Origin of the sequence: Microbacterium sp. 11MF, from assembly GCF_000383475.1 — a bacterium.
Lineage (GTDB): Bacteria > Actinomycetota > Actinomycetes > Actinomycetales > Microbacteriaceae > Microbacterium > Microbacterium aquilitoris.
Window position 1 is genome coordinate 334,614 of the sequence record NZ_KB911461.1, and the last position, 57,671, is coordinate 392,284.

Genomic DNA, 57,671 nt, shown 5'->3' on the forward strand with positions numbered 1-57,671 from the left:
CTCGAAGGCATCCACGAGCTCGTCCGCCGAGACGACGTCGACTACGTCTCGGTCAAGGTGTCGGCGATCGCCAGTCACCTCTCGATGTGGGCCTTCGACGAGATCGTCGAGCGCGTCGTCGAGCGGCTGCGTCCCCTCTACCTGTCGGCGGCCGAGGACGGCACGTTCCTCAACCTCGACATGGAGGAGTACCGCGACCTCGACCTGACGATGGCCGTGTTCATGCGCGTCCTCGACGATCCGCGCCTGCGCGACCTCGAGGCCGGCATCGTGCTGCAGGCCTACCTGCCCGACGCCCTCCCCGCCCTCCGCACGTTGACCGCGTGGGCGCGCGAGCGCGTCGCCGCGGGGGGCGCGCGTATCAAGATCCGTCTCGTCAAGGGCGCGAACCTCGCGATGGAGCACGTCGACGCCGTCATGCACGACTGGCCGGCCGCTCCGTACGACACCAAGCTCGACACGGACGCGAACTACGTCCGCTGCCTCGACGAAGCGCTCCGCCCCGAGAACACCGAGGCCGTGCGCATCGGCGTCGCCGGCCACAACCTCTTCCACATCGCGTACGCCTGGCTGCTCGCCGGTCAGCGCGGCGTGCAGCGCGACCTCGAGGTGGAGATGCTCCTCGGCATGGCGCAGGGCCAGGTGCAGGCCGTCGCGCGCGAGATCGGGCACGTCCTGCTGTACGTCCCGGTGGTGCGCCCCGACGAGTTCGACGTCGCCATCAGCTACCTCGTCCGCCGTCTCGAGGAGAACGCGTCGAGCGAGAACTTCCTCTCCGCCGCGTTCGACCTCGCCTTCGACCGCGCCATGTTCGTCCGCGAGCGCGACCGCTTCACGGCGTCGCTCGAGCGTGCCGCCGACCGCGCGCTGATCACGGGCCCGCGGCGCCGCCAGGATCGCGCCGCGAACCCCGACGCCGGTGAGAACGCGGTGACGACGGATGCCGCCCCCGCGACCGACGCCGACGACGCCGCTCTCACGCAGGTCGTCCTCGGGATCGCGGCCAGGGACTCCCGCCCGACCGACCTCGGCGAGACTCAGCCCGCCGATGCCACCGGACGTCCCGCCCTCTTCGGCGGCGACGCGTTCGTCGAGACCGCCGTGTTCTCCTCGCGCGAGACCGTGGTCTCCGCGGGTGCCCCCGGCTTCCGCAATACGGCCGACACCGATCCGGCGCTCCCCGCGAACCGTGAGTGGGCGCGATCGATCCTCGGCCGGGTCGCGACGTCGACGGCGGGGGATGCCGCGATCACTGCCGCCCGCATCGGCACCGAGTCGGAGCTCGAGGCGACCCTCGCCCGGGTGACGGCGGCGTCCGACGCGTGGGGTTCGCTGCCGGCTGCGGATCGCGCCGAGGTGCTGCTGCGTGCGGCGCGTGCGCTTGAAGGTCGCCGGGGCGAGCTCATCGAGGTCGCGGCGTCCGAGACGGGGAAGACCCTTGCCGAAGCGGACGTCGAGGTCAGCGAGGCGGTCGACTTCGCCCGCTACTACGCCGCGACCGCGCGAGAGCTCGACAGCGTCAGCGGCGCGGTCTTCGTGCCGGCCCGTGTGACCGTGGTCACCCCGCCCTGGAACTTCCCCGTCGCGATCCCGGCGGGGGGAGCGCTCGCCGCGCTCGCGGCCGGATCGGGTGTGGTCTTCAAGCCCGCGCCCCAGGCGCGCCGCTGCGCCGCTGTCGTCGCCGAGGCGATCTGGGAGGCGCTCGACGAGGCCGGTGTCGGTCGCGACGTCCTCGCCCTGGTCGACCTCGACGAGGGTGGGCTCGGAAAGCAGCTGATCACGCATCCGGTGGTCGACCGGGTGATCCTCACCGGGTCGTTCGAGACGGCGTCGCTGTTCCGCTCGTGGCGGCCCGACCTTCCGCTGCAGGCCGAGACGAGCGGCAAGAACGCCATGATCGTGATGCCGTCGGCCGACCTCGACCTCGCGGCATCCGATCTCGTCCGTTCGGCGTTCGGTCACGCGGGTCAGAAGTGCTCGGCTGCGTCGATCGCGATCCTCGTCGGCCCGGTCGCCCGGTCGCAGCGTTTCTCTCGTCAGCTGGTGGATGCCGCGACCTCTCTCCGCGTCGGTTCGCCCGAGGACCCGCTGACCGAGGTCGGACCTCTCGTCGAGAAGCCCTCCGGCAAGCTCGCGTGGGCGCTCACGACGCTCGACGAGGACGAGCAGTGGCTCGTCGAGCCGCGCGAACTGCCGAGCGAGCGGTACGACGGTCGGCTGTGGAGCCCCGGCATCCGCACCGGGGTGAAGCCGGGGTCGCGCGTGCATCTCGAGGAGTTCTTCGGTCCGGTCCTCGGTGTCATGCACGCGCGTTCGCTCGAGCACGCGATCGAGCTGCAGAACGCGGTCGACTACGGGCTGACCGCCGGGCTCTACACGCAGAACCCCGACGACCTCGCGCTCTGGCTTGACCGCGTCGAAGCCGGCAACCTCTACGTCAACCGCGGCACGACGGGCGCGATCGTCCAGCGTCAGCCGTTCGGCGGCTGGAAGCGCTCATCGGTCGGCGGGGGAGCGAAGGCAGGCGGCCCGAACCACCTCATCGGGCTCGGGTCGTGGCGGCCGACGGCGGGCGCCGGAGCGTCGTCGACTCTGCACCTGAAGGGTCTCGACTCGTCGATCACCGACGTCATCGAGGCCGCGCAGCCCACCCTCGGCTACGAAGCGTTCGAGTGGCTCCGCCGGGCCGCGCTCTCGGATGCCATCGCGTGGAACCGCACCCTCGGCAAGGTCGTCGACGTGTCGCACCTGGGTGTCGAGCGCAACCTGTTCCGGTACCGGCCCGCGAGCGTCGAGATCCGTTCGACGACGGATGCCGCGCCCCAGGCGCTCGTGCGGGCGATCATCGCGGCGGTGCGCGCCGGCTCGGCGTTCACCGTCAGCACGCCGGCGGGTCTTCCCGCCATGGTCCGCTCGGCGCTCACGGCGCTGGAGGTTCCGGTGTTCGTCGAATCGAACGAGCTCTGGATCGCGCGGATGGCCGGGCCTGCCGCGGAGGACGGCCCGTCGCGGGCCGATCGCGTGCGGCTGGTCGGGTCCCGCGCCGAGATGGACGAGGTCGCGGGAGCGCTCGCCGTGGCGATCGCCGGCGACCCCGACCTCGCCGTCTACGCCGACGAGATGACGCAGGCGGGGCGCATCGAGCTGCTCCCGTTCCTCCGGGAGCAGGCCATCTCCATCACCGCTCACCGGTTCGGGAACCCCGATCACTGGAGCGAATCGGTCATCTGACGGACTCCGGCGGTCTGATGTGCTTGGATTTATCGATCCGCAGAAGAAAACAACTTATCTTTCTGGATCGACGGCGCTCGTGTTGTTTGAATAGACGAGCGCTTCTGGGGAGCGCGCATGGAACACTTCGGGGGGAGTGTGGCCCCGGGTCCGAGATCCTCTGGTCTCGGGCTCGGGGCATCCGTTCGTTCAGGCGTAACGCGGCAGGCGGACGGAGGCCTCGGGGTCCGCGTCGTCGCGTGGAGTCATGAACGAATCGACGAGCGCCCGCACCGTGAGGCCGAGCAGCGTCCACTCGCCCGCCGGGGTGCCGTCGGCTCCCGAGAGCTGATACGTCGGGTGGCCGAGTCGCTCGAGTGACCGGATCGCGAATCCCTCCGCCAGAGCGGCCATCGCCTCGGCGAAGTCTTCGATCGTCAGGCCCTCCCGGAGGCGCATACCGTAGGCGTCGATGACGTACTGGTACACCTCGATGAAGGCTTCGATCGACTCCCGGTGGCGCGCGTAGCTGGCCTCGGTCAGCTCGGGCCACGTGTCCGCGGTCGTCCGGAGGGCGAGGGCGACGCGGAACGACTGCGCGTCCAGGAGGTCGGTGGGATCCTCGGTCGTGAGCTCAGAGGCCTGCACGTGCGCGAGCGCTGCCCCGCGGATGATCTCCTCGCCCGAGGCGCCTGCGGCGATCAGCTCATCGACGCGGGCGCGGATCGCATCGGCCGGGCCGGCCACCCGCATCCGCACCATCGCCACGGCGAGGTCGCGGTGGTAGTCGGCCTGGTCGTTCCACAATCGGTACGCCGCTCCGGTCGTCAGGCCTGCGCGGCGGAGGACGTCCTGAAGTCGGATGTGCTGCACTCCCGCGCTGACCCCGCGTTCGAGGAGCATCTGCATCCCGGCGCGCAGCAGGAGGGCTCTGGTCTGTTCACCCGTGCGTCTGGCCATGATCTGCATCCTGTCAGTTACCGGCTACCCCGCGCGGCATGCATCCACCGGCTACCGCGTCGGTGCGACCTGCCATGATGGAATCCGGCGTGCCCGATCCGTCGGCTTCTGCAAGCTCCGTCGGGCCTCTGGACAGCGTCCGCCGCCCCGGAGACGAGGAGCGAGAATGACGACGCAGTCCGACACGGTCACCCGCCTCGCCCAGCACCGTCGATACCTGATGTGCCGGCCCGAGCACTTCACGGTGTCGTACAGCATCAATCCGTGGATGGAGCCCTCGCGGCCCACCGACACCGCGAAAGCCGTACGCCAGTGGCAGGCGCTCCACGACGCGTACGTCGCGCTGGGCCACGAGGTCGAGCTCATCGACCCGGTGCCGGGTCTGCCCGACATGGTCTACACCGCGAACGGCGGTTTCATCGTGGACGGTCGGGCGTTGGGTGTCCGCTTCCGCGTCGACGAAAGGCGCGGCGAGGAGCGTCCGTTCATGGACTGGTTCGCCGCGCACGGCTTCGAGGTCGTCGAACCCGTCGAGGTCCAGGAGGGCGAGGGCGATTTCCTGCTCGTCGGCGACACGATCCTCGCCGGGACCGGGTTCCGCTCCGTCGGCGACAGCCACCGCGAGCTGGGGCGGGTCTTCGAGCGCGAGGTCGTCTCGCTGCACCTCGTCGACCCGCGGTTCTACCACCTCGACACCGCGATCACCGTGCTCGATCCCGTTGAGGGACCGGGCGGCGTCGAGCGGGCCAACATCGCCTACCTCCCCTCCGCCTTCGACGACGGGTCGCGTCGGATCCTCGCCGAGCGCTATCCCGACGCGATCCAGGTGTCGGATGCCGACGGTGCCGTCTTCGGGCTGAACGCGGCCAGCGACGGACTCCACGTCTTCGTCTCGCCCCGCGCGACCGCCTTCGCCGCGCAGCTCGAGGAGCGCGGCTACGTCCCCGTCCCCATCGACCTGTCCGAGCTGCTGCTCGGCGGCGGCGGCATCAAGTGCTGCACGCTCGAACTGCGCGGAGGTGCGCGATGACCGATCTCGATCTGCCCACGTCGGACGCCGTGATCTCGGCCGAAGAGGCCCACGTCGCCCACAACTACCACCCGCTCCCGGTCGTCGTCGCCGAGGGCGAGGGTTCGTGGGTTACCGACGTCGAGGGCAAGCGGTACCTCGACCTGCTGTCGGCCTACTCGGCGCTCAACTTCGGGCACCGGCATCCGGCCCTCGTCGCCGCGGCGACCGAGCAGCTCGGTCGGCTCACGCTCACGAGCCGCGCGTTCCACAACGACCGGCTCGGCGCCTTCGCCGCGGCGCTCGCCGAGCTGTCGGGCAAGGACATGGTCCTGCCGATGAACACCGGCGCCGAAGCGGTCGAGACCGGCATCAAAGTCGCCCGCGCGTGGGCGTACCGGGTGAAGGGCGTCCCCGAGGGGCGTGCCAAGATCCTCGTCGCGTCGGGCAACTTCCACGGTCGGACGACCACGATCGTCGGCTTCAGCGACGACCCGCAGGCGCGGGACGGCTTCGGCCCGTTCGCGCCCGGATTCGAGATCATGCCCTACGGGGATGCCGCGGCGCTCACCGCGGCAATCGACGACGACACCGCCGCGGTGCTGATCGAGCCCATCCAGGGCGAGGCCGGCGTCGTCATCCCGCCGGACGGGTACCTGCGCGCCGTCCGCGAGGCGTGCACGGCGGCGAATGTCCTCTTCGTCGCCGATGAGATCCAGTCGGGGCTCGGCCGGGTCGGCACGACGTTCGCGTGCGAGCGCGAGGGTGTGGTGCCCGACCTGTACCTGCTCGGCAAGGCGCTGGGCGGCGGCATCCTGCCGGTGTCGGCCGTCGTCGGCGACCGCGACGTCCTCGGGGTGATCCACCCCGGCGAGCACGGGTCGACCTTCGGTGGCAATCCGCTCGCCGCAGCCGTCGGGCTCGCCGTCGTCGAGATGCTCGCGACCGGAGACCTGCAGCGTCGCGCGCTCGCGCTCGGCGACCACCTGCGCGCGCGCCTCGAGCCGCTGATCGGCGCGGGTGTCACGGGGATCCGCGTCGCGGGCCTCTGGGCGGGCGTCGACATCGACCCGGCGAAGGGGGCCGGGCGCGAGGTCGCGGAGCGGCTCCTCGCACGCGGCGTGCTGGTCAAGGACACGCACGGTCAGACGATCCGCATGGCGCCGCCGCTGATCATCCGCGCCACCGAGATCGACTGGGCCGTCGAGCAGCTGCGCCTCGCGCTCGCGGACTGACCGCACGGCGAAACACTCCGGCAACACCGCCCGGATTAGGCTCGTCGCATGGGTGACCTCTTCGACGGATACGGCTCCACGCTGGCGCCTCGCAAGACCCCGTCCGGTATTCCGGCGTTCGACGAGATGTTCGCCGAGATCGCGCACCCGGGCGAGGCGGCCCGGTCCCGATCGTCGTATCGCGAGCTCTATCAGGCGCTCGCGCAGATGACCCAGGAGGAGCTGCGCGGGCGCACCGAATCGCTCGCCAGTTCGTACCTCGCGCAGGGCGTCACGTTCGACTTCGCGGGCGAGGAGCGACCCTTCCCGTTGGATGCCGTGCCCCGCGTCATCGCCTACGACGAGTGGTCGCGCATCGAGAAGGGCGTGCAGCAGCGCGTCCGCGCGCTCGAGGCCTTCCTCGACGACGCCTACGGGCACCAGCACGTCGTCCGCGACGGCGTGCTGCCGGCGAAGCTGATCGCGTCGTCGCAGTACTTCTACCGTCAGGCCGCCGGCATCCGTCCCGCCAACGGCGTCCGCATCCAGGTCTCCGGCATCGACCTCATCCGCGACGAGCACGGCGAGATGCGCGTTCTCGAGGACAACGTCCGCGTGCCGTCGGGGGTGAGCTACGTCATCTCGAACCGCCGGGTCATGGCGCAGACGTTGCCCGAGCTCTTCGTCTCGATGCGCGTGCGGCCGGTCGGCGACTACCCGAACAAGCTGCTGCAGGCGCTCCGCAACTCCGCCCCTCCCGGGGTCGACGACCCGAACGTCGTCGTCCTCACGCCGGGCGTCTACAACTCCGCGTACTTCGAGCACACGCTCCTCGCGCGGCTCATGGGCGTCGAACTCGTCGAGGGGCGCGACCTGGTCTGCCAGGGCGGCCGGGTGTTCATGCGCACGACGCGCGGACCGCGCCGCGTCGACGTCATCTACCGCCGCGTCGACGACGACTTCCTCGACCCGCTGCAGTTCCGGGCCGACTCGATGCTCGGCGCCCCCGGGCTCATGCTCGCCGCACGGCTCGGGAACGTCACGATCGCGAACGCGGTGGGCAACGGCGTCGCCGACGACAAGCTGCTCTACACGTACGTTCCCGATCTCATCCGGTACTACCTCGCCGAGGAACCGATCCTCAAGAACGTCGACACCTGGCGCCTCGAGGATCCGGGCGCCCTCGAAGAGGTGCTCGACCGGCTCGACGAGCTCGTCGTGAAGCCCGTGGACGGCTCCGGCGGCAAGGGGCTCGTCGTAGGCCCCGACGCGAGTCCCGCCGAACTCGACGCGCTCCGCACGAAGCTCCGCGCCGATCCGCGCGGCTGGATCGCACAGCCCGTCGTGATGCTCTCCACGATCCCGACCCTGGTCGACGACGGGATGCGTCCGCGCCACGCCGATCTGCGCCCCTTCGCCGTCAACACCGGCGACGAGGTGTGGGTGCTCCCCGGCGGGCTGACGCGCGTCGCCCTCCCCGAGGGGCAGCTCGTGGTCAACTCGAGCCAGGGCGGCGGCTCGAAGGACACCTGGATCGTCGGCGGCGACGCGCCGAATCGCGGCGAGTACGGGCAGTCGCAGTCCCTCGCCGGTCTCGTCGCCGAGCAGGCCACCGCGACCTCGGCCATCCCGATCATCTACGACGCACAGGACGAGCCGGATCACTCCCCGCAGGATCGGCCGCGCACGCTGTCCGAACAGCAGGAGCAGCAGCAGCAGCAGGGCAGTGACGCCGAGGGAGGGGATGAGGGATGCTGAGCCGCATCGCCGAGAGCCTGTTCTGGATCGGCCGCTACATCGAACGATCCGACGGCACCGCCCGCATCCTCGATGTGCACCTGCAGCTCCTCCTCGAGGACCCGTGGATCGACGAGGACATCGCGTGCCGGTCGCTCATGGGCGTCATGGGTGCGACGCCCCCGAAGGGCGGCGGGGAGGTCACCCGCACCCACGTGCTCACGCTCCTGGCCGTCGACCGGGTCAACCCGTCGTCGATCGCATACTGCCTGCAGGCGGCCCGCGAGAACGCCCGTCGGGCGCGGGAGATCGTGTCGACCGAGCTCTGGGAGACGCTCAACACGACGTACTCCCGGATGCCGCGCCGCCTCAATGACGAGAAGACCCACGAGTTCTTCCAGTGGGTCCGCGAACGGGCCGCGCTCGCCGTCGGCGTCACCGACAACTCGTCGAGCCACGACGAGGCGTGGCAGTTCTTCACGCTCGGTCGGGCCATCGAGCGCACCGACATGACCGCGCGGATGCTGGCGACGCGGTCGCTGACCGAGGCATCCGGTCCGTCCTGGACGACCATCCTGCGCTCGTGCGGCGCGTACGAGGCGTACCTCCGGACCTACCGCGGGATGCCGAGCTCGCAGAACGCGGCGGAGTTCCTGCTGCTCGACCGGCTCTTCCCGCGGTCGATCATCCACTCGATCCGCACGGCCGAGCAGTGCATGAGCGCGATCGACCCCGTAGCCGATCGCGTCGGGCACTCCAACTCGGTGCTGCGGGCTCTCGGGCGTATGCGGAACGAACTCGAGTACCGCCCGATCGACGAGGTGCTCGCCGAGCTCCCCGCCCACATGCAGAGCGTGCAGTCGGTGACGCGCGAGGCGTCCGAGGCCATCCGGGCGCGGTTCTTCCCGACCCAGGCCGAACCCAGCTGGATCGGAGAGACCTCATGAAGCGCCTGCGCATCGAGCACACGACCGGTTTCGACTACCCGGGCGAGGTGGGGGCGTCGTACAACGAGGCGCGGATGCTGCCGACGACGAGCGACAGTCAGTTCGTCCTGAGCTCCCAGCTCGACATCGACCCGTCGACGAACGTGAACTACTTCGTCGACTACTTCGGCACGCGGGTGGCGGCCTTCGACGTGCTCGCCAAGCATTCGGCGCTGCAGATCACGGCGCGCTCGCTCGTCGAGGTGCGCGCACGGCCGCTGACCCACCCCGACATGTCGTGGGACGCCCTGGCGCGCGACGCGCAGCGGTCGATCGGCACGGTCGAGATGCTGTCGCAGACGCGGCGCACCGAGCCGCATCCCGAAGTCGCCGACCTCGCCGCGGGCATCGCCGCCCAGCACGAGAACCCCTCGCACGCGGCCCTGGCGATCGCGACGGCGATCGGTCAGGCCGTCGAGTACGTGCCGGGTGCGACCGAGGTGCAGTCGACCGGCGCCGAGGCATGGGCCGAGCGGAAGGGCGTGTGCCAGGACATGGCGCACATCGCCCTCGGCGCGCTGCGCTCGGTCGGCATCCCGGCGCGCTACGTGTCGGGCTACCTGCACCCGAACCCCACCGCCGAGGTCGGCGTCCCCGTCATCGGGGAGTCGCACGCGTGGATCGAGTGGTACGCGGGGTCCTGGCACGGCTTCGACCCGACGAACGACGCCGAGATCGGCGATCGTCACGTGACGGTCGGTCGCGGGCGCGACTACAACGACGTGCCGCCGCTGCGCGGCGTCTACGCCGGCCCGTTCAAGAGCCGTCTCGAGGTGAAGGTCCTCATCACCCGCGAGGCCTGATCGCGCGGACGAGGCTCCCCGTCAAGCGGGGGAGTCGTTCGGGTCGAGGGCTTTGAGGGTGTCCTCCTCGACGGCGTTGTCGGCATCGAGCTGATTCTCGGTGCCCTCGTCGCCGCCGGTCGGGTCGTCCTGTTCGGGGGTCGTGGATACGTCGCTCATGGCGGTGACGCTACGCACCGCAGGCCGTGGCATCCGCCCCCTTGACAGTCGGCCGCCGAGGGGAGGGGCTCGGGGCCGGGACTTCCCCCGAAGTCGACCGGTCCCCGATCCGCCGAATCGAAGCCTGATCCGACGGTTCCCCCGTGGCATACGATACGGGCGCGGCGGCGGGCGGGAAGGCGCTCGAGCGCCGCGATCCGGCGCGGATACGGTCGTCGCCCCGGTCGGGCCTTCCGATCGGCCGCCGAGTTTCATCCGATTGAGTGAACCATTCCTCCACCGGCTCGACGTAACCGCTGAGAGGCGTCAGTCGTGGCATGCTCCTAGGCGACCCGCACCGAACCGGACCTCGCCGCATCACGGAAACACGCCCCGATGACTTCACCCCCGCTCGTCACGACCGACACCGCGAACTCGCACATCGCCCTGCAGGGATCCGCCCGCGCCTCGTGGTTCTTCGTCGTCGCGGTCTTCCTCACGACGGTCGTCCAGGCCCTCGTCTCACCGACCGTCGCGTTGCTCGAGGGAGGCCAGCCGTGGCCGCTCCCCGTGCCGGTCGGGGCCGTGTACGTCCTCCTGACCCTCGGCTGCGCCGTGCAGGCCGGCGTCCTCTTCCTGTCCCAGCGGCTGCCGCGCTCCACGATCGTCGTCGTCGTCGGCATCCACCTCGCCCTGGCGACGGGACTCTCGGTGCCGACGTGGCTCATGGGGATGTCCCTGCCGATCTCGGTGGCGATCTTCCTCGCGGCGACGCGGTTGGCCGCCGCCCGGGCCATCGCCTGGTGCGTCGTGGTGATCCTGGCCGAGTCCGTCGTCCTGCTCTGGTGGGTCATGACGACGGGTGCGAGCCTCACCGCAGCGGTCGGGTGGATGGCGGCCCAGGTCGTGTCGATGGCGGCCCCGGCGGTCGGCGGGACGGCGCTCGGCCTCTGGTGGTCGGTGAAGGCGAGACGGATGCGGGTGGCCCGGCAGCAGGCTGAACTCGCCGCGCGTGAGCACGATGACCGCGTCGCCGATGCGCAGCGCCGCGAGCGGGCCCGGATCGCGCAGGAGCTCCACGACATCGCCGGGCAGCACCTCGCAGGACTCATCACGCTCGCCGACGCCGCCCTGAAGGTCGCGCCGACGCACGCCGGCCAGGCGTTGGCGTTGATGCAGGACGTCCGCGACGAGGGTCGGTTCGCGGCGGCGGGACTCGCCGGAGCCCTCGCGGATCTGCGCGCAGGCGACGTCGGCCCGTCCGACGCCACGCAGGACCTGCGGCATCTCGAGGAGCTGGTCGGCTTCTGGCGTGCGCGTGGTGTCGCCGTCGCGCTCACGGCGACCGGCGATCTCGACTCCCTTCCCGCCGTGGTCTCGGCGACGGCGTTCCGCTGCACGCAGGAGGCGCTGACGAACGCCGCGAAGCATGCGCCCGGGGCGCCGGTCGACGTCCGGATCTCGCGGAACGCCGACAGCATCGCCGTCACGGTCTCGAACGGACCCGCCGTCCCGGTCGGCGACCTGTCCGGCATCGGGCTCGGGTGGGGCCTCGGCGGCATCCGTGAGCGGGTCGAGATCCTGGGCGGCTCGTTCTCGGCAGGAGCGGATGCCGGTGGCGGCTGGACCCTGGCCGTCGGCATCCCGGTCGCCTCGGACGAGGGGACGGCGCCGTGACCGCCCCACGTGCGCCGATCCGGGTCCTCATCGCGGACGACAACAGGTCGGTCCGGAAGGGCCTCCGCCTCCAGCTCGAAGCCGCCGGCGGCATCTGCATCGTCGGCGAGGTCGGCAACGGTCTCGATGCGGTGCGCGTCGCGCAGGCCGAGACGGTGGACGTCGTGCTCATGGACATGCAGATGCCGGGCATGAACGGCGCGGATGCCACGCGGCGGCTGCTCGCTGCCGAGGGCGACGTGCCCGCGGTCATCGTGATGACGAGCTTCGCGGTCGACGGCTACATCACCGACGCGATCGACGCGGGCGCGGTCGGATACCTCCTGAAGAGCTACGACTCCGACCAGGTGGTCGCCGCCGTCGAGGCCGCGGCACGCGGCGAGTCGATCGTGTCGCCGCGTGCCATCGCACCGGTTCTCCGGGAGTTCGTCCGACGGCGCGGCCCCGATCCGGACGTCGAGCGGCTCGCCTCGCTGAGCCCCGCGGAGCGGCGCGTGGTCGCCCTGCTCGCCTCGGGGATCACCGCGAACGAGGCGATCGCGGCATCGCTGCACGTCTCCGTCCACACGGTGCGGACGCAGTTGCAGTCGGCGCTGCGCAAGGTCGGCGTCGCGGACCGGACGCAGCTCGCGCTGTGGGGTGTCCGCAACCGGCTCGACTGACCTCGGGCTGCGCGGGAGTCGATTCAGGGACGCGGGCGGGCCGCGGCATCCTTCCGCGTCGCGATGTCCGTATCGGGGAGCCGGATCGGGGTGGTCCCCGCGACCTCGTCGCTGAACTCCTCGGGAGCGACGACGCTGATGGGCCGCGTCTCGTCGATCGTCATCGCGAACCGGCGCGACTCGTGGCGGTGCAGGCGGCCCGAGAAGAGCAGCCAGCCGCCGCCGACGGCGAAAGCGATGAGGGCCGCGGCCGCGCCGAGCAGGATGGCGGCGCGCGGGCCGAAGGCATCCGCTACCCAGCCCACGATGGGTGCGCCGAACGGCGTGCCGCCCATGAGGATCGCCATGTAGAGCGCGAGCACGCGTCCGCGGAGCGCCGGCTCGGTCGTCGTCTGCACGTACCCGTTCGCGGTCGTCAACGTCGTGACGGTCGAGAAGCCGATGAGCATGAGCGTCGCGGCGTAGGCGATGTAGACCGGCATGGCCGCCGACAGCGCCGATGCGACCGCGAAGAGTCCGAGCCCACCGATCACCAGGCGCAGTCGCGCCCGGTCGCGGCGGGCCGCCAGGAGGGCGCCGGCGAGCGATCCGATCGCGAGGATCGAGCTCAGCACGCCGTAACCGTCGGCGTTCTGCCCGAACTCGAGGGCCATGGTGGATGCCAGGATCGGGAAGTTCATGCCGAATGCGCCCAGGAGGAACACCATGATGAACGTCACGACGAGGTCGGGCCTGCCGCCCACGTAACGCAGGCCGTCAGCCATCCGTGACGCGGTCCGGAGCTTCGGGCGCGGTACGAGTTCGGCGGGACGGATGAGGATCAGCGCCACGAGCATCGCGAGGAATGTGAGGGCGTTCACCATGAACACCCATCCGGTGCCGACCGCGACGATCACGATGCCGGCGACGGCGGGCCCGATCATGCGGGCCGTGTTGAAGGATGCCGCATTCAGTGCGACGGCGTTCGATGCGTTCTCACGTGCGACGAGGTCGGAGACGAAGGCCTGTCGGGTCGGGTTGTCGAAGGCGGCCACGATCCCGAGGGCGAAAGCGAAGGCGTACATCGTCCACAGGTTCATGCTGCCCGTGAGCAAGAGGACGCCGATGATGAGGCCGAGCAGCATGAGCGAGCCCTGCGTGAAGAACAGGAGCTTGCGGCGGTCGAACCGGTCGGCGACGAGACCGGTGACGCCGACGAGCAGCAGTGGGGGAGCGAACTGCAGCGCCATCGTGACGCCCATGGCCGTCGCGTCGTTGTCGGTCAGCTGCGTCAGCACCACCCAGCTGAGGGCGGTCGACTGCATCCACGCGCCCACGTTCGAGACGAGGGCGCCGATGAACCAGACGCGGTAGTTGAACACCGAGAACGAGCGGAACATGGCGGAGCTCATCGGCCGGCCACCTCCTGCATGATCGCAGCGGCCTTCGCGAGCGTCGCGCGCTGCGCGGCGCTCAGTTCCTCGAACGCGTGCTCGAGCCACGAATCGCGCCGGCGGACGGTCTCGACGACCACCTCACGACCCGGCTCGGTGAGGTCGATGACGACCTTCCGGCGGTCGCTCTCGTCGGGGGTGCGGGTGAGGTAGCCGAGTTCCTCGAGGCAGTTCACGGTGCGGTTCATGGACGGCGCCGAGACGCGCTCACGCTCGGCGAGCTCGCCGAGCGTGTGGGGCCCGTGCACCTTGAGGCCGGCGAGGACGGCGAACTGCCCGTCGCTCATCGTGTCGACGGCGCGTTGCGAGCGGAGGCGCCGCGCGAGACGGAAGGTCGCCATGCGGAAGTCGGATGCCGCGAGCGCGAGCTCCGTCGTCGAATCGTCCGTCGTCGAGGTCTCGGGTGCACTGCTCATTTTCGTTAGCATAACTCATTAGTCTGGCTAAGAGCTTTGAGTCCGGCATCCGTCGACCGCGTCAGCGCCCTAGGATTCGAGCCATGCCCGAGTTCATCGATGCACACGGCATCGCGATCGTCTACGACGTCCACCCGGCGCAGGGCAACCCGCGCGGCGTCGTCCAGCTCCTCCACGGCGTCGGCGAGCACGCCGGCCGCTACGGCAGCACCATCGCCGCCCTCACCGCCGCCGGCTTCACCGTCTACGCCGACGACCACCGCGGCCACGGCCGCACGGGACTGCGCCAGCACGGCGGCGATCACTCCCGCCTCGGGCGGCTCGGCCCCGGCGGCCTCCGCGCCACCGTGACGGGACTGCAGCTGTTCACGCGCGTCATCCGCGACGAGAACCCCGGGCTCCCGCTCGTCCTCCTGGGGCATTCGTGGGGGTCCTTCCTCGCGCAGAAGCTCGTGAACGCGGACCCCCGCGCCTACGACGCCGTCATCCTCTCGGGCTCGTCCCTCCTGTGGCCGGGGGACCTGAACGCCGCGCCCCTCAACAAGCGCTGGGCAGGACCGGACGCCACCGGCGTCGAATGGCTGTCGACGGATGCCACGGTCGGCCGTGCGTTCCTCGACGACCCGCTCACGACCACGGTGCCGTTGCCGAAGCTCTTCGGTCCGGTCGACACCCTGCGCCTGATCGGCAAGCCAAAGCGCGACCTCGGCGTCGACGTCCCCGTGCTCCTCCTGGTCGGCCGGGACGACCCGGTGGGCGGCCCGCGGAGCGTCCACCGCCTGGCCGACGCGTACCGCACGCGCTCCGGCCTCACCGACGTGACGACCCTCGTGTACCCCGAGGCGCGCCACGAGATCTTCAACGAGCGCTGCGCGCCGGAGGTGCGCGCCGACCTCGTCGCATGGCTCGACGCGCGCATCGCGCGGCGGGACGCGGCATCCGTCCCCGAGAGTGGATCCGCACCCGTTGCGGGCACGGGAGAATAGGACCATGCACGGCGAGTACAAGGTCCCTGGCGGCAAGCTGGTCGTCGTCGACCTCGAGGTGGAGGACGGCCGCATCGCGGACTTCCACCTCGCGGGCGACTTCTTCCTCGAACCCGACGACGCGCTGGCCGACATCGATGCGGCGGTGACGGGTCTGCCCGTCGAAGCCGACGTCGCGACGATCGCCGCCGCCGTCCGCGGCGCGCTCCCCGAGGGGGCGCAGCTGCTCGGCTTCACGCCCGAGGCCGTTGCCACCGCCGTCCGCCGCGCGCTCATCGTCGCGCCGGGCTGGGCCGAGTTCGAGTGGGAGGTCGTCCACGAGAAGGCCGTCTCGCCCGCGATGAACCTCGCGCTCGACGAGGTGCTGACCGCTCGCGTGGGCGACGGTCGACGCACCCCCACGCTCCGCATCTGGGAGTGGAACGAGTCCGCCGTCGTCATCGGATCGTTCCAGTCGTACCGTAACGAGGTCGACCCCGAGGGTGCCGCGAAGCACGGCTTCCAGGTCGTCCGACGCATCTCCGGCGGCGGCGCGATGCTGATGGCCGCGAACTCGATCGTCACCTACTCGCTGTACGTGCCGGCATCCCTCGTCTCGGGCATGACCTTCGCAGACTCCTACGCGTTCCTCGACGACTGGGTGCTGCACGCGCTGCGCTCGCTCGGGATCGACGCGACGTACCAGCCGCTCAACGACATCGCATCGTCGAAGGGCAAGATCGGCGGCGCGGCCCAGAAGCGCCTCGCCAACGGGGGAGTGCTGCACCACGCGACCCTGAGCTACGACATGGATGGCCAGGTGCTGACCGAGGTCCTGCGCATCGGACGCGAGAAGCTCTCCGACAAGGGCACGGCATCGGCGGCCAAGCGCGTCGACCCGCTCCGCAGCCAGACCGGCATGGCGCGCGCCGACATCATCGAACGCTTCAAGGAGACGTTCACCTCGCTCTACGGCGCGAAGGCGGGCTCGATCTCCGAGGAGGAGTACGCCGAGGCCGAGGCGCTCGTCGAGTCGAAGTTCTCGACGGACGCCTGGCTGCGCCGCGTTCCGTGACCGTCGAGATCCATCTCGGCGACAACCTGGAGGTCGCCCGGCGCCTGCCGGACTCCTCGTTCGCGCTCATCTACCTCGACCCGCCCTTCAACACCGGGCGTACCCAGGAGCGGGCGATCGAGTCCGCGGTCCGCACGGAGGGGTTGCAGCCCGATCCCGACGCGCCCGCGCCGGCCGTCGGTCCGGTCAAGGGCGGCTTCCGCGGCGCTTCCTACGCCCGCACGCGTGGCGTATTGAAGCTGTACGACGACCGGTTCGACGATTACTGGGGGTTCCTCGAGCCGCGGCTGCGCGAGGCGTGGCGGCTCCTGGCCGACGACGGCACCCTCTACGTGCACCTCGACTACCGCGAGGCGCACTACGCGAAGGTCATGCTCGACGCCGTCTTCGGTCGGGAGTGCTTCCTCAACGAGCTCATCTGGGCGTACGACTACGGCGCGAAGTCGCGCAAGCGCTGGCCGAGCAAGCACGACACGATCCTCGTCTACGTCAAGGATCCGTCGGCGTACTTCTTCGACTCGGATGCCGTCGACCGAGAGCCCTACATGGCTCCGGGGCTCGTCACCCCCGAGAAGGCTGCTCGCGGCAAGCTGCCGACCGACGTCTGGTGGCACACGATCGTCCCGACCTCGGGGCGGGAGAAGACCGGCTACCCGACCCAGAAGCCCGAGGGCATCCTGCGGCGGATCGTGCAGGCGTCGAGCCGGCCGGGCGATCGGGTGCTCGACCTCTTCGCCGGCTCGGGGACGACGGGCGCGGTCGCCCACGCGCTCGGCCGCGACGCCGTGCTCGTCGACCACAGCTCCGAGGCGCTCGCCGTCATGCGAGCCCGGATCCCCGAGGCGACCGTCGTCGGCTGAGCCGCGGATCCGATCAGCGAGGACTGACAGCGGATGCCGGGGCGCTGCGCCCCGGCATCCGTCTGCGGTCGTGGTGGACCGGTGTCCCGTCAGCCGCGACGGATGCGGGGTGCCGCCGCCCGCATCCGGGCGATGCCGGCGTCGTCCACGACCTCGCGAGGCAGGATCATCGCCGGCCCGATGAGTCCGTGGATGTGCACCATCACCGAGTGCGGCGCCGTCGAGATGCGCCAGAAAGCGGATGCCGCCACCGTCAGGCTCGTGGTCGACGTGGTCACGGTGAGCCCTGCGTCGGTGACGGTGACGGTGAGGCGATCGCCCGTCGGGTAGAGCCCCTCGACGACCCGGGTGAGCTTCTGAGTGCCGAGGTGGCGGATCGCGACGAATCCGATCGCGATGAGCACCCCCCAGAAACCGGCCATGATGAGGGAGCGGACGTTCCCGTTCAGGGCGAACAGCCCCAGACCGTAGAGCAGGACGATCGCGGTCCCGGCGATCCACAGCCCCGTCTGCTTCTTCTGCTGGTGATCGCGCGCGAGGCGCCGGGCCAATCCGCGATCGACGACCATGCTCTTGCCCGTCACGGTTTCCTGCACCCCGGCATCCGCCATCGCGACCCCCTCGCTCGTGCCCTCATCGTGGCACGCTCCCGGTCCCGGTTCCACCACCGGGACCGCGGGACTCAGTCCTGCAGGAACCCCAGCAGTGCCTCGTTGACCTCGGCGCCGTGGGTCCACAGCAGGCCGTGCGGGGCGCCCTCGATCTCGACGTAGGTCGCCTCGGGCAGGAGCTCACGGAATCGACGTGCGGTCGCGTCGATCGGGAGGACGTTGTCCGCCGTCCCGTGGACGATGAGCGCGGGAACCGTCACCGCGGGGATGTCCGCACGGAAGTCGGTCGGCCACGTCAGGGGCGCGGCGGCGATGGCGGCGTTGCCGGCCTGGTTCGCGACGGCGACCGAGGCGTCGACTGCTTCCTGCGAGATGCGGGTGCCGAGGTTGTCGTCGAGGTTGTAGAAGTTCTGGAAGAAGCCGGTCAAGAACGCGTACCGGTCCTCGGCGACCGCCGCAGCCGTGCCGTCGAAGAACGCCTGGTCGCCCGCACCGTCGGGGTTCTCGTCGGTCTTCAGCAGCCACGGCTCGAGCGAGCCGAGGAAGGCGACCTTGGCGATGCGGTCCGCGCCGTAGCGCGACAGGTAGCGTGCGATCTCGCCGGTTCCCATCGAGAAGCCGACCAGCACCGCGTCGGTGAGCTCGAGTTCCTCGATGAGCGCGTGCAGGTCGGCGGCGAAGGTGTCGTAGTCCGAGCCCGACGCCGTCTTCGTCGACGCGCCGAACCCACGGCGGTCGTAGGCGATGACGCGGTAACCGGCCTCGAGGAGCGCGGCCTGCTGCTTGCCCCAGGACTCCCCGTTCAGGGGGAACCCGTGGATCAGCACGACGGGCTGGCCCGATCCCTGATCGGTGTAGAAGATGTCGACGTCGACCGAGTTCTCGGTCCCCACGGTGATGTGCGCCACAGCGGCTCTCCTTCCGGCCGGAGCGGACCTCCGGCGACACCTCGACGCTACGGTCCGCGCGGCTGCCCGGCCAGCGGTTGACGGATCCTTCGTCCGTCGTTCACCGCCCGCCCGCCGGTACCGTGGCCTCATGGCGTCGATCGACCTGAACGCGGACCTCGGTGAGACCGTCGACGGCGTGCCGACCGCCGACGACGAGGCGATGTTCGCGGTCGTCTCCAGCGCGTCGGTGGCCTGCGGCGGACACGCCGGTGACGCCGCGTCGATGACGGATGCCGTCGCCCGCGCGACGGCTGCGGGCGTCGCCGTGGGCGCACATCCCTCCTTCGTCGATCGGGCCGGCTTCGGCCGTGTCGCGCGCGCCGTCGCGCCCGACCTCCTCCGCACGCAGGTGCGCGAGCAGATCGGCGCGCTCGTCGCCGCCGGCGCCGACCTCCGCTACGTGAAGCCGCACGGTGCGCTCTACCACTCCGTCACGGCCGATTCCGCGTCGGCGGAGGCCGTCGTGGCCGCCGTGGCCGACATCGCCCACGATCTTGGCAGGCCGCTGCCCTTGCTCGGCATGCCGGGTGTCGTCGTTGAGGCCGCGGCGGCCCATGGCATCCCGTTCCTCGTCGAGGCGTTCCTCGACCGCGGCTACCTGCCGTCCGGCGCGCTCGTGCCCCGCGGCGAAGCGGGCGCGCTGCTGAACGACGCCGACGCGGTCGCCGCGCGGGCGGTCCGGCTCGCCGGCGACGGGCTGGTCGACGCGGTCGACGGGTCGACGCTCCGGGTGCAGGCGGCCTCCCTGTGCCTGCACGGCGACACCGCGGGGTCGGTCGCCATGGCCCGGGCGGTGCGGGCCGCGCTCGACACGGCGGGGGTCGCGGTGCGCGCCCCGTGGTGATCCGCCCATTCGGCGACAGCGCGCTCCTCGTCGAGGTCGGCGGGCTCGCGGATGTCCTCGACCTCCATGCGCGACTCGCCGACGCGGCCCCGCCCGGCGTGCTCGATCTGGTCCCGGCGGCGCGGACGGTGCTCGTGCACGTCGACACCGCCGTCCTCCCGCTGTCCGCAGCCCGCACCTGGATCACGGCGGGGGAGAGCGCTGAGAGGCGCGCTGGCACGGCGCCGGCGCAGACCGAGGTCGAGCTGCCCGTCGCCTACGACGGCCCGGACCTCGCCGAGGCGGCATCCCTCGTCGGTCTCTCACCCGACGCGCTCATCGGGCGGCACCTCGCGGCGCGGTGGCGCGTCGCGTTCACCGGCTTCGCACCCGGGTTCGGGTACCTCGTCAGCGACGACTGGAACCTCGACATGCCGCGACGGGCGACGCCGCGCACCCGCGTGCCCCGCGGCGCGGTGGCGCTCGCCGGCGGGTTCACCGGCGCCTACCCGCGCGAGACCCCCGGCGGGTGGCAACTGATCGGCACGACGGACGCGCCCCTGTTCGACCCGAGCGCTGCCGAGTCCGTCCTCCTCCGCCCCGGAACGCTCGTGCGGTTCCGCCGCGTCGCCTCGGTGGCCGTCGCCGCGCCCGCGCAGGCCGTCCGGCCGGCGGGAGCCCCCGCGTTCGACGTCGTCGACCCGGGCGCCCTCGCGACGGTGCAGGATGCCGGTCGCCCGAGGCGCCTGGCCGACGGGATCGCCCTCTCGGGAGCGGCCGACCGTCCGGCGCTCGCGGCCGCGAACCGGCTCGTCGGCAACGCCGACGGTGCACCGGCGATCGAGATCACCCTGGGCGGGTTCCGCGCGACCTCCTCCCGCGACCTCTGGATCGCCGTGACGGGTGCGTGGGGCCCGGTCCGCATCGCCGACCGTGACGTCGACGCCTACCGCCCGGTGCTGTGGCCGGCCGGCACCGACCTCTCGATCGGCGCGTTCCGGGCCGGCGTGCGCGCGGTCCTGGCCGTGCGCGGCGGTGTCGCCGCGGCAGCGGCGCTCGGGTCGGCCGCGACCGACTCGCTCGCCGGGCTCGGGCCGGCGCCGCTGCGCGCGGGCGACGCGGTCGCGACGGCGGATGCCGCGCGGCATCCGGTCCCCGCAGTGGACCTCTGGCCGTGGACGCCGCCGCCCGATGTGCTCGAGGTCACGATCGCCGCGGGGCCTCGCGCAGCGTGGTTCACCCCCGAGGCGCGTCGGGCGCTCGTCGAGAGCCGGTGGGTGGTCGGGGCGCGGGCGGATCGCGTCGGCATCCGCCTCGACGGTCCGTCGCTCGCGCGGACGCCGGACGCGGTGGGGCGCGAGCTCCCGAGTGAGGGGATGCTGCCGGGCGCCGTGCAGGTGCCGCCCGACGGCGTCCCGGTGATCCTTGGTCCCGACGGTCCGGTCACGGGTGGATACCCCGTGATCGGTGTCATCACGGCGGTCGGCCGGGCGGCACTCGCGCAGGCTCGGCCGGGCTCTCATCTTCTGTTGCGGAGCGCAAGCCCCCGCCGGTGACACGCCTCGCCGCGTAGGGTCGGCGGCATGTCCCTCCGCCGCGCCTCCGCCGTCCTCCTGCTCCTGGCGGGACTGGGTCTCGCCGGATGCGCCGCGGAGTCCGCTCCGCCCGCCGAGTCGAGCCAGGCGGCTCCCGAGAGCGACGCCGTCGAGTTCGCGCCGGCGTCGGGCGAAGTGATCACCGCGGAGCAGTACACACTGACCCTGCCCGAGGGATGGGGCTACCCCGACGGTGCTCCCGACGGCTTCGACGAGACGACCTTCGCGGCCGACCTGACCATCGAGGACGGCTACCGCGACAACGTCAACATCCTGGTCTCCCCCGGGGGAGAGGTGACCTCCGAGCAGGTCGAGGAAGCGGGGGTCGCCCAGCTCGAGGAGGCCGGCGCGTCCGACGTGAAGGCGCTCGAGCGCGTCACGGCAGCCGGCTCCGAGTCGGCCCACCTGTCGGCACGCGTCGAGCAGGGGGAGACGCCCTACGTGATCGACCAGTTCTACCTGGTCAACGCGGGACAGACCTACATCGTGACGTTCGCGTCGGATGTGGAGAAGTCGCAGGAGGAACGGGACGCCCTCGCGCAGTCCGTCCTCGTGACCTGGCAGTGGACCTGACCCACGCCCGCGAGTTATACCGCAGCCCGTCGAACTCGTCAACGATTCGACTGGACACGGCGCGTCGCGCGTCCTATAGTGGGTAGTTGCGCTCCCCTCTACTTGCCCTCATATGGTGGTCGGCTTGTGCCTGCGCCCCCGACGGTCTCCGTCGGCGCGCGCCGCAGGCGTTGACGGGAGTACTCCACCTGACGACAAGGAAAACCAGCCCTCCCCGGGCTCACGGAGGTAATCCCCTTGGCTGCTGCGCGCAACGCAACTTCCACCACCACCAACAAGAACGGTCGCGGAGCATCCCGCCTCTCGTTCGCCAAGATCTCCGACACGCTGGAGGTCCCTGACCTCCTCGCGCTGCAGACCGAGTCGTTCGACTGGCTCGTCGGCAACGAGGCATGGAAGGCACGCGTCGCTCAGGCGCAGGCCGAGGGCCGCACCGACGTGCCCGAGATCAGCGGCCTCGAGGAGATCTTCGAGGAGATCTCGCCGATCGAGGACCTGGGCGAGACCATGCAGCTCTCGTTCACGAACCCGTACCTCGAGCCCGAGAAGTACTCCATCGAGGAGTGCAAGGAGCGCGGCAAGACCTACGCCGCCCCGCTCTACGTCGAGGCCGAGTTCATGAACCACCTCACGGGTGAGATCAAGACGCAGACGGTCTTCATGGGCGACTTCCCGCTCCAGACCGCCAAGGGCACGTTCATCATCAACGGCACCGAGCGCGTCGTCGTCTCGCAGCTCGTGCGTTCGCCCGGTGTCTACTTCGACAAGACGCCCGACAAGACCTCCGACAAGGACATCGTCTCGGCGCGCGTCATCCCCAGCCGCGGTGCGTGGCTCGAGTTCGAGATCGACAAGCGCGACCAGGTCGGCGTCCGCATCGACCGCAAGCGCAAGCAGTCGGTCACCGTCTTCCTGAAGGCCCTCGGCCTGTCGAGCGAAGACATCATGCAGGAGTTCGCGGGCTTCAGCTCGATCGAGGAGACCCTCGAGAAGGACACCATCCTCACGAAGGAAGATGCGCTCCGCGACATCTACCGCAAGCTCCGTCCGGGCGAGCAGGTCGCCGCCGAGGCCGCCCGCGCGCTGCTGGACAACTTCTACTTCAACTCGAAGCGCTACGACCTCGCCAAGGTCGGCCGCTACAAGATCAACCAGAAGCTGGGCATCGACAAGGCCCTCAGTGACTCGGTCCTGACCGTCGAGGACATCGTCGCGACGATCAAGTACCTCGTCCGTCTGCACCGCGGCGACGTCAGCTACGACGGCGTCCGCAGCGGCAAGCCCGCCGAGATCCGCCTGGACGTCGATGACATCGACAACTTCGGCAACCGTCGCATCCGTGCCGTCGGCGAGCTCATCCAGAACCAGGTCCGCACCGGTCTGTCCCGCATGGAGCGCGTCGTCCGCGAGCGCATGACCACGCAGGACATCGAGGCGATCACGCCGCAGACCCTGATCAACGTCCGCCCCGTCGTGGCCGCGATCAAGGAGTTCTTCGGAACCTCGCAGCTGTCGCAGTTCATGGACCAGAACAACCCGCTCGCGGGTCTGACCCACAAGCGTCGCCTGTCGGCGCTCGGCCCCGGTGGTCTGTCGCGTGAGCGCGCCGGCGTCGAGGTCCGTGACGTCCACCCCTCGCACTACGGCCGCATGTGCCCGATCGAGACCCCGGAAGGCCCGAACATCGGCCTGATCGGTTCGCTCGCATCGTTCGCTCGCATCAACGCGTTCGGCTTCATCGAGACGCCGTACCGCCGCGTCGTGGGCAACAAGGTCACCGACCAGATCGACTACCTGACGGCGGCTGAAGAGGCCGACTACGTCGTGGCCCAGGCCGGTGTCGAGCTCAACGCCGACGGCACGTTCGTCAACGACCGCATCCTGGCCCGTCGCGGTCAGGGCGGCGAGGTCGACCTGTTCCCCGTCGACGAGATCGGCTACATGGATGTCTCGCCGCGCCAGATGGTGTCGGTCGCGACCTCGCTCATCCCGTTCCTCGAGCACGACGACGCGAACCGCGCCCTCATGGGTGCGAACATGCAGCGTCAGGCCGTCCCGCTGCTGCGCAGCGAGTCGCCGATCGTCGGCACCGGTATGGAGGGCTACGCCGCCATCGACGCGGGTGACGTCCTCACGGCTCAGAAGGCCGGTGTCGTCTCCGAGGTCTCGGCCGACGTCGTCACCGTCCAGCTCGACGAGGGTGGCACGCAGGACTACTTCCTCCGGAAGTTCGACCGCTCCAACCAGGGCACGTCGTACAACCAGCGCGTCGTGGTCTCGGCCGGTGAGCGCGTCGAGGTCGGCGAGGTCATCGCCGACGGTCCCGCCACCGAGGAGGGTGAACTCGCCCTCGGCAAGAACCTCCTCGTCGCGTTCATGACGTGGGAGGGTCACAACTTCGAGGACGCGATCATCCTCAGCCAGGAGCTCGTCAAGAACGACACCCTCTCCTCGATCCACATCGAGGAGTACGAGGTCGACGCTCGCGACACCAAGCTGGGCAAGGAGGAGATCACCCGTGACCTCCCCAACGTCAGCCCCGACCTGCTGAAGGACCTCGACGAGCGCGGCATCATCCGCATCGGCGCCGAGGTGCGTCCCGGCGACATCCTCGTCGGCAAGGTCACGCCCAAGGGCGAGACCGAGCTCTCGGCCGAGGAGCGCCTGCTCCGCGCGATCTTCAACGAGAAGAGCCGCGAAGTCCGTGACACCTCGCTGAAGGTTCCCCACGGTGAGCAGGGCACGATCATCGCCGTCAAGGAGTTCAACGCCGAGGACGGCGACGACGAGCTCGGCTCGGGCGTCAACCGCCGCGTCGTGGTCTACATCGCCCAGAAGCGCAAGATCACCGCGGGCGACAAGCTCGCCGGTCGTCACGGCAACAAGGGCGTCATCGCGAAGATCCTGCCCGTCGAGGACATGCCGTTCATGGCGGACGGCACCCCGGTCGACGTCGTCCTCAACCCGCTCGGCATCCCCGGTCGAATGAACTTCGGCCAGGTCCTCGAGACCCACCTCGGGTGGGTCGCGAAGCAGGGCTGGAAGGTCGACGGCTCGCCGGAGTGGGCTGCGAAGCTCCCCGAGCAGGCTCGCGAGGCCGCTCCCGGCACGAAGGTCGCCACCCCGGTGTTCGACGGCGCGTTCGAAGAGGAGATCGCGGGTCTCCTCGACTCCACGAACCTGACCCGCGACGGAGAGCGTCTCATCGACAGCTCCGGCAAGGCGAAGCTGTTCGACGGTCGCTCCGGTGAGCCGTTCCCGGCCGGCATCTCGGTCGGTTACATGTACATCCTGAAGCTGCACCACCTTGTCGACGACAAGATCCACGCACGCTCGACGGGCCCCTACTCGATGATCACCCAGCAGCCGCTCGGCGGTAAGGCCCAGTTCGGTGGCCAGCGCTTCGGTGAGATGGAGGTCTGGGCGCTCGAGGCCTACGGCGCCGCATACGCGCTGCAGGAGCTGCTGACGATCAAGTCCGACGACATCGTGGGCCGCGTCAAGGTCTACGAAGCGATCGTCAAGGGCGAGAACATCCAGGAGCCCGGCATCCCGGAGTCGTTCAAGGTCCTCATGAAGGAGATGCAGTCCCTCTGCCTGAACGTCGAGGTCCTCTCGGCCGACGGCACCGAGGTGAACCTGCGTGACAGTGACGACGAGGCCTTCCGTGCAGCGGAAGAGCTCGGCATCAACATCTCCACCCGGTTCGAGTCGACGTCGATCGACGAGATCTGACCCGTACCGGCAACGAACAGAATTCCGACACAGGAGAATCAGTGCTCGAGTCACACACCTTCGATCAGCTTCGCATCGGTCTCGCCACCGCCGACGACATCCGTCGTTGGTCCTTCGGCGAGGTCAAGAAGCCCGAAACCATCAACTACCGCACCCTGAAGCCCGAGAAGGACGGCCTCTTCGGAGAGCAGATCTTCGGACCTTCGCGCGACTGGGAGTGCGCCTGCGGCAAGTACAAGCGCGTCCGCTTCAAGGGCATCGTCTGCGAGCGCTGCGGCGTGGAGGTCACCAAGTCCTCCGTCCGTCGTGAGCGCATGGGCCACATCGAGCTCGCCGCCCCCGTCACCCACATCTGGTACTTCAAGGGCGTTCCCTCGCGCCTCGGATACCTGCTGGACATGGCGCCGAAGGACCTCGAGAAGGTCATCTACTTCGCCGCCTACATGGTGATCTCGGTCGACGAGGATGCGCGTCACCGCGACCTGCCGACCCACGAGGCGAACCTCCGCCTCGAGATCAAGAACATCGCCGACCGTCGTGACGCCCGCGTCGCCGACCGCCTGCAGAAGCTGGAAGACGAGCTCGCCGCCCTCGAGGCGGAGGGAGCCAAGGCCGACCAGAAGAAGAAGGCGAAGGACGCCGCCGAGAAGGAGATGACCACGATCCGCAAGCGCGGCGACGAGCAGGTCGCCAAGCTCGAGCGGATGTGGGACGAGTTCCGCGGACTCGAGGTCGGTCAGCTCAAGCAGGAAGACGACATCTTCCAGGAGCTGCAGGACCGCTTCGGTCAGTACTTCGAGGCCTACATGGGCGCGGAGTCGATCAAGCGTCGCCTGCTGGCGTTCGACCTGGCCGCTGAGGCCGAGTCGCTCCACCTGCAGATCTCCGAGGGCAAGGGCCAGCGCAAGATCCGTGCGATCAAGCGTCTCAAGGTCGTCAACTCGTTCCTGTCGACGGGTATGAGCCCCGCATCGATGGTCCTGGACGTCGTCCCGGTCATCCCGCCGGAGCTCCGCCCCATGGTCCAGCTCGACGGTGGCCGTTTCGCCACGTCCGACCTGAACGACCTGTACCGTCGCGTCATCAACCGCAACAACCGTCTCCGTCGCCTGATCGACCTCGGTGCCCCCGAGATCATCGTCAACAACGAGAAGCGGATGCTGCAGGAGGCCGTCGACGCCCTGTTCGACAACGGCCGCCGCGGTCGCCCCGTCACCGGTACCGGCAACCGCGCCCTGAAGTCCCTCAGCGACATGCTGAAGGGTAAGCAGGGTCGTTTCCGCCAGAACCTGCTCGGCAAGCGCGTCGACTACTCGGGCCGTTCGGTCATCATCGTCGGCCCGCAGCTGAAGCTGCACCAGTGTGGTCTGCCCAAGCAGATGGCGCTGGAGCTCTTCAAGCCGTTCGTCATCAAGCGCCTGATCGACCTCGGTCACTCGCAGAACATCAAGGCCGCCAAGCGTGCCGTCGAGCGCACCCGTCCCGAGGTCTGGGACGTGCTCGAGGAGATCATCCGCGAGCGTCCGGTTCTGCTGAACCGTGCGCCCACGCTGCACCGCCTCGGCATCCAGGCGTTCGAGCCGCAGCTCGTCGAGGGCAAGGCCATCCAGCTCCACCCGCTCGTCTGCGCCGCCTTCAACGCGGACTTCGACGGTGACCAGATGGCCGTGCACCTGCCGCTGTCGGTCGAGGCTCAGGCCGAGGCCCGCGTGCTGATGCTCGCCTCGAACAACATCCTGAAGCCGTCGGACGGCCGTCCGGTCACCCTGCCCTCGCAGGACATGATCATCGGTCTGCACCACCTGACGACCCTCAAGGAGGGCGCTGCCGGTGAGGGCCGTGTGTTCGGTTCCGTCGGCGAGGCCATCCTGGCCAAGGACGAGGGCACCCTCGACCTGCAGGCCAAGGTCCGCATCCGCGTCCCCGGCCTGACCTTCCTCGAGGGGGAGGCTCCGGAGGGCTACGAGCGTCACGGTCTGGTGGATGCCTCGCTCGGCCAGGCGATCTTCAACGACACCCTCCCCAAGGGCTACCCGTTCGTTCGCGAGCAGGCCGACAAGGGCAAGCTGTCGCAGATCGTCAACAAGCTGGCTGAGGAGTACCCGAAGACCGAGGTCGCGGCATCCCTCGACCGGATCAAGGACGCCGGCTTCTACTGGGCCACTCGTTCGGGTGTGACCGTCGCCCTCAGCGACGTCCTCACGCCGCCGAACAAGAAGGAGATCGTCGCCGCCTACGAGAAGCAGGCAGCGAAGGTCCAGGGCCAGTTCGAGAAGGGCCTCACGACCGACGCCGAGCGTCGTCAGGAGCTCATCAAGATCTGGACCGAGGCGACCGACGAGGTCCAGAAGGCGATGCGGGACAACTTCCCGGCCGACAACACCATCAACCGCATGGTGAGCTCGGGTGCCCGTGGTAACTGGCTGCAGATCCGCAACATCGCGGGTATGCGAGGCCTGGTGAACAACCCCAAGGGTGAGATCATCCCCCGTCCGATCATCTCCTCGTACCGCGAGGGTCTGTCGGTGGCGGAGTACTTCATCGCGACGCACGGTGCCCGTAAGGGTCTGGCCGACACGGCCCTCCGTACGGCCGACTCGGGGTACCTCACGCGTCGTCTCGTGGACGTCTCGCAGGATGTCATCATCCGCGAGGAGGACTGCGGCACGACCAAGGGTCTCGAGTTCACGATCGCCGCTCCCGGCGCCGACGGCGAGCTCGTCCGCGACGCGAACGTCGAGAACTCGGTGTTCGCCCGTACCCTCGCCGCCGCTGTGGTCGACGCTCAGGGCACCGTCCTGGCCGAGGCCGGCGACGACGTGGGCGACGTCCTCATCGACAAGCTGGTCGCCGGTGGCATCGAGAGCATCAAGGTGCGCTCGGTCCTGACCTGCGACTCGGCCGTCGGTGTCTGCGCGAAGTGCTACGGCCGTTCGCTGGCCAGCGGCAAGCTCGTCGACATCGGCGAGGCGGTCGGTATCATCGCCGCTCAGTCGATCGGTGAGCCCGGTACCCAGCTGACGATGCGTACGTTCCACACCGGTGGTTCGGCATCGGCGGACGACATCACCCAGGGTCTGCCCCGTGTCCAGGAGCTGTTCGAGGCTCGTACCCCCAAGGGTGCGTCCCCGATCGCCGAGGCCGACGGTGTCATCAAGATCGATGAGACCGACAAGGCCAAGAAGCTCATCCTGACTCCGGACAACGGCGACGAGCCGCACGTCTACCCGGTCCTCAAGCGCGCCACCCTCCTCGTCGAGGACGGCCAGCGCGTCGAGGTCGGTCAGCCCCTGCAGGTCGGCACGCTCGACCCCAAGGAGGTCATGCGTGTCATGGGTGCCCGCGAGGTGCAGAAGTACCTCGTCGGCGGCGTGCAGGGCGTCTACCGCTCGCAGGGTGTGCCGATCCACGACAAGCACATCGAGGTCATCGTGCGCCAGATGCTCCGCAAGGTCACGGTCGTCGACCACGGCGAGACGGACCTGCTGCCCGGTGAGCTGGTGGACTTCAAGCGCTACCAGCAGATGAACCGCGAAGCGGTCGCCGCGGGCAAGCGCCCCGCGTCGGGTCGTCCCGAGCTGATGGGTATCACGAAGGCGTCGCTCGCGACCGAATCGTGGCTCTCGGCCGCGTCGTTCCAGGAGACCACCCGCGTCCTCACGCAGGCGGCCATGGAGGGCAAGAGCGACCCGCTCGTCGGCCTCAAGGAGAACGTCATCATCGGAAAGCTCATCCCCGCCGGCACCGGCCTTGCGAAGTACCGCAACGTCGTGGTCGAGGCGACGGAGGAGGCCAAGAGCGAGCGGTACCCCAACCGCATCTTCGCCTCGGATGGTGCGTACAGCGACGCCGACCTGAGCTACGTCGACTTCGACAGCTTCTCGACCGACGACTTCACCCCCGGCAGCTACAACTGATCGAGGTGTGATCGTCTGACCGAAGGCCCCCGGGACTCGTTCCCGGGGGCCTTCGGCGTTGCCGCGCGAAGGTGGCGCGGCGGGGCCACTACCGTGGACGCATGGCACGGGTGGGTGGGCGCAACGCCGCTTTCGCATGGTTCGTCGGCATCGTCAGCGCGGCGATCGTCGTGACGTTGCTCGTCCTCGCGATCCCGATGTTCCCGGCGGCGTCGCAGTGGCTCGCCCAGATCGGACGGACGTCGGACGGATCAGACGGTGCCGGGGCTCCGTCGCCCGGGGCGTCGAGCGCCTCCGATGCCGCGTCGTCGCCGCAAGGCTGCCGCGACCTCTACAACGACGCCGCGTGGGCGGTTCTGCGGCAGACCGACGGCGCCGTGGTCACCGCGTCGACGGACCCGCCCGTCTCGAGTGCGAAGGACGTCGTGGCCGCGCTCCAGCCCGCGGTCGTCCTCACGTGTCGCTGGACGTCCGATGCGGGTGAGATCTCGACGACGGTCGCGACCGTGCCGACGGATGCCGGGGCCATCGCTGCCGCATCCCTCCCCGCCAAGGGGTTCACGTGCGCCGACGACGACGGGCGCGTCCGATGCGAACGCACGGACGGCGATCTGGTCGAGTCGATCGAGGCGGGCGGTGGCCGGTGGCTGTCGACGTCGCAGCAGGCGTGGCATCCGTCCCGGTACGCCGAAGGCGTGGCGGATGCGGTGTGGCCGGCCGAGGGGTGAGCCCCTCAGCCCCGGACCCGAGCCCTCAGCCCCAGATCTTCGACACGATCGCCGCGGTGTAGCCCTGCGGGGCGAGGTTCGAATACTGCGTGTCGATCGCCACTCCGTCGCGCCAGTAGACGGTGCGACCCACGGGGAGGCCGAGGTCGTCGGTGCCGCTCTTCTCGCACCGCAGGCCTTCGTCCGGCTCGTAGCAGAGGTAGCCGTTGTCGACGCCGAGCAGGTAAAGGGCGTCGCGCGCTTCGCGCTCGGGGGAGTAGCCGACGACCGTGACGAGACTCGTGCGGCTGGCGCCAGGGTCGGCCCACACGCAGACGCGGCTGCTGTCGGGACGGATGCCGCCGCCCATCCCCGGGGCGTTCAGCGGGATGCCCTGGAGGGTGGTGAGGATGCTGTCGCTCAGGATGCTCTTGCAATCCGAGGGGAGTGGAGTGGTCGACGTCGAGGGGCCGAACGGGAAGTCGGCGATCGCGACGGGTGTCATCGTCGGTGTGGGGGTTCCGGATGCCGCATCCGTCGGTGCGGGCCGGAGCGTGTCGGGCTCGGGGGCGCAGGCCGACACGGCGGCCGCGAGCGCGGCGGCGCTGACGAGGGCTCCGACGGCCCGTCCGATGCGTGCGCGCCGAGAGGACATGGTCACCACGATACGCACACCGCGCCACGCCGCCTGAAGAAACGACGGGGCGCCTCCCCGGCGCCCGCGGAACACCGGGATACGCTCGCTCCAGCGGTGGCGCACGCCCCCGCGTGAGGAGTGACACGGCAATGAGCGACCCCAAGTTCGGCGAGCGGAACGACCAGGCCAACGAGCCCGCTTACGGTGAGCCGATCGAGGAGCCGACGTCCTCCGACGACTCGCGCGGTGTCGACGACGTCGTCGGCAGTGCGAACGACAGCCTCGCCGATGCGGAGGCCGCCTCGCGCGCCTCGGATGAGCGCCCCCGCGGCGACCGTTCCTTCGATGTGACCGATCGGGGCTCCGACCTGTCGATCGACTACGGCAAGTACAGCGAACCCGACGCGCCCGTCGCCTCCAGCGCGGTCAGCAGCGAGCCGCTCTACCGTCCGTCGGCCGAGACCCGCGACGATGCGGTGACCGAGGCCATGCCTCACGCCGACGCTCCCACCCGCGTCAACGAGTCCGTGCCCGCCGATTCGACGACGGATGCCGCGGCCCCCGCCGCGGCGACGGCTGCCGCCTCCCACGTAGACCAGACCCCGACGACGGTCACCTCCAGCGAGCCCGCCGCCGCGCCGACGGCCGCGTACTCGCAGCAGCCGATCTTCGTGCAGGCGCCGGAGGCTCCCCGCCCGCGCGGCAACCGCGGCGCTGCGGGCCTCATCGGCCTGCTCGCCGCGCTCGTTTTCGCCGTCCTCTACCTCGTGGCGATCCTCGGGCTGGATGCGCTCGAGAACGGACTCACGGTCGACACCGTCGCGCAGCGGCTCGTCGAGGTCGTGACGACGTGGGCGTTCTGGGTCCCCGTCGCCGTGTTCTTCCTCGGCTTCTGGCTGCTGGGCGCGTTCATCAACCGCGGTCGCTGGGGCCTCTGGGTCGTCTTCGGGCTGATCGTCGGTGCCGTCGCCTACGGCGGGCACATCCTCGGGCAGCTCTTCCAGGCCCCGTTCTGGTCCATCGCGCCGTCGCGCGCGAACGAAATCGTCGGCGAGCAGCTCCTCGCACCGCTCGCCGTCATCGCTTTCGTCCTCGGTCGCGAGATCACCATCTGGTTCGGTGCCTGGGTCGCCCGCCGCGGTCGTCGGGTCACCGAGCTGAACGACGAGGCGCAGCGCGAGTACGAGCGCACCCTCGAGGCCGGCCCCCAGCTCCACCAGTACTGATGACTGCCCGCGGCTGATGACCCAGCCCGCCGGCGTCGCAGCGCCGATCGCCACGTTCTTCGCGGCGGTCGGCTTCGCTGCGCTCGCGATCTGCGGATTCGGCTTCACGAGCCTGGTGACCGACACCGACGTCATCGCCGCACCGGGCCTCGGGCAGGGCGCCGGCATCGCCGCGATGCTGCTCGCGGCGGGCGCGTTCGCGGGCGCCGAGTACGGCGCGGTGCGCCGCGGACGGTACCCCGCCGCGGTGTGGGTCATGATCGCGACGGTGGCCGGTTATCTGGCGGGGATCGTGCTCGGGGGAGTGCTGACGGGTGCGGATGCGGCGCTCGCTCTGGGGGCGGCGGGCACGTTCTCGCTGTCCTGGTTCGCCCTCGTCCTCGCCGTCACCGCCGCCGCGGCGTCATGGGCCGGGATCGCCCTCGGGCGGACGCGCGCACGCCGACCCGAGTGGCCGTGGGAGCGCAGCGACGAGGACGAGTGACGGGCGCGGCATCCCGATGGCCGGAAATACCCCCGATCGGCCCGGATCTCCGCGAGAATGGGTCCGTGGAGCGCTCGCTCGAGACGCAGGTGAACCAGGCCGTCGAGGCCTGGTTGCGCTGGTTGCCGCGCTGGGAGCCCGCGACGCACCGTGGCCGGGTCGCTCCGTGCCGCCGATGTCTGGGGTCGCCGATCCTGTCGGCAGCGGGCCTCGGCTCCGACGTCCCGCACGGTGTGCAGCACGGCCTGTCGACGCGGATCAAGACGATCGTCGACTCGTCCGTCGCGCAGTACACCGAGCGCAACCTGCCCATGCTGCAGGCCGAGCTCGATCAGCAGGCTGATCGCAACAGGTCCCGCACCTACCGCCCGTCTGAGGGACTCGAGCCCGAGTTCGAGGGCCTTCCCCTCGACCCCGACCCGGTCCCCGGCGCGCCCTTCCTCTTCACGATCGCCGGCATGGCCGATGAAGCGGATGCCGCCGTGCCCGCGCTCCCGCCGCTCACCGAGGATGCGAAGGCCGCACTCCGGCAGGAGGTCCGGCTGGCCGACGAGTACGCGAGCATGGTCGGCCGCGAGGTGTGCACGATCCTCCTGCGCCACCGGCTCCGGATCCAGACCGCGGTCGCGCAGTACGTGGAGCCGCAGATCGCCGCGATGCTCGAGGAGCTGACACGGTCGCTGGATGCGCCGTTCGACACCGGCGAGGGACTCCCGGGCGTCTGACCGTACGCCTCACCTGCTCATTTAGGGTGGGGGGATGAACACGGGAGTCGACAGCGGTGCAGGTGTCGTCCTGGGACTGCTGTCGATCATCCTCGGCCTCGCCGTCTACGTCTGGGTCGCCCTCGCACTGTCGGCCGCCTTCCGGAAGATGGGCGAGGAGTCGTGGCATGCCTGGGTGCCGGTGCTGAACGTCGCCGTCCTCCTCCGTTGGGGCGGGTTCTCGCCCTGGCTCGCCCTCCTCGTGCTCGTCCCCGGCCCCGGGACCGTAGCGGTGTGGGTGCTGATCGTCGTGACGATCCACCGCCTGAACCCCGGTTTCGGCTACGGCACCGGGATGACGGTGGTCGGTGCGCTGCTGTTCCCCGTATGGGTCACGATCGTCGGGTTCGGGCCGGCGGAGTGGCGCGGTGCTCGTCCCGCCCACCTGCGACCCGCGTCACCGTCGCCTGCCCCCTCCCCGCTGTATCCGCCGCTCGACTCGTTCTCCTCGGAGTTCGGCGCCCCGCTCCCGCCGCCGGCGTTCCCCGCACCCGCCGAGCCCGCCCCGGCCGTCCCGCGCGCCGGGGCGACACCGCAGCCCCCGGCATCCGTCGCCCCGGAGCCGTGGACGCCGGTGGCGCACGATGCGCCCGCGGTCGAGCAGTCCGCTCCCGACGAGGCGCCTCTCGAGCAGCCCGATCCCACGTCACCGAATCCGACCTTCCGTTCCGAGTCGCCCTGGCGGGAGGACGTGGACGAGGTGTCCGCGGTGTCGCCTGCGCCCTTCCCGCCGAACGCAGCCCGCGGCGGGGCCGTCGATCCCGCCGCCGACCCGGGGATCATCTCCGCGGTTCCGGGCCGCGACGAGGCACCCGTCGCCTGGGTGCGCCCGGCTGCGGTGGGAGCCGACCGCGACGAGAGCGACGTGTTCCCGGAACTGACCGACGAGGTGTCCGCCGTGGCGGGCTCGCCGGCGGCGGGCGCGCCCGTCGCGGCGACGTCGTCGGTGTCGGCCCAGGAGCGCGTGCGCGACGAGGCCGATGTCGCTCCGATGGACGACGAGCTCGAACGCACGGTCGTCGTCCGGCGTGGCCACGCCCGGTGGGAGCTCGTGCTCCCGGACGGGGCGACCGTGCCGCTGTCGGGAGACGTCGTCGTCCTCGGGCGCAACCCCGTCGCCGACCCCGCGCATCCTCGGGCGCAGCTCGTGGCGATCGCCGATCCGACGCGCACGGTGTCGAAGACCCACGCGCGTCTGGAACGTCGTGGCGACACGTGGCGCATCGTCGATCTGGGCTCGACGAACGGCATCCTGCTGCCGAATCTCGGGGCGGACGTCGAGGTCGAACCGGGCGTCGACGCCGAGGTCGCCGATCGCTTCCTGCTCGGTGACGCATCGATCCGGCTGCAGCGGGTGGATGCCGGTTCCTGAGGCTCGAGGACCGTCACCTGAGCACTCGCGGTGAACACCGGCCTCGTTTGACCCGGGTTCGCGATCCCGCGTATCATTGACCGGGTGTGCGCATACGCGCGCCCTGCGACATGCCTCGGTTCGGAGCAGGCGAGGCGAACGCATCCAGGGACAGGGCCTGCGAACAGGTCACCCCCACGGCATATCCATCACCCCGCACGTCGCACTCGCGGCGCGCTGATGGATCTGTGGTGAAACCACGAACGCTGTCACCGTGCAGCACCTGTGCGAGGCGAGAGCCGAGCGCAGATCGACAAGGAGAGAACGTGCCAACCATTCAGCAGTTGGTTCGCAAGGGTCGCTCGCCGAAGGTCACCAAGACCAAGGCGCCCGCCCTGAAGGCGAACCCGCAGCAGGCGGGTGTCTGCACCCGCGTGTACACGACCACGCCCAAGAAGCCGAACTCGGCGATGCGCAAGGTCGCCCGTGTGAAGCTCCGCAACGGGACCGAGGTCACCGCCTACATCCCCGGTGAGGGCCACAACCTGCAGGAGCACTCGCTCGTGCTGGTCCGTGGTGGTCGTGTCAAGGACCTCCCCGGTGTGCGTTACAAGATCGTCCGCGGCGCCCTGGACACCCAGGCCGTCAAGAACCGTAAGCAGGCTCGCAGCCGCTACGGCGCCAAGAAGGGTTGAGTTAGATGCCTCGCAAGGGACCCGCACCCCGCCGCGTCGTCGTCAACGACCCGGTCTACGGTGCTCCGATCGTCACCCAGCTGGTGAACAAGATCCTCGTCGATGGCAAGAAGTCCATCGCCGAGGCCATCGTCTACAACGCCCTCAAGGGCGTCGAGGCGAAGAACGGCCAGGACGCCGTCGCGACGCTCAAGAAGGCGCTCGACAACGTCCGCCCCACCCTCGAGGTCAAGAGCCGCCGTGTCGGTGGCTCGACCTACCAGGTTCCCGTCGAGGTCAAGCCGCACCGTGCGAACACGCTCGCGCTGCGCTGGCTCGTCTCGTACGCGAAGGGTCGCCGTGAGAAGACCATGACCGAGCGCCTCCAGAACGAGATCCTGGATGCCTCGAACGGCCTCGGTGCCGCGGTGAAGCGCCGCGAGGACACCCACAAGATGGCCGAGTCGAACCGCGCCTTCGCGCACTACCGCTGGTAATCAGCACCTCGGTGACCGGCCGGGCAACCCCCGGCCGGTCACCTCGCGACATCCGTCACTACACGTAAGGACACCCCGTGGCACAAGAAGTGCTCACCGACCTCAACAAGGTCCGCAACATCGGCATCATGGCGCACATCGATGCCGGCAAGACGACGACGACCGAGCGCATCCTCTTCTACACGGGTGTCAACCACAAGCTGGGCGAGACCCACGACGGCGCCTCGACCACCGACTGGATGGAGCAGGAGAAGGAGCGCGGCATCACGATCACGTCTGCCGCCGTGACCTGCTTCTGGAACAAGAACCAGATCAACATCATCGACACCCCCGGTCACGTCGACTTCACGGTCGAGGTGGAGCGCTCGCTCCGCGTCCTCGACGGTGCCGTCGCCGTCTTCGACGGCAAGGAGGGCGTCGAGCCCCAGTCCGAGACCGTGTGGCGTCAGGCCGACAAGTACGACGTCCCCCGCATCTGCTTCGTCAACAAGATGGACAAGCTCGGCGCGGACTTCTACTTCACCGTCGAGACCATCATCAAGCGCCTCGGTGCCAAGCCGCTCGTGCTGCAGCTCCCGATCGGTGCCGAGAACGACTTCGTCGGCGTCATCGACCTCGTCGAGATGCGCGCACTGGTGTGGCCCGGTGACTCCAAGGGTGACGTCACCATGGGCGCCAAGTACGAGGTCCAGGAGATCCCCGCCGACCTCAAGGACCGCGCTGACGAGTACCGTCAGAAGCTCCTCGAGACCGTCGCCGAGTCCGACGACGAGCTGCTCGAGAAGTTCTTCGGCGGCGAAGAGCTGAGCCTGGCCGAGATCAAGGGCGCCATCCGCAAGATGACCGTCGCCGGCGAGCTCTACCCCGTGCTCTGCGGCTCCGCGTTCAAGAACCGCGGCGTCCAGCCGATGCTCGACGCGGTCGTCGACTACCTCCCGTCGCCCCTGGACGTGCCCGCCATCGAGGCGCACGACCCGAAGGACGAGGAGAAGGTCATCGAGCGTCACCCCGACGCCAACGACCCGTTCGCCGCGCTGGCCTTCAAGGTCGCCGTGCACCCGTTCTTCGGCCGCCTGACCTACATCCGCGTCTACTCGGGTCAGCTCGACTCGGGTGCGCAGGTCATCAACTCGACCAAGGGCAAGAAGGAGCGCATCGGGAAGATCTTCCAGATGCACGCCAACAAGGAGAACCCGGTCGACGCGGTCACCGCCGGCAACATCTACGCCGTCATCGGCCTGAAGGACACCACCACCGGTGACACCCTGGCCGACCCGAACGAGCCGGTCGTCCTCGAGTCGATGACGTTCCCCGAGCCCGTCATCGAGGTCGCCATCGAGCCGAAGACCAAGGCCGACCAGGAGAAGCTGGGCATCGCGATCCAGAAGCTCGCCGAAGAGGACCCGACGTTCCGCACCGAGCTCAACCCCGAGACCGGTCAGACCGTCATCAAGGGCATGGGCGAGCTGCACCTCGACATCCTCGTCGACCGCATGAAGCGCGAGTTCCGCGTCGAGGCGAACGTCGGCAAGCCGCAGGTCGCGTACCGCGAGACGATCAAGAAGACCGTCGAGCGTCACGACTACACGCACAAGAAGCAGACCGGTGGTTCGGGTCAGTTCGCGAAGATCCAGTTCGCCCTCGAGCCCCTCGAGGTCACGCCGGACAAGATCTACGAGTTCGAGAACAAGGTCACCGGTGGCCGCATCCCGCGCGAGTACATCGAGCCCACCAACCAGGGCTTCCAGGACGCCATGCAGGTCGGCGTGCTCGCCGGCTTCCCCATGGTGGGTGTCAAGGCGATCCTGACCGATGGCGCGTCGCACGACGTCGACTCGTCCGAGATGGCGTTCAAGATCGCCGGCTCGATGGGCTTCAAGGAGGCCGTCCGCAAGGCGAACCCCGTTCTCCTCGAGCCGCTCATGGCGGTCGAGGTCCGTACTCCCGAGGAGTACATGGGCGACGTCATCGGCGACCTGAACTCGCGTCGTGGCCAGATCCAGTCCATGGAGGACGGTGCGGGCATCAAGATCGTCCGCGCCCTCGTCCCCCTGTCGGAGATGTTCGGCTACATCGGTGACCTGCGCTCGAAGACCTCGGGTCGCGCGGTCTACGCGATGGAGTTCGACAGCTACTCCGAGGTCCCCCGCGCGGTGGCCGACGAGATCGTCCAGAAGACCAAGGGCGAGTAACACCCGCTCTTCGGATGCCGGGGGCCCCGGCCCTCGGCATCCGCCCAAACTGAATATCGTCACGTCAACTACACTGACAACATCCCCGTAGAAACCCGGTCGCAATCCAGCGCCCGGATGACTACACGACAGTCCTGAGGAGGACCCAGTGGCCAAGGCCAAGTTCGAGCGGACCAAGCCGCACGTCAACATCGGAACGATCGGTCACGTCGACCACGGCAAGACCACGCTCACCGCTGCCATCTCGAAGGTGCTCGCCGACAAGTTCCCGTCGGCCACCAACGTGCAGCGTGACTTCGCGTCGATCGACTCCGCTCCCGAAGAGCGCCAGCGTGGTATCACGATCAACATCTCGCACGTCGAGTACGAGACCCCGAAGCGTCACTACGCGCACGTCGACGCGCCGGGTCACGCTGACTACATCAAGAACATGATCACCGGTGCTGCCCAGATGGACGGCGCGATCCTCGTGGTCGCCGCCACCGACGGCCCGATGGCTCAGACGCGTGAGCACGTCCTGCTCGCCAAGCAGGTCGGCGTGCCGTACCTGATGGTCGCGCTGAACAAGGCCGACATGGTCGACGACGAGGAGATCCTGGAGCTCGTCGAGCTCGAGGTCTCCGAGCTGCTCGCCTCGCAGGGCTTCGCCGAGGACGCTCCGGTCGTCCGCGTCTCGGGCCTCAAGGCGCTCGAGGGCGACGAGAAGTGGGTCCAGTCGATCCTCGACCTCATGGAGGCCGCGGACGAGAACATCCCCGACCCCGTGCGTGACAAGGACAAGCCGTTCCTCATGCCGATCGAGGACGTCTTCACGATCACCGGTCGTGGAACGGTCGTCACCGGTCGCGCCGAGCGTGGCACCCTCGCCATCAACTCCGAGGTCGAGATCGTCGGCATCCGCCCGACGCAGAAGACCACGGTCACGGGTATCGAGATGTTCCACAAGCAGCTCGACGAGGCCTGGGCCGGCGAGAACTGTGGTCTGCTCCTCCGTGGTCTCAAGCGTGACGACGTCGAGCGTGGCCAGGTCGTCGTGAAGCCGGGTTCGGTTACGCCGCACACCAACTTCGAGGGCACTGCTTACATCCTCTCGAAGGAGGAGGGTGGCCGTCACAACCCCTTCTACACGAACTACCGCCCGCAGTTCTACTTCCGCACCACGGACGTCACCGGCGTCATCTCGCTGCCCGAGGGCACCGAGATGGTCATGCCCGGTGACACCACGGACATGACGGTGGAGCTCATCCAGCCCATCGCCATGGAAGATGGACTCGGCTTCGCGATCCGTGAGGGTGGCCGCACCGTCGGCGCCGGCACGGTGACCAAGATCATCAAGTAAGTCCTTTCGGACTCACCGACAAGGGGTCGGGCCTTCGGGCCCGGCCCCTTCGTCGTTGCCGCAAGGGGTGCCGCCCGAATCCTCGGCGACCTAGACTGACCGCGCCGCGACACCCGCGCGGGCATCGATGGAGATGAGGGAGAGCATGGGAATCGACGACATCGTGGGCAAGGGGAAGCAGTTCCTCGAGCAGCACAAGGACGAGATCGAGAAGAACCTGAAGTCCGATCAGGCCGAGGACGTGAGCGACAAGGTGCTCGACGCGGCGGCCGAGTTCGTGAAGAAGGTCGCTCCCGACTCCGTGGACGCCAAGGTCGACGAGGTCCGCGACAACGTGGATCGGCGCATCGGCAACGAGTGACGATCGCGCGAAGGGGACGGATGCAGCTCGCATCCGTCCCCTTCGCGTCCCCGGCCGGCGGTCCGCCGTCTGACAGAATGAACGTCGGATGGTGAGGATCGGATGACGCAGGTGAAGCGGGACGCGTCGTGAGCGGCATCCTCGTCCACGAGTGGCTGTCTCGGCACGGGGGCTCTGAGAACGTGTTCGACGTGCTCGGCGGGGTGTTCCCCGACGCCGAGCGGTGGTGCCTCTGGAACGAGAGCGAGGGACGATTCTCGGGCGTCCACGAGACCGCTCTGGCCCGGACCCCCCTCCGCGGGCACAAGGCGGCCGCCCTGCCGCTCATGCCGCTGGCTTGGCGGGCGCTGCCGGAGCGGGACGCCGACTGGGTTCTCTGCAGCAGTCACCTCTTCGCTCATCACGCGCGATTCCGCGGGGCCGCGCGCGAGGCGCCGAAGCTCGTCTACACCCACACCCCGGCGCGGTACATCTGGACGCCCGAGCTCGACGGCCGTGGCGGCGGCGTCGCCGCTCGTGCCGCATCCGCCCTGCTGAAGCCGCTCGACCGGCGCCGCGCAGCCGAGCCCGTCGCCATCGCCGCCAACAGTGCCTTCATCGCCGACAGGGTCGCGCGTGCCTGGGGTCGCGACGCCACCGTCATCCACCCGCCGATCGACGTCGCACGTTTCGCCGACGCGCGGCCGACGGACGAGACGGATGCCGCCGTCGCCGACCTCCCTCGCGACTATCTGCTCGGGGTCTCGAGGTTCGTCCCGTACAAGCGCCTCGAGCTCGTCATCGACGCCGGGGTCGCGTCGGGCCTCCCCGTGGTCCTGGCGGGTGGGGGAGCGGACGAGGAGAGGCTCCGCGCGTACGCGGCGGATCGGCGGCATCCCGTCACGATCGTCCGCGACCCGTCGTCCATCCTGCTCGCCGCGCTCTACCGGGGCGCGCTCGCGCTCGTCTTCCCCGCCGTCGAGGATTTCGGCATCATGCCGGTCGAGGCGATGGCGGCGGGCACGCCCGTCGTGGGCAACGCCGTCGGGGGAGTCGCCGAGAGCGTCATCGACGGGGTCACCGGCGCGCTCGTCCACGAGTGGGCGGGCGAGGACCTGCGCGCCGCGGTCGAGCGCGCGGTGGCGTCGAGCCGCGAGGCGTGTGTGAGGCGCGCGTACGAGTTCGATCGTCCCGTGTTCGAAGCGCGCATCGCCGACTGGGTCGCGGAGAAGACGGCGTGAGCGGACTCCTCGTCGACGACCGGTACCGCGGTGCGCACGGGATCGGGCGCTACGCCCGCGAGGTGCTCGGTCGTCTCGATCGCGACTGGCGCGGCCTGGGGCTGGACGGCACGCCTTACAGCCCGTTCGACGCGTTCCGTGCCCTGCCGGATCTCGCCGCGGGATCCGTGGTCTACTCGCCCGGGTACGGGGCGCTGGTCCGCGCGCCGCGGCAGGTCCTGACGATCCACGACCTCATCCAGCTCGAGAGCCCCTGGCCCGGCCGCGCGAAGTTCCTCGCCTACTACGGCGGCCCCGTGCGGCGTGTGGTCCGGCGAGCCGGCATCGTCCTCACGGTGTCCGAGGCCTCGGCCGAGGCGATCCGGCGGTGGCTGCGCGACGACGCCGTCGACGTCGTCAACGCCGGCAACGGGTGCTCCGCCGCCTTCACCCCCGACGGCCCGCGCGAGGTCGCATCCGACCCGTACGTCCTGTTCGTCGGGAACGTCCGGGCGCACAAGAACCTCGACGTCGTGCTGCGCGCCCTCGCGGTGACCAGCGGCATCCGTCTTCGCGCGGTCGTGCCGGCCGGCGAGTCGGACCAGGTGCGGCAGGCCGCCGAGCGACATGGAGTCGAGGCCCGGATCGACGTCGTGGGCGGTGTCGACGACGCGCGGCTCGCCGAGCTCTACCGGGGCGCCGCCGCGACCGTCATGCCGTCGTTGCTCGAGGGGTTCGGACTGCCCGCCCTCGAATCCGTGGCGAGCGGGACGCCGGTCATCCATTGGGCCGGATGCCGCGCCGTCGCCGAGATCGTGGACGGGCGCGGCCCGGCGATGACCGACGCGCACGACGCGCACGAGTGGGCCGCCGCGATGACGGATGCCGCCGCATCCCCTCGCGCCGTCGACCCGCCGCGCGGCACGTACGACTGGGATCGCACGGCGGGGATCGTCTCCGCGACGCTCGCGCGTGCGGGCGGGTGAGCGGGTGCCGGGTGAATTCGCGCTCCGGGGCGAACGTATAGAGTGACTGGGCGGCACCGGTGGCGTGTGGCTCCGGCCGCCGTAACGCAGCCCGGCCACCGCAGCGAACGTGCTCGGTCGGACACGATCTGATTCGGGGATGTCGGCGGCGCCGTGGCGTGTGGACGTCCTCCCGATCGATGAGGGGTGCGCGCGTCGGCGGGGGCGATGCCCCGCCAAGGGCGAGTGGGCGCGAGCCTGCCGCAGACATGCGCCGAACGACGTGTTCGGCTCGTCGCCACCCGGGGGCGAGGATGCGATATGGATAAAGTGGGGATCTATGCGATTGATTGAGTACGACGCGTCCGAATTGACTCCTGAGGAGTGGCGCGACGGGGGCGAGGCTCGAGCGTTCAACCCGACGATCGCAGAGGTCGATGGCGGCTACGTCATCGCCTATCGCGTCGTCCAGGTCGACTCCGACCATCGGCGCATCGCCACCGCCCGCCTCGACGCCGATCTGGCGTTGGTGCCGGGCAGCGTCCGTCCTCTGTCGGACGAGATCGCATTCGCTGACGAGGGGCTTCCCGAGCGTGCGAAGACGTGGCACGCGGACCCCGTGTACCTGTGGCTGCGCGGCCGCCTCTACCTCCTCTGGAACGACGGGGGTGCTCGTCCGAGCAACCACCAGTTCCTTCTCGAGATGACGTCCGACGGTCAGCACCCGGCGTCGCCCGCCCGGGAGCTGACGACCCTCGACCGACGCCCGATCGAGAAGAACTGGACCCTCTTCGAGGCGGACGGCGAGGTCTACGCGAGCTACTCCTACCGGCCGCACCGCGTTCTCCGCGTCGACCTGGACAGCTCCGACATCCGCATCGTCGCGACGACGGCCCACCGCAGCAACTTCACGACGGACTACGAGCGCATCTTCGGCATCATCCGTGGCGGGGCACAGCCCGTCCGCCGCGGCGACAGCTTCCTCACCCTCGCGCACACGAGCTTCAAGACGGCCGACGGCCGTGTCTACCGGGGCGTGCTGCTCGAGTTCGAGGCGACGGCCCCCTTCCGGATCACCCGGATCGACGAGGTGCCCTTCGACCTCCCGAACCCCCGCGGCGCCAACTTCAAGCACGAGAAGCTCAACCCCGACGTGCACGAGGTCGTCTATCCGCGCGGCATGGTCCAGCGCGGCGACGACTGGGTGGTCGCCTACGGTCTCAACGACGAGGAGTGCGCTGTCGCCATCGTCCCCGGGGACGCGATCACGTCCGCCCTCGGTACGCAGGTGCGCAGCATCTTCACCACCGCGGATGCCCGGGCCCGCCTGACCTCGCTTCCTACCGAGGACGTCAGTTCCGGCTCGTCACCGAGCCTGCCGGTGTTCTGGTACGACGCGAAGAACAAGCTCTTTGACCCGTTCCCCGCCGGCCGTCGTTTCAAGACGGGCAACTTCGGCGACCTCGCCTCGCGCTGGGCGGCGAAGCGGGTTTCGGGTGTCGAGCTGCGCGAGCCCGCTCCCGGGGCGCCTCGGCTGCTCGCGATCGGCTCCGTCCTGCAGCGCGCGACGGACGGCGATGTCGTGTGGGGGTCGGGCGTGAAAGGTGGCTCCGATCCGCTGCCGGTCGGGATCGACCTGGACGTGCGCGCGGTGCGCGGACCGTACTCACTGGAATATCTGGCCGAGGCGGGTGTCTCGACGGAGCGCGTCACGCACACCTTCGACCCGGGCGTGCTCTTCCCGACCCTCTTCGCCTCGGAACTCGCTCAGACGCCCGACCGTCCGGGGCTCCGGATCGTGCCGCACTACCGCGATGACCTGGTCCTGCGCCGGAAGCACTACGAGCACCTCGATGCCTTCATCTCGGTCGACACGACTCCGCTCGGCATGATGCGAGCGATGAAGGGTGCGGACCGCGTGATCGCGAGTTCGCTGCACGGCATCATCTTCGCCGAGGCGATGGGGATCCCCGCCTACTGGTTGGCCCCGGTTGGCGGCGAGGACGAGCTCAAGTACTACGACTACTACTACGGCACCGGTCGTACGGACGTGAAGCGGTTCGAGTCGATCGACGACGCGATGCGGGCAGACCCCATGCCGCTTCCGACGTTCGACATCGAGGCCTACCTCGCGACGTTCCCCCACGACGCGGTCGACCGCCTGACCTCGGACATGATCCGTCCTGGCCAGCGGTTCCCGTTCACGCAGTGGGGACTCCACCACTTCGCCCGCAACTTCCAGCTGGCGGGTTTCGGCATCCGCGATCAGCAGGGCGTCTGGATGACGGAGCCCCGCGCCGCACTCAGCGGCGAGCTCGAGGGAGCTCCGGGCGACGTGTTCGACGTCACGATCACCTTCGCCCCCGGCGACCCCACGCTGTTCGCCAACTCGCAGAGCCTGCGCGTCCAGGCGAACGACGGCCCCGCGCAGGTCGTGCGGTGGCGCCCGGGAGGACGCGACCCCGTCGAGGTCACCTTCCAGGTGACCGCTCGCTCGACGAACCCCCTCCTGCAGCTGGACTTCGGTGTGACCCCCTCGCCGGCGACGACGAACATCACCCTCGTCGACAAGCTGGCCCGCCGCGACCCGACCGGGCTGCTCCGGAAGATGATCCCCGCGGCGCCGCTCGGCAAGAAGCCGCGCTACGGCGTCATCAAGGCGGTGCGGGTGTCGTCGCTCACGCGACGCGCGTGACTGCGCCGCGGGTGGGGCGTCCCTCGGGGCGCCTCACTCGCGCGGCGGGATGCCCGCGGGGTAGAGGCCCCGCAGATTCGCCATCTCCTTCTTGTAGGTGAGCGCCTCGCTCATTCCCCACTTCTCGGCGAAGTCGAGTGACTGGCGGCCTTTGTCCTTGCCGGTGAAGTGCAGGACGAAATGCTCGAAGCCGCCCGCGACGAAGTGGCGCGGCCGGCAGTTGAAGGCGGTGTAGTCGAGTTGGGCGTAGAAGCCCTCGACCGCGAAATCCGGGTTCGTCATCATCTGGTAGACGAGCGCATCCTGATCTCCACCCGTCCAGTACCCGTAGACCGAGTCGTCCCACCACTCGCGCGCCTTGGCCAGATCGGTCGCGATGGTGGCGTCGATGAGCTTCCGGCCCAGCTCGGTGTTGCGGATCAGCATCGTGCCCGAACTCATCCAGGTCCAGAGGTCGGTGTCCTTCGGGCTCGCGCAGAAGATGATCGTCGCATCCGGATGCGCGTCGATGAAGCTCGTCAGGGTCGTCTTGCGGCCGGTGAAGAACGCGTCGTCGTCGATCCAGAAGAGCCAGTCGAACAGCGGCAGGAACTTCTTGATCTTGGCGAGCTTCAAGAAGAAGTTCTTGTGCTGAGCGGGTTCGGCCACCGGAGCGATGTCGAAGATGTAGGTGTACCCGTGGGCGCGCGCGTAGAGCTCGTGATTGACGTGCGCGTTCGTCCTCAAGCGGTCGCAGTAGCTGATGATCCCGACCCGCGGACCGGTTGGCTCGCTCATGGTCGGGATGTTACGGCACGGGTCGGAACGACCGCAGGCACTTGCGCTTCGCGGTGGCGCAGGGCATGTGGACGGATGCCGCCGGGTAGGATTCTCGTGCCTCACACCGCATACCGGCGCGCGCGCGTCAGACAGGTCTCGCTTTGTCTCTTCCCCCTGATGTCATCGTCTGTTCGTTCTTCACCGATGACGAGTACTACCGCGGATGGGCCAAGAAGCTCGAGGAGAACCTCGACGATCTGGGCATCGCGCACGTCTTGCGTGAGGTGCACAAGGAGCCCGGCCAGGACTGGGCTGACATCTGCCGCCAGAAGGTCGCCTTCCTCGACACCGTGTGCCGTGAGAACCCGGACGCGCGCGTGTTCTGGACGGATGTCGACTGCGAGATCCTCGACCTTCCCGCGTACGTCCGCAACTTCACGGCCGACATCATCGGCTTCCAGCATGGTTTCTCCCGCCCGATGGAGATCGGCTACAAAGCCGCCACTCGTTTCTGGGCGCCGAGCTTCATCGGCGTGAACACGACCCCGGCGGCCCGGAAGTTCGTCTCGGATGCCGCCGACTTCGAGCGCCTGTCGACGCTCAAGGCCACGGATGACTACTTCTTCGAGGAGTCCTGGCGCGCGAATGCGGACTCGCTCAGCTTCCAGGTGATCCCCGCCGGCGGCGTCCTGGGACGCGGTAACGGCGACGTCACCGCCTTCTACGCGTTCGGGTCGAGCGGCAACGTTCCGCAGTTCCGGAACCTGGTCGTGCAGCACACCGCTCCCGGAGCCAAGGCGGCTCCGACGTCCCGCGAGGCCGGCGCGATCGCCTGGAAGGTGCGCGTCAAGGTCGCCGCCTACCGGGCGCTCAAACAGGTCGACGCCGTCGTGACGCGGGTCGCGCCGCAGCGTGCGCCTCTCGTGCGCGACTGGGTCAAGCAGCATCCGCTCATCCACCGCATCCGTCCGATCACGCCTCCCAAGGCCGACAACCACCGTTCCCGCCTTCTTGCGCAGGCCGTGGCCGTCGGTCAGCGGGGCGACCTCGAGCGTTTGGACGCGATCGAACGTCGGCTGCACGCCGGTGGCATCCTCTCCGCTGCGGAAGCCGCCACCGTCGATGCGGCGAAGGCGTTCGCGTCGTACGCCACCTTCGGGTCCCCGGCCGCTGACTCGGCCGACACGACCGCGGCGGTGCCCCTCGTCTGGTGGCCCCGTCCCTTCCCCGGCAACTTCGGGGACTGGTTGAGCCCGCTCATCGTGGCGAGCGTCGCGAACACTCCGGTGGAGTTCGTGCCGGCGACGGGCAACGCGCGCAAACCGCATCTCGTCGGCCTCGGTTCGATCGCGAAGTTTGCGAACGAACACTCCGTCGTGGTGGGTTCCGGTGCGTCTGCGGGCGATGCGGAGCTCCACCCCGGGGCGCGGTACCACTCGCTCCGTGGTCCGCTGACCGCCGACATCCTCACCGCCCGCGGCGGTCCCGCCGTCACCACCTTCGGCGATCCCGGAGTGCTCCTGCGTCGCGTCCTGCCCATGGAGCGCCCCGAGACGAACGGCCGGCTGGCACTCGTCCGTCACTTCACCCACGCGACGCTCCCGGTGCGCCGGCCCGCCGGCCTCGATGAGATCAGCGTGCTCCAGTCCAGCCCCGAGAGTCTGCGGACGTTCATCGAGAAGCTGCACCAGTACGACGGCATCGTCACGAGCGCGATGCACGTCGCGATCGCGTGCCACAGCTACGGCATCCCGGTAGCGTTGATCGGGTTCGAAGGTGCGGCGAGCACCGTCGCCGGCGACGGGATGAAGTACCGCGACTACTCGCTCGGCGCGGGTCTCGAGCGGCTCTGGGAGCCCCAGCAGCTGATCCTCGACCTGCGCAACGTCGACCTTCGGTCGATGCTCGACTCCGAGTACGTCGCCGAGGAGAAACTCGACGAGGTCGAGGCAGCCATCAAGAACGCCGTCGCCGACTGGCGAGATATCGTCGCCTGAATGTTCCGGGACATCTTCGCGGCGTTCGCCCAGCAGTTCCCGCGCTGGCGGGAGCGGCGCATGATCATCGCGCTCCTCGTCCTGATGGCGATCCTGCCGGTTGGGGAGCTCCTCGTCCTGCAGGTGTTCTCGAACCTGCTGGTCGAGGCTTCGCAATCCCTTGCCGGGAAGCTCGGCACGGTGGTGCTCCTCCTGTCGCTCTTCCTCGCGGGGTTCGCGGTGACACGAGGACTCCAGCACGGCACGAAGTTCTGGCGTGTGCGCATCTTCCGCGCCGCCTTCGCCGACCTGCAGGACCGAACCGGAGCAGGCGCCGCGAACTGGCAGTGGGCGAGGGCCTTCGGAGTCTCGTCGATCATCGCCGACCTCATGCAGATCGTCGCGGTGCTGGGCGTGCTCTTCTACTTCGATCTCGTCATCGGAGGCGTGAGCGCCGTCCTGACGGTCGTCGTGATCATCCCCCTGTCCCTGCTGTACCGGCGTCAGCTACGGGTTCAGCTCGAGTTGATGGATGCGCCGGTGAAGCGCGTCGAGGCGCCCATCCGGGAGCGCATCTACTCCGGCGAGTTCGCCGCGATCGCGGCATCCGCCGGAAGTGGGATCGCCCTCGCGCTCGTCGTGCTCCGGATCTTCTCCGGCGGGCTCGATGTCGCCACGGCGATCGTGCTCGCCATGGCCCTGCGCATCTACTTCGGCCGCATCGCGGCGCTGTCTCCGACGTTCATGCGCTTCGCGCGTGACTCACTGCGTCACCAGCGGGACGTGGAGCGGTATCTCGCCCGAAACGGGGGCGCCGCGGATCCGGCTGCCGACGGCGATTTCGACAGCGATACCGACGCCGACCCGGATGCGGTCTCCGCTCCCGTCAGGGACGAGAAAGCCGAGAGCCGGCGTCGATCGGCTCTGGTCGGCCGGATCCTCCTCGAGGCGCAGCGGGGCGAGAGCGCCCGCTTCCACCGGGCCGCGTCGCAGCTCTGGTCGAACGGCGATGTGACCGTGCCGGAGCGTAACGCGATGCGAGGCGCCGAGGCCTTCCTGGCTTACGCGACCGCGTCCTCCGCCGAGGCGGTAGCCGACGATCCGGTTCCACTGTTCTGGTGGTCCAAGCCGTTCCCGGGTTCTTTCGACGAGTGGCTGAACCCCTATCTCCTGGGAGCATCGACAGGGCGGGCGGTGCGATTCGCTGCCGCGACGGGCGCGCAGGAGGTCCCGCCCCATCTCATGATGGGCGGGTCGCTCGCGTCCCATGCGCAGTCCCGCTCGATTCTCGTCGGAACCGGTGTGTCCAAACTCGAGGCCACCGTCGAGCCGACGGCCGAGTTCATCTCCCTCCGCGGACCGCTCACTCATCGCGTCGTCCGCCGCAACGGCGGCAGCGTCACCGACAGCTTCGGCGACCCCCGCCTTCTCCTCCGGCGCGTGCACCCGCTCACGCTCGGGGGCAACAACGGGCGGCTGGCCTTCGTGCGCAACCACTCGGATGCCGGCGTCCCCTACGTGCTCGCCGAGAACATGGATGAGATCTCCATCAGCGGTTCCGCTCCGGAACAGGTCGTCGGCCTCGTCGACCGACTCGCGACCTATCGCGGCGTCGTGACGACGAGCCTCGGCGTCCTCGTCGTCTGCCAGAGCTACGGCATCCCGAGTGCCCTCGCCTGTGAGGAAGAGAGCCGGCGGATCAAGCGTCTGGACATGGAGCTCCGTGACCACCTGCTGGGCTCGGGTGCAGAGGGGGACTGGGAGCTCCACAAGGTTCCCCTCGACCTCGGCCGCGTGCCGTGGTCGCGCCGCCTCGTCGGTGAGAGGATCGCCGACACCAAGCTGGACGAGATCTCGGCGGCGCTCGAGTTCGGACTGAGCCGGCAGGCCGAAGCGGTCGCTGACGCCCTCGAGCGCGAGCTCGCGGATCAAGAGCTCCCGGGCGATGGCTGACCGTCAGGGTCGTCGTCTTCGCGTCACGCAGCTGCTCGCCGACCCGAACCGGTCCGCTCGCCCCGTCGAGAACCCCTACACGTCGCTGCTCGTCTCCTCGTTGCCGGACGAACGGATCGAGACGCGGTACTTCGGATGGGCGGACGTGCTCACCTCGGACGCTGACGTGGTCCACATGCACTGGCCCGAGAACTCCCTCCGGCATCCGCGAACGGCTGTGCGTCTCCTCAAGCGCGCCCTGTTCCTGCTGTTCATCCTGCGCCTCCGGATGGGTCGGATCGCCGTCGTGCGGACGGTGCACAACGCGCGGCCGCACGAAGCGGGGGACCGCGGTGAGCGATGGATCCTCGGCCTGCTCGAGGCTCGGACGACGCTGTGGGTGACGCTCAACGACGTGACGCCGACGCCGGATCCCCGCAGGACGGTGGTCATCCCGCACGGGCACTATCGGGATCGGTTCGCCTCTCCGACGCCGGAGCCGCGGCGAGGGAATCTCGTCCACTTCGGGATGCTGAAGCCCTACAAGGGCGTTGATGAACTGATCAGCGCCTTCGCCGCCGTGCCCCACGAGCTCGATTACCGCCTGCACATCGTCGGGGAGAGTCACGACGGGCCGCTGACCGAGCGGGTGCGCGCGGCTTCGCGCCGCGATGAGCGGATGGACATCGACCTGCGGTTCGTCGACGAGACCGAACTGGCGGATGCCGTCGGTGCCGCGGAGATCGTCGTCCTGCCGTACCGCGCGATCGAGAACTCCGGCTCGGCGCTGCTCGCCCTGTCGCTGCATCGCCCTGTCATCCTCCCCGAGTCCCCTTCGACCCGGCTCCTGGAGGAGGAGTTCGGTGACGAGTGGGTCGGCCTCTACCGGGGACCTCTCACCGCCGAGACCCTCCAGCGCGCAGTCGAGGACCTCCGCGATCGACCGAGGGACGCCGCCGGCCCCGACATGTCGGAACGCGACTGGCCGCGCCTCGGCTCGCTGCTGGCCGATGCATACGACCGCGCTGCCGCATCGCTCAGGCGCCGGGCCTGATCACAGGCCGCCGACGAATGTGAGGATGGCGGCCACCTTCGCCGTCCACGAATGGGACTGGGCGAGTTGCGCGCCGGATCCGTTCGGCTCGCGCCTCTCCAGAGCCGCCTGCAGTGCGCTCTGGGCCTCCGCCTCGTCGGCGTAGGTGTAGACCCCGTTCGAGGGATCGGAGGCGATGACCGGAGTGCGACGCGAGACCACGTTCAGCCCGCTCGCGAGGTATTCGTACAGCTTCATGGGGCTGCGACCGGCGTTGCCGGGGTCATCGGACAGGGGCAGCAGGCCCACGCGGGCCGCCGCGAAGCGCGCGGGGAGCTCGTCGTAGGGGAGAGCGCCGAGGACGGCGACGTTGTCGGGGAGCGTCGGGGGCTCGCCGGTGAGCGGCCCGATCAGCTCGAACCGCACGTCACGGTGCGCACCGGCCCAGCGTGCCACCCGCCCCCAGTCGAATCGCCGGTCGAGGGCGCCGGCGTAGACGCACGTCTCGGCGCGGGTGCCGTTCGTCTCGGTGAACCGCGCCGTGTCGACACCATTGGGCACGACGATCGCGGGCACGCGCACGTCGCCGAGGCCCCGCAGCACCTCGACCGACGTCGCGATGACACCGTCCACGTGGTGGAGGGCGTCACGCTGCAGACCGGCCTTCATCCCGCGCGGGTACTCGTCGGTCGGGCGGTAGACGACGATGTCGGCGAGCTCTCGCACGGACTGGTGCCACATCAGCGGTTGGTCCACGAGGACGAGGTCGAACCGGTCGAGCCGGCGCCGTCGTAGTTCGGTGGCGACGGAGAAGGTGCCGATGCCCGCGGGGAGCAGGGTGCGCGGCACGATGTGTCGCACCCCCGAGGCATCCACTTCATCCGAGGGCGTTGCGCGCGCGCGACTGCGAGGGACGCGACCGAGCACGCGATGGACCATCGAGATCGGCGTCGAGAGGTGGACGACGTCGTGGCCGAGGCGGGCGAGTTCCGCAGCGAGGTGGTGGCTGCCGACGCGGAAGATCCCGTGGCTGTCGGTGTGGCTGACGAAGAGGATGCGCATGGGCTGATTCACGGCGTCTGTGCCGCCGATGTGCTCCAGAGGTCATCAGGGAACGCCTCGAGCAACGCCGCGGCATCCCACCCGCGGAGTGGAGGGGCAGGAGGTGTGTCGAGAGCGGCGCGCCAGTCGGATGCCGCGACGGGAAGCGCTCGGCCCGTCCCCGCGTAGTAGTCCTCGTACTTGAAAGCCGGCTCGGTGCTCGCGGCGACGAGGACGGCGGGGACGCCGAACGCCTCCGCGACGACGATCCCGTGGAGGGAGCTCGCGATCACCGACTCCGCCGATGCGATCTGCCGGACCTTCTCGAGCGCCGGTCCCCTCGGCGACAACGCCGTCGGGGGGAAGCGGTGCCGGTCGTGCAGATTGGGGACGAGGACGGTGCCGCCGGAGCCGCGCACGATGCCGAGCTCGTCGTCCGTCCACAGGTGGGGGAGGAGGAGAGCCGGGTCGCCGAACACCTCGCTCGAGCGGTTCCCTCCCTCACGCAGGCGGGCCGCGGTCAGCGGGCCGCGCACCGCGCGGACGTCGAGGTCCCTCGGGATCGGGGCGGGCTCCTTGACGTTCGCCCCGCTTCCCCAGACGACGTCGCCGGGGCGGGCGAGGTGCAGGATCGAGCCCACGGCGAGGATGCGGCGCAGCTCCGGCCGCTCCTCGAGTCCTCGCGATCGTGCGATGCGGGCCACGATCTCCGGGCCGAGCAGGTCGCCGAAATTGTTGACACGCGGACCCACGTGGATCCGTGCCGTCACCCGACCGGATCCGAGCTTCCGGCGAGGGTTCCAATACACGACGCGCGGCACGGTCCCTCATCTCGGTCGGCGAACGCCCCGAGCCTAGTCGACGGATGCCGCGCCCCCTCCGCCGGGCCGAGCGCAGCGATCCGCCGATTCGGTGAGGCCAGGGACATCTGTGAGGATGGGGGCCGACTGTAGACGTATCGAGAGGCTGCGACAGGTGCGGATCAAGAAGTGGCAACTTTTCGCGGGCGGTGCTGTCGTGCTCGCCGGTGGGCTCACGACGGCGATCATCGTCTCCAACTCCTTCGCCTCGAACGGCGTGGCGCCCACGACGCGGCCGACGGCCGAGGCGCAGCAGACGCCCACCCCGACACCGACTCCCGAGCCGCAGCCGGCACCGGAGCCGCAGTCCGCGCCGTCGTACGGTGATCTGGTCGGGTGGGATCAGGCAGGGACGACCACGGTCGCCCGGGTGCTGCCGCAGGTCGGCGATGCCGCGGCCGGGTCCGTCGCCGCGTACGTCGACGCTCCCGTGGTCGACAAGCAGACGACGGTCCTCCAGTCCGTCGCGAAGGTCGATGCGGGTGCGCAGTACACCTTCACGGCGCAGGTCCGCTCTGCCACGGCGTTCCCCGAGCCGGTCGACGCGAAGATCGTCGTCGGCGACACCGAGATCCCCCTCCCCGACATCAGTGCCGCATGGTCCGAGGTGACCGCGGACGTCCGCGTTCCCGCAGGCGCCGACACCGTGGCGGTGGGCCTCGTCGTCACCGGCCCGGTGCGCGGCCTCGGGCTCGACGCCGTCTCGCTCACTGCGGTGACCGGCGGATCGAACGCCGTCGCCAACGGCTCGTTCGAGGACGTCAAGACAGACGACCGCATCCTCAACCGCTCCCTCGTCCTGCCGGCGAGCCGACCCGTGCTGGCCGTCCGGCTGCCCGAGGGCGCCGCTTCCTGGAAGGCTTTGGATGCCGCCGGCAAGGTCGCCGCGTCCGGTAAGGCCGATCTCTCGAGCCCCATCAGCAGTGTCGACCTGACCGGCCTGCCTCAGGGGTACTACGACGTCTCGGTCGAAGCGGGCGGCACGTCGGTGTCGACGCTTCTCGGCGTCGTCGATTTCGACGGGGTCGAGATCGCGAAGGACGACCGGTTCGGGGTGGGCCTGCACGTCGAGAACGGGATCTACGCCGGCGCCGCCGACCTCGCGGCATCCCTCGGGATCGGGATGGCGCGCAACGACGTCCTCTGGCGCGACAACGAGACAACGAAGGGGAGATACGACTTCGCGGACCACTACGTCGACGGCTTCGCCCGCCTCCACGCGCACGACATCAAGGTGCTCGGCATCGTCAACTACGGCAACTGGCTCTACGGCAACGGGCAGGTTCCGGTGTCGGGCAACGCCATCGCCGCCTACGGCAAGTACGCGGCTGCGATCGCCGACCGCTTCGACCTGGTCGGGCTCGAGGTCTACAACGAGTTCAATCACGCCCGCTTCAACAAGTCCTCCTGCGGCACCTCGCCGCGCTGCTACGTGCCGCTGCTGAAGTCCGTGCATGACCAGGTCCGCAAGGTCGACCCGAAGCTCCCGATCATCGCGGGGGCGACGGCGCGGTACGAGTCGGACTGGTTCGACGGGCTGTGGCGCGCGGGCGGACTGAGGTACTCCGACGCCGTGAGCTTCCACCCGTACGAGGTCTCGAGCAAGCCCGAATCGCTCGCCGGCATCATCGACGAGGCGAACAGCAGCATGACGGCGAACGGCAAGACGACCCGACCGATCTGGATCACCGAACTCGGAAGCTCGTCGAAGACGGGCGGCCGCACGGTGTCCGCTCAGGCGGACTACCTGGTCCGGACCGCGACGACCGCCCTCGCCGGCGGAGCCGAGAAGTTCTTCTGGTACGACCTCATCAACGATGATCCGGATCCCGGCAAGCACGAGGGCAACTTCGGCATGTACTACCAGAAGAGCAAGGGCGTCGCGGCCCTCCAGCCCAAGCCGGTCGGCTACGCCCAGGCCCTGATGATCTCGCAGCTCCAGGGGCGTGCGTTCGCGGCATCCGAGTCGGTGGGCAAGGGCATCCAGTCGCACCGTTTCGGCGACGAGGCGAACGCGGTGCGCATCGTCTGGTCGCCCGCCGGCAAGGGCACGATGACGCTCAAGAGCGACGTCCCGGTGGCGGTGACGAACATGAACGGGGCCACCCGGTCGGTCGCGCCCGTCGACGGCGTCGTGACGATCCCCGTGAGCCCGCGCCCCCAGTTCGTCCAGACGAGCGCGGCGCCCGCCAACGCGACTCCGACGCCGACGCCGACGCCGACGGTCTCCCAGGCTCCCGCCGAATAGACTGTGACCCATGCCTCCTGAGACCCGTCGCGGCGCCCGCGAAGCGGCCGCCCGAGCTGCGGGAGACGCGTCGCCGTCGACCGATGCCTCCACCGAAGCCAAGCCCAAGGCCTCGCGTCGCCGAATCGTGGGCCGCGTGGTCCTCGGCCTCGTGATCGTCGTCCTGGGGCTCTCCGCGTGGTTGGCCGTGAAGGTCGTCATCGCGAAGAACGGCCTCGAGTCCGCGCAGGCGGCGGTCGCGTCCATTCAGAACGGCGGGCAGGTCTCCGAGGCCATTCCGCGGCTCTCCTCGGGCGCGGCGGATGCGGCGGGCGCTGCAGCCGACCCGGTCTGGCGCATGGCGGAGTTCCTCCCCTTCGCCGGCGACAACCTCCGCGGCGTGCGGCTGGCGTCCGAGACGCTCGACGTCTTCGCGAACGGCGTCGGTCGCCCGGTCTTCGCCATGCAGGATGACGGCAAGGGCAAGATCCTCGCCCGTGCGCTGCCGCTCATCGAGGCCGCAGCGCCGAAGCTCGACAAGCTCCGCGGCGAGCTGACGGGTGTCGCCGCTTCGGGCAGTCTCGTCGGTCCGGTGAAGGCCGGCGTCGAGCAGGTCGCAGAGGTGGCGGATGCCGCCGGGCCGCTGTTCGATCTCTTGCCCCGACTCCTCGGCTCGGACGAGAAGCAGAACTACCTGCTGGTGTTCCAGAACAACGCGGAAGCCCTGCCTCTGGGAGGAAGCTCCGCCTCGCAGACGCTCATCACCGCCGATGCCGGTGACCTCGCGATCGCCAACCAGGCCAGCAGCGCCTCCTTCGTCGAGGGGTCGTTCGTCGACATCGACCTGCCCGAGTCCGCGAAGACGCTCTACGGCAGCCGCTACGGCAGCTACATCAACCTCGCGCCGTCGCAGCCCGACTGGCCCGGGGCGGCCGCCATGGTCAAGGCGTTCTGGAACCGCGACATCGACGACACGCGGATCGACGGCGTCATCTCGGTGGACCCCGTCGCCCTGCAGCGCATCCTCCTCGCGACCGGCCCCATCGAGGTCGACGGGATCACCATCGATCACAACAACGCCGTGAAGACCCTCCTGAGCGACGTCTACAAGTGGTGGAACCCGTACGACGATCCCGACCTCAAGTCGGACGCCTTCTTCGCCGGTGTGGCGGGCTCCGTTTTCAGCAAGATCGCCAGTGGCGACTTCAACATCAAGGACATGGCCTGGGCCATGACCGAGAGCATCAACCGCGGCAGCATCCTCGCGTGGAGCAGCGATGCCGAGACGCAGAAGATCATCGGCGAATCGGGACGCCTGTCCGGCATCCTGCCGAAGGAGAACACCGCGCAGACGGTGAACGGCGTCTTCTTCCGCAACGTCTCCGCGTCGAAGATCGACTATTACACGAAGACGGCCGTCGAATCGACGCTCTCCTGTGCCGATGGGGTCACGACCCTCACGACCACCGCCAAGGTCTCGCTCGACATCACTCAGGGTGCAGCCGAGGATCTTCCGACGTACGTGCAGAGTCGCGCTCAGGGCGCGAAGTACTTCGGCACGCAGGTCTACATGTACGCGCCTCCGGGAATGGAGCTCGCCTCCACCGAGACCACCGGTGGTGCGTCCGCGTTCCGGCAGGGGAACGTCGACCTCGGTCGGGTCGTCGAGCCCTTCCAGGCCCGATTGACCCCCGGCGGGACCTTCACCGTCACTGCGACGTTCACGGGGAAGGGCGATTTCGGCCCCCTCGAGCTGTGGACCACCCCGATGATCCACGAAACGAAGACGACGGTCACCGACACGTGTCATTGAGCGGCTGAGCGGGTATTTCCAGCTGTTTGATAACATCCTCGGAGACCGGCACCCGTCCGTCGTCGAAGATGCGAGGCCTGCCGGAGGAGTGGACGTCGTCCGCGCCGTCGACAGGAAGGCTGACCTCCGTGATGCAGACCGCTCGCACTCCGGCGTGGGGTCACCGCACCGGTCGGTCGGGCGAAGGGTGCTCGTGCTGAGGCGGGCCGCGGAACGGCAGGGCACGCGCATCGGGCGGCGCCTCGGCCGGCGCCCGAGCAAGCCGTCGCTGGTCGTGCCCGCGCGTCGCTCCGCGCGTGATTGGCCGGCGCGGTTCAGCGGTCGCATCGCCTACAGCGATCTCGTCGTCATCGTCGCCGTGCTGTTGGCGTTCCGGTTCCTGGTCCTCCCCGATACGCAGCGGGACGTGACGTGGCCCAGTGGTCCGCAGATCCCGTACGACGTCGCCCTCGGTCTGATCGGGATCGTCTGGCTCGTGGCGTTGAGCGTCTTCGAGACGCGGGATCGCAACATCGTCGGTGCGGGCGAACAGGAATACCGCCGGTTGGTGAACGCGACGATCGCCGTGTTCGCGATCTTCGTGTCGGTCGCGTTCTTCCTGCGCATCGAGGTCTCGCGCGGTCTGTTCCTCGTCGCGATGCCGGTGGGTCTCGTGGCGCTCATCTTCTCGCGGTGGCTGTGGCGCATCTGGCTGCGACGTCAGCAGCGACGGTCGAAGTACGTCTACCGCGCGCTCGTCCTGGGAGAACCGGCGAAGGCGGCGATGATCATCCGCGCGATCCGGCGGGCGGACACCTCCGGCTTCGACATCGTGGGTGTCGTGACGAATGCGCGGGGTCGGCAGTCCATCGGCGACGTGCCGGTCGTCGGCGGATTCGCCCACGCGATGCAGGCGATGGATGCCACCGATGCCGACACGATCATCGTCGCGGAGGCGGACGAGGTCCACCCCGAGATGATGCGTCAGCTCGGATGGGATGTCGCGGACCGCAACGGCAACCTCGTCGTCGCTCCGGCGCTGACCGATGTGGCGGGCCCCCGCATCCATTCCCGCCCTGCGGCGGGTCTGCCGCTCGTGCACGTCGAGTTCCCCCGCCTCGAGGGCGTCCGTCGATTCGCCAAGCGGACGTTCGACCTGTTCGGCTCCGTGGCTCTCATCGTCGTCTTCTCCCCGGTCATGCTCGTCACCGCCGTGGCGATCCGGATGGAGACGCCGGGGCGCGTGCTCTACCGCCAGCCGCGGATCGGCCTGGGCGGCGACGAGTTCGGGATGCTGAAGTTCCGCTCGATGGTCGCGGACGCCGACGACCAGCTCGCAAGTCTGCTGGACATGCAGGGGACGAACGACAGTCCTCTGTTCAAGGTGGCCGACGACCCGCGCATCACGAAGGTCGGCCGCGTCATCCGCAAGCACTCGCTGGACGAGCTCCCGCAGCTGTTCAACGTCCTCGTCGGCACGATGAGTCTCGTCGGACCCCGCCCGCAGCGTGCCGCCGAGGTCGCGCTGTACGACGACGCCGCGCACCGCCGGCTGCGTGTGAAGCCCGGGATGAGCGGTCTGTGGCAGGTCAGTGGACGGTCCACCCTGTC

The 57,671-nt window shown here is 69.5% G+C and carries 45 protein-coding genes (2 of these 45 cut by a window edge); 35 read left to right on the plus strand and 10 right to left on the minus strand.

Going from position 1 to position 57,671, the window contains the following annotated elements:
* Nucleotides 1-3,231 carry the 3' portion of a bifunctional proline dehydrogenase/L-glutamate gamma-semialdehyde dehydrogenase gene (locus H286_RS0113670; protein ID WP_020098615.1) on the plus strand. Its footprint begins 492 nt before the window's first position, so only the last 3,231 of its 3,723 coding nucleotides appear in the window; its start codon lies beyond the left edge, outside the window; the stop codon is at nucleotides 3,229-3,231.
* A gap of 189 nt (nucleotides 3,232-3,420) precedes the next feature.
* Here the strand turns inward: H286_RS0113670 and H286_RS0113675 are convergent, their stop codons facing one another.
* Entirely contained in the window at nucleotides 3,421-4,170 is a 750-nt protein-coding gene (locus H286_RS0113675) for a hypothetical protein (RefSeq protein WP_036324551.1), read from the minus strand.
* Between the two features lie 166 nt (nucleotides 4,171-4,336).
* Between H286_RS0113675 and ddaH the strand changes: the two genes are divergently transcribed.
* Genes ddaH through H286_RS0113700 form a run of 5 tightly spaced genes read left to right on the plus strand, consistent with a single transcriptional unit; the run spans nucleotide 4,337 to nucleotide 9,919 of the window.
* Complete coding sequence (gene ddaH, locus H286_RS0113680; protein WP_020098617.1) at nucleotides 4,337-5,200, plus strand: dimethylargininase; 864 nt, start codon at nucleotides 4,337-4,339, stop codon at nucleotides 5,198-5,200.
* Complete coding sequence (gene rocD, locus H286_RS0113685) at nucleotides 5,197-6,414, plus strand: ornithine--oxo-acid transaminase (RefSeq protein WP_018187419.1); 1,218 nt, start codon at nucleotides 5,197-5,199, stop codon at nucleotides 6,412-6,414. Before ddaH ends, rocD begins: the two co-directional genes overlap by 4 nt.
* A 48-nt stretch (nucleotides 6,415-6,462) precedes the next feature.
* A complete protein-coding gene (locus H286_RS0113690; protein ID WP_020098618.1) occupies nucleotides 6,463-8,151 on the plus strand; it encodes a circularly permuted type 2 ATP-grasp protein in 1,689 nt (562 codons plus the stop codon).
* A complete protein-coding gene (locus H286_RS0113695) occupies nucleotides 8,145-9,077 on the plus strand; it encodes an alpha-E domain-containing protein (RefSeq protein ID WP_018187417.1) in 933 nt (310 codons plus the stop codon). The genes H286_RS0113690 and H286_RS0113695 overlap by 7 nt, the downstream gene beginning before the upstream one ends.
* Nucleotides 9,074-9,919 carry a transglutaminase family protein gene (locus tag H286_RS0113700; RefSeq protein WP_018187416.1) on the plus strand — a complete coding sequence of 282 codons (846 nt, stop codon included), beginning with the start codon at nucleotides 9,074-9,076 and terminating at the stop codon, nucleotides 9,917-9,919. Before H286_RS0113695 ends, H286_RS0113700 begins: the two co-directional genes overlap by 4 nt.
* A 21-nt stretch (nucleotides 9,920-9,940) precedes the next feature.
* Here H286_RS0113700 and H286_RS15075 read toward each other — a convergent pair whose 3' ends face one another.
* The gene (locus tag H286_RS15075) at nucleotides 9,941-10,078 is read right to left on the minus strand and encodes a hypothetical protein (RefSeq protein ID WP_020098619.1); all 138 of its coding nucleotides are present in this window, start codon (nucleotides 10,076-10,078) and stop codon (nucleotides 9,941-9,943) included.
* 375 nt (nucleotides 10,079-10,453) lie between these two features.
* Here H286_RS15075 and H286_RS0113710 point away from each other — a divergent pair, with 375 nt between their 5' ends.
* Both H286_RS0113710 and H286_RS0113715 read left to right on the plus strand, forming a co-directional pair.
* Nucleotides 10,454-11,734 (plus strand): sensor histidine kinase, encoded by a 1,281-nt coding sequence (locus tag H286_RS0113710; protein ID WP_020098620.1) that lies wholly within the window; start codon nucleotides 10,454-10,456, stop codon nucleotides 11,732-11,734.
* Nucleotides 11,731-12,396 (plus strand): response regulator transcription factor, encoded by a 666-nt coding sequence (locus H286_RS0113715; RefSeq protein WP_020098621.1) that lies wholly within the window; start codon nucleotides 11,731-11,733, stop codon nucleotides 12,394-12,396. Before H286_RS0113710 ends, H286_RS0113715 begins: the two co-directional genes overlap by 4 nt.
* Before the next feature lie 23 nt (nucleotides 12,397-12,419).
* Here H286_RS0113715 and H286_RS0113720 read toward each other — a convergent pair whose 3' ends face one another.
* Together H286_RS0113720 and H286_RS0113725 are read right to left on the minus strand one after the other, a co-directional pair.
* Nucleotides 12,420-13,787, minus strand: a complete 1,368-nt coding sequence (locus H286_RS0113720) for an MFS transporter (RefSeq protein ID WP_020098622.1) — start codon at nucleotides 13,785-13,787, stop codon at nucleotides 12,420-12,422.
* A complete protein-coding gene (locus H286_RS0113725) occupies nucleotides 13,784-14,245 on the minus strand; it encodes a MarR family winged helix-turn-helix transcriptional regulator (RefSeq protein ID WP_018187384.1) in 462 nt (153 codons plus the stop codon). Before H286_RS0113725 ends, H286_RS0113720 begins: the two co-directional genes overlap by 4 nt.
* An 83-nt stretch (nucleotides 14,246-14,328) precedes the next feature.
* Between H286_RS0113725 and H286_RS0113730 the strand changes: the two genes are divergently transcribed.
* The 3 genes from H286_RS0113730 to H286_RS0113740 are packed head-to-tail and all read left to right on the plus strand — an operon-like array spanning nucleotide 14,329 to nucleotide 17,145.
* Complete coding sequence (locus H286_RS0113730) at nucleotides 14,329-15,231, plus strand: alpha/beta fold hydrolase (RefSeq protein WP_020098623.1); 903 nt, start codon at nucleotides 14,329-14,331, stop codon at nucleotides 15,229-15,231.
* Nucleotides 15,232-15,235: 4 nt separating this feature from the next.
* Nucleotides 15,236-16,285 (plus strand): lipoate--protein ligase family protein, encoded by a 1,050-nt coding sequence (locus H286_RS0113735; protein ID WP_018187382.1) that lies wholly within the window; start codon nucleotides 15,236-15,238, stop codon nucleotides 16,283-16,285.
* Complete coding sequence (locus H286_RS0113740) at nucleotides 16,282-17,145, plus strand: DNA-methyltransferase (protein ID WP_020098624.1); 864 nt, start codon at nucleotides 16,282-16,284, stop codon at nucleotides 17,143-17,145. The genes H286_RS0113735 and H286_RS0113740 overlap by 4 nt, the downstream gene beginning before the upstream one ends.
* Nucleotides 17,146-17,234: 89 nt before the next feature.
* Here H286_RS0113740 and H286_RS0113745 read toward each other — a convergent pair whose 3' ends face one another.
* Nucleotides 17,235-17,756: a hypothetical protein gene (locus H286_RS0113745; protein WP_020098625.1), complete on the minus strand. Its 522-nt coding sequence runs from the start codon at nucleotides 17,754-17,756 to the stop codon at nucleotides 17,235-17,237.
* 71 nt (nucleotides 17,757-17,827) lie between these two features.
* Nucleotides 17,828-18,664, minus strand: a complete 837-nt coding sequence (locus H286_RS0113750; RefSeq protein WP_020098626.1) for an alpha/beta fold hydrolase — start codon at nucleotides 18,662-18,664, stop codon at nucleotides 17,828-17,830.
* 130 nt (nucleotides 18,665-18,794) lie between these two features.
* Here H286_RS0113750 and pxpA point away from each other — a divergent pair, with 130 nt between their 5' ends.
* The 6 genes from pxpA to H286_RS0113780 all read left to right on the plus strand — a co-directional run bounded on the left by pxpA (nucleotide 18,795) and on the right by H286_RS0113780 (nucleotide 30,077).
* Complete coding sequence (pxpA, locus tag H286_RS0113755) at nucleotides 18,795-19,550, plus strand: 5-oxoprolinase subunit PxpA (RefSeq protein ID WP_020098627.1); 756 nt, start codon at nucleotides 18,795-18,797, stop codon at nucleotides 19,548-19,550.
* The gene (locus H286_RS0113760; RefSeq protein ID WP_231370972.1) at nucleotides 19,547-21,085 is read left to right on the plus strand and encodes a 5-oxoprolinase/urea amidolyase family protein; all 1,539 of its coding nucleotides are present in this window, start codon (nucleotides 19,547-19,549) and stop codon (nucleotides 21,083-21,085) included. The genes pxpA and H286_RS0113760 overlap by 4 nt, the downstream gene beginning before the upstream one ends.
* A 27-nt stretch (nucleotides 21,086-21,112) precedes the next feature.
* Nucleotides 21,113-21,697 (plus strand): hypothetical protein, encoded by a 585-nt coding sequence (locus H286_RS0113765; RefSeq protein WP_018187376.1) that lies wholly within the window; start codon nucleotides 21,113-21,115, stop codon nucleotides 21,695-21,697.
* A 237-nt stretch (nucleotides 21,698-21,934) separates the two neighbouring features.
* Nucleotides 21,935-25,432 (plus strand): DNA-directed RNA polymerase subunit beta, encoded by a 3,498-nt coding sequence (rpoB, locus tag H286_RS0113770; RefSeq protein ID WP_018187375.1) that lies wholly within the window; start codon nucleotides 21,935-21,937, stop codon nucleotides 25,430-25,432.
* A 41-nt stretch (nucleotides 25,433-25,473) separates the two neighbouring features.
* Nucleotides 25,474-29,349 carry a DNA-directed RNA polymerase subunit beta' gene (gene rpoC, locus H286_RS0113775; RefSeq protein ID WP_018187374.1) on the plus strand — a complete coding sequence of 1,292 codons (3,876 nt, stop codon included), beginning with the start codon at nucleotides 25,474-25,476 and terminating at the stop codon, nucleotides 29,347-29,349.
* Between the two features lie 101 nt (nucleotides 29,350-29,450).
* On the plus strand, nucleotides 29,451-30,077 hold the full coding sequence (locus H286_RS0113780) for a hypothetical protein (RefSeq protein ID WP_018187373.1): 627 nt from the start codon (nucleotides 29,451-29,453) through the stop codon (nucleotides 30,075-30,077).
* A gap of 25 nt (nucleotides 30,078-30,102) precedes the next feature.
* Here H286_RS0113780 and H286_RS0113785 read toward each other — a convergent pair whose 3' ends face one another.
* Entirely contained in the window at nucleotides 30,103-30,711 is a 609-nt protein-coding gene (locus H286_RS0113785) for a hypothetical protein (RefSeq protein ID WP_036324514.1), read from the minus strand.
* Nucleotides 30,712-30,842: 131 nt separating this feature from the next.
* Between H286_RS0113785 and H286_RS0113790 the strand changes: the two genes are divergently transcribed.
* From H286_RS0113790 to H286_RS0113845, 12 genes are all read left to right on the plus strand, one after another.
* Nucleotides 30,843-31,919: a hypothetical protein gene (locus H286_RS0113790; protein ID WP_051090679.1), complete on the plus strand. Its 1,077-nt coding sequence runs from the start codon at nucleotides 30,843-30,845 to the stop codon at nucleotides 31,917-31,919.
* A gap of 16 nt (nucleotides 31,920-31,935) precedes the next feature.
* A complete protein-coding gene (locus tag H286_RS0113795) occupies nucleotides 31,936-32,403 on the plus strand; it encodes a hypothetical protein (RefSeq protein ID WP_020098632.1) in 468 nt (155 codons plus the stop codon).
* 65 nt (nucleotides 32,404-32,468) lie between these two features.
* Complete coding sequence (locus H286_RS0113800) at nucleotides 32,469-33,128, plus strand: hypothetical protein (protein WP_018187370.1); 660 nt, start codon at nucleotides 32,469-32,471, stop codon at nucleotides 33,126-33,128.
* A 34-nt stretch (nucleotides 33,129-33,162) separates the two neighbouring features.
* Nucleotides 33,163-34,539 (plus strand): DUF5684 domain-containing protein, encoded by a 1,377-nt coding sequence (locus H286_RS14730; protein WP_051090680.1) that lies wholly within the window; start codon nucleotides 33,163-33,165, stop codon nucleotides 34,537-34,539.
* 305 nt (nucleotides 34,540-34,844) lie between these two features.
* The gene (rpsL, locus tag H286_RS0113810) at nucleotides 34,845-35,213 is read left to right on the plus strand and encodes a 30S ribosomal protein S12 (protein WP_018187369.1); all 369 of its coding nucleotides are present in this window, start codon (nucleotides 34,845-34,847) and stop codon (nucleotides 35,211-35,213) included.
* A gap of 5 nt (nucleotides 35,214-35,218) precedes the next feature.
* Nucleotides 35,219-35,689: a 30S ribosomal protein S7 gene (rpsG, locus tag H286_RS0113815; RefSeq protein WP_018187368.1), complete on the plus strand. Its 471-nt coding sequence runs from the start codon at nucleotides 35,219-35,221 to the stop codon at nucleotides 35,687-35,689.
* Nucleotides 35,690-35,766: 77 nt separating this feature from the next.
* A complete protein-coding gene (gene fusA, locus H286_RS0113820) occupies nucleotides 35,767-37,881 on the plus strand; it encodes an elongation factor G (RefSeq protein WP_028497534.1) in 2,115 nt (704 codons plus the stop codon).
* A gap of 148 nt (nucleotides 37,882-38,029) precedes the next feature.
* Complete coding sequence (gene tuf / locus H286_RS0113825; protein ID WP_018187366.1) at nucleotides 38,030-39,220, plus strand: elongation factor Tu; 1,191 nt, start codon at nucleotides 38,030-38,032, stop codon at nucleotides 39,218-39,220.
* A 145-nt stretch (nucleotides 39,221-39,365) separates the two neighbouring features.
* Nucleotides 39,366-39,581, plus strand: coding sequence for an Rv0909 family putative TA system antitoxin (locus H286_RS0113830; protein ID WP_018187365.1), 216 nt, complete (start codon nucleotides 39,366-39,368; stop codon nucleotides 39,579-39,581).
* Nucleotides 39,582-39,709: 128 nt separating this feature from the next.
* Complete coding sequence (locus H286_RS0113835) at nucleotides 39,710-40,801, plus strand: glycosyltransferase (RefSeq protein ID WP_020098634.1); 1,092 nt, start codon at nucleotides 39,710-39,712, stop codon at nucleotides 40,799-40,801.
* Nucleotides 40,798-41,766, plus strand: coding sequence for a glycosyltransferase (locus tag H286_RS0113840; protein WP_020098635.1), 969 nt, complete (start codon nucleotides 40,798-40,800; stop codon nucleotides 41,764-41,766). The genes H286_RS0113835 and H286_RS0113840 overlap by 4 nt, the downstream gene beginning before the upstream one ends.
* Nucleotides 41,767-42,085: 319 nt before the next feature.
* Nucleotides 42,086-44,440, plus strand: a complete 2,355-nt coding sequence (locus H286_RS0113845) for a polysaccharide pyruvyl transferase family protein (RefSeq protein WP_020098636.1) — start codon at nucleotides 42,086-42,088, stop codon at nucleotides 44,438-44,440.
* A gap of 33 nt (nucleotides 44,441-44,473) precedes the next feature.
* On the opposite strand, the gene H286_RS0113850 is transcribed toward H286_RS0113845, so the two are convergent.
* Nucleotides 44,474-45,217 (minus strand): hypothetical protein, encoded by a 744-nt coding sequence (locus H286_RS0113850; protein ID WP_020098637.1) that lies wholly within the window; start codon nucleotides 45,215-45,217, stop codon nucleotides 44,474-44,476.
* 143 nt (nucleotides 45,218-45,360) lie between these two features.
* Here H286_RS0113850 and H286_RS0113855 point away from each other — a divergent pair, with 143 nt between their 5' ends.
* From H286_RS0113855 to H286_RS0113865, 3 genes are read left to right on the plus strand one after another with little or no spacing between them, the layout of a single operon-like run.
* Complete coding sequence (locus H286_RS0113855) at nucleotides 45,361-47,196, plus strand: polysaccharide pyruvyl transferase family protein (protein WP_018187360.1); 1,836 nt, start codon at nucleotides 45,361-45,363, stop codon at nucleotides 47,194-47,196.
* Entirely contained in the window at nucleotides 47,197-49,128 is a 1,932-nt protein-coding gene (locus H286_RS0113860; protein ID WP_020098638.1) for a hypothetical protein, read from the plus strand.
* Entirely contained in the window at nucleotides 49,121-50,161 is a 1,041-nt protein-coding gene (locus H286_RS0113865; RefSeq protein ID WP_020098639.1) for a glycosyltransferase, read from the plus strand. Before H286_RS0113860 ends, H286_RS0113865 begins: the two co-directional genes overlap by 8 nt.
* On the opposite strand, the gene H286_RS0113870 is transcribed toward H286_RS0113865, so the two are convergent.
* Both H286_RS0113870 and H286_RS0113875 read right to left on the minus strand, forming a co-directional pair.
* Nucleotides 50,162-51,202, minus strand: a complete 1,041-nt coding sequence (locus H286_RS0113870; protein ID WP_020098640.1) for a glycosyltransferase family protein — start codon at nucleotides 51,200-51,202, stop codon at nucleotides 50,162-50,164.
* 8 nt (nucleotides 51,203-51,210) lie between these two features.
* Nucleotides 51,211-51,951 (minus strand): polysaccharide pyruvyl transferase family protein, encoded by a 741-nt coding sequence (locus tag H286_RS0113875; protein ID WP_231370973.1) that lies wholly within the window; start codon nucleotides 51,949-51,951, stop codon nucleotides 51,211-51,213.
* Nucleotides 51,952-52,156: 205 nt separating this feature from the next.
* Here H286_RS0113875 and H286_RS0113880 point away from each other — a divergent pair, with 205 nt between their 5' ends.
* From H286_RS0113880 to H286_RS0113890, 3 genes are all read left to right on the plus strand, one after another.
* Nucleotides 52,157-54,289, plus strand: coding sequence for a cellulase family glycosylhydrolase (locus H286_RS0113880; RefSeq protein WP_020098641.1), 2,133 nt, complete (start codon nucleotides 52,157-52,159; stop codon nucleotides 54,287-54,289).
* Between the two features lie 10 nt (nucleotides 54,290-54,299).
* Nucleotides 54,300-56,081, plus strand: a complete 1,782-nt coding sequence (locus H286_RS0113885; protein WP_018187354.1) for a DUF4012 domain-containing protein — start codon at nucleotides 54,300-54,302, stop codon at nucleotides 56,079-56,081.
* A gap of 193 nt (nucleotides 56,082-56,274) precedes the next feature.
* Nucleotides 56,275-57,671, plus strand: the 5' portion of a protein-coding gene (locus H286_RS0113890) for a sugar transferase (protein WP_231370974.1). It continues 121 nt past the right edge of the window; 1,397 of the gene's 1,518 nt are visible here — the first part of the coding sequence; it begins with the start codon at nucleotides 56,275-56,277; its stop codon lies off the right edge, out of view.

What these genes read in the sequence shown, in the direction of transcription:
- H286_RS0113870 (WP_020098640.1), bottom strand. Translation starts at nt 51,202, where the DNA reads ATGCGCATCCTCTTCGTCAGCCACACCGACAGCCACGGGATCTTCCGC.
- H286_RS0113745 (WP_020098625.1), bottom strand. Translation starts at nt 17,756, where the DNA reads ATGGCGGATGCCGGGGTGCAGGAAACCGTGACGGGCAAGAGCATGGTC.
- H286_RS0113785 (WP_036324514.1), bottom strand. Translation starts at nt 30,711, where the DNA reads ATGTCCTCTCGGCGCGCACGCATCGGACGGGCCGTCGGAGCCCTCGTC.
- H286_RS0113845 (WP_020098636.1), top strand. Translation starts at nt 42,086, where the DNA reads ATGCGATTGATTGAGTACGACGCGTCCGAATTGACTCCTGAGGAGTGG.
- H286_RS0113690 (WP_020098618.1), top strand. Translation starts at nt 6,463, where the DNA reads ATGGGTGACCTCTTCGACGGATACGGCTCCACGCTGGCGCCTCGCAAG.
- H286_RS0113780 (WP_018187373.1), top strand. Translation starts at nt 29,451, where the DNA reads ATGGCACGGGTGGGTGGGCGCAACGCCGCTTTCGCATGGTTCGTCGGC.
- H286_RS0113765 (WP_018187376.1), top strand. Translation starts at nt 21,113, where the DNA reads ATGTCCCTCCGCCGCGCCTCCGCCGTCCTCCTGCTCCTGGCGGGACTG.
- H286_RS14730 (WP_051090680.1), top strand. Translation starts at nt 33,163, where the DNA reads ATGAACACGGGAGTCGACAGCGGTGCAGGTGTCGTCCTGGGACTGCTG.
- H286_RS0113850 (WP_020098637.1), bottom strand. Translation starts at nt 45,217, where the DNA reads ATGAGCGAGCCAACCGGTCCGCGGGTCGGGATCATCAGCTACTGCGAC.
- H286_RS0113720 (WP_020098622.1), bottom strand. Translation starts at nt 13,787, where the DNA reads ATGAGCTCCGCCATGTTCCGCTCGTTCTCGGTGTTCAACTACCGCGTC.
- rpsG (WP_018187368.1), top strand. Translation starts at nt 35,219, where the DNA reads ATGCCTCGCAAGGGACCCGCACCCCGCCGCGTCGTCGTCAACGACCCG.
- H286_RS0113790 (WP_051090679.1), top strand. Translation starts at nt 30,843, where the DNA reads ATGAGCGACCCCAAGTTCGGCGAGCGGAACGACCAGGCCAACGAGCCC.
- H286_RS0113725 (WP_018187384.1), bottom strand. Translation starts at nt 14,245, where the DNA reads ATGAGCAGTGCACCCGAGACCTCGACGACGGACGATTCGACGACGGAG.
- ddaH (WP_020098617.1), top strand. Translation starts at nt 4,337, where the DNA reads ATGACGACGCAGTCCGACACGGTCACCCGCCTCGCCCAGCACCGTCGA.
- H286_RS0113860 (WP_020098638.1), top strand. Translation starts at nt 47,197, where the DNA reads ATGTTCCGGGACATCTTCGCGGCGTTCGCCCAGCAGTTCCCGCGCTGG.
- H286_RS0113885 (WP_018187354.1), top strand. Translation starts at nt 54,300, where the DNA reads ATGCCTCCTGAGACCCGTCGCGGCGCCCGCGAAGCGGCCGCCCGAGCT.
- H286_RS0113695 (WP_018187417.1), top strand. Translation starts at nt 8,145, where the DNA reads ATGCTGAGCCGCATCGCCGAGAGCCTGTTCTGGATCGGCCGCTACATC.
- H286_RS0113710 (WP_020098620.1), top strand. Translation starts at nt 10,454, where the DNA reads ATGACTTCACCCCCGCTCGTCACGACCGACACCGCGAACTCGCACATC.
- H286_RS0113675 (WP_036324551.1), bottom strand. Translation starts at nt 4,170, where the DNA reads ATGGCCAGACGCACGGGTGAACAGACCAGAGCCCTCCTGCTGCGCGCC.
- H286_RS0113700 (WP_018187416.1), top strand. Translation starts at nt 9,074, where the DNA reads ATGAAGCGCCTGCGCATCGAGCACACGACCGGTTTCGACTACCCGGGC.
- H286_RS0113795 (WP_020098632.1), top strand. Translation starts at nt 31,936, where the DNA reads ATGACCCAGCCCGCCGGCGTCGCAGCGCCGATCGCCACGTTCTTCGCG.
- H286_RS0113865 (WP_020098639.1), top strand. Translation starts at nt 49,121, where the DNA reads ATGGCTGACCGTCAGGGTCGTCGTCTTCGCGTCACGCAGCTGCTCGCC.
- H286_RS15075 (WP_020098619.1), bottom strand. Translation starts at nt 10,078, where the DNA reads ATGAGCGACGTATCCACGACCCCCGAACAGGACGACCCGACCGGCGGC.
- pxpA (WP_020098627.1), top strand. Translation starts at nt 18,795, where the DNA reads ATGGCGTCGATCGACCTGAACGCGGACCTCGGTGAGACCGTCGACGGC.
- rocD (WP_018187419.1), top strand. Translation starts at nt 5,197, where the DNA reads ATGACCGATCTCGATCTGCCCACGTCGGACGCCGTGATCTCGGCCGAA.
- H286_RS0113830 (WP_018187365.1), top strand. Translation starts at nt 39,366, where the DNA reads ATGGGAATCGACGACATCGTGGGCAAGGGGAAGCAGTTCCTCGAGCAG.
- H286_RS0113735 (WP_018187382.1), top strand. Translation starts at nt 15,236, where the DNA reads ATGCACGGCGAGTACAAGGTCCCTGGCGGCAAGCTGGTCGTCGTCGAC.
- H286_RS0113730 (WP_020098623.1), top strand. Translation starts at nt 14,329, where the DNA reads ATGCCCGAGTTCATCGATGCACACGGCATCGCGATCGTCTACGACGTC.